Source organism: Streptomyces spirodelae, from assembly GCF_017676385.1.
GTDB classification, from domain to species: domain Bacteria; phylum Actinomycetota; class Actinomycetes; order Streptomycetales; family Streptomycetaceae; genus Streptomyces; species Streptomyces spirodelae.
In genome coordinates this window covers 56,110-113,780 of the sequence record NZ_JAFFZN010000015.1, presented here as the reverse complement: position 1 = coordinate 113,780, position 57,671 = coordinate 56,110, and the positions used below count along the sequence as shown (strand labels likewise).

Here is a 57,671-nt window from a genome sequence, read left to right as displayed (position 1 = left end):
ACGGCTTGTCGGGGCGTACGGTGATCACGGCTATCTCCGGCGTGCGCAGCTCGTGCGAGACGATCTCCGCATCCCACCAGGCCGGTGCCCGCTTCTCGTCCTCGGCCGCCGCGTCGATCATCGTCTGGGAGATCGCGGTGTAGGCGCGTACCCAGGCCGCCTCGGTGCGCGGCCCCCAGCTTTGCGGCGTGTAGCGGGCGATCGCGGCCATCAGGCACTCGCCGACGGCCGGATAGTGGGTCGGCTGGGTGCCGTACTTGCGGTGGCCCCGGCCCAGATTGCCGAGGTATTCGGTGAGGATCTTGCCGTCGTCGTAGAGGCGTACGGCGGTCAGCAGCGCGCGGAAGAGCCGGTCGCGCTGGTTGTCCATGGCGGCGGGGAACATCTCGCGCAGGTGCGGATACTGGACGAACAGCAGCGCGTAGAAGTACGCGGTCGCCGCCTCGGAGGAACGTTCCAGCTCCGCCATGGAGGTCCGGATCAGCTCGGAGTCGGCGAGCTGGTCGGTGGGGGCCGCCGAAGCTCGGCTCTCGGGCGCCGCCGACGGGGTGGGGGCCGCCGCCGCTTGCGGCGGTGCCGGGTGTGGTTCCGCTTCCGGTACCGGTTCCGGCTCAGGTGCGACCGTCGTGGTGCCCTGCGGGGTCGCTGCCGTATCAGGTGCGTCTGGCGCGGGGCGCTCCGCGGGTGCGGCATCGGACGCCGGGGTGAACCATCCCCGTCCGCCGCTGCCACCGGCGGACGCACCGTCGCTGCCCGACATGGTGGTCATGCTCGCCTCGCCTCGTACCTCTTCCGGACGTTCTGTGCACATCCGTGTTCCGAAAGTTTCGGTAAACCGCCCCCGGCCAACATCGAGCAAGGAAACCTTTGCAGTCCTTACATCACGTTGCGGGAGGGACCCGACCATACCGTGAAGCCTTCACGCCACAACCCCTGTTCGCGGTTCCACCGAATTCCGTCATTCGGAACTGGAACATGAATTACCGTGGCAGGGAGACGAGTCCGTACGCGTCCCTGAGATCACGACCGGTGTAGTGGTGCGAAGCGAGGGAGCGCACATGCTGATCGGCGTTTACCGCCACCGAGACCGGGACGGTGGCGAACAGCTCGGCGTCGGAGAGTGAGTCCCCGTAGGCCACGCAGTCCTCGGCCCGGACCTCGAATTGGGCACACAGCTCCTTGGCGATCATGACCTTTGACGAGGGCGAAAGAATCCCCGCCGGCTCCAGGGGACGCATCGGGTACTTCGTACTTCCGTTCGGAATTGCGCGCGGAACGTCCGGCCACCGTGAACCGTGGGTAACGTCGGCCCCCCAATCGAGTAGTCGGCGCACAAAGAAATCCGGCGACAGCGAAATGACGGCGCACCGCTCCCCGTCCTCCCTGATCCGCGCCCACACCTCCCGGATACCCGCCAGCCACGGCGCTCCCGCGAAGGCGGCCGCCACGGTCTCGTCGGTGAGCGCCGACCACAATGCGCAGGCCCGCTGAGCGAACTGTGGGGGCGTCAGTTTCTGGTCTGCAAAAGCGCGTTCGAGCTCTCTGATCTCGCGCTCCACACCCAGCTGCCGCGATATCTCGACGGAGGCCGCCGAGCCGTACAGCAGAGTGCCGTCCAGGTCGAAGAGATGGAGTCGAGGTCGGCGCCGTCCCGGCGCCGTTCGCGGAGTCGCCTGCTGAGCCGGTTGCATACTCGCGATCGTACGGCCGTGCGAGCGCGGGGCGCGATCAGTTCGCCGCCGCGCGCAGGGCCGCCGCGCGCAGGGCCGCCGTGCACCGGATGGCAGGTGAGGTGCTCCGAGCGCAGCAGCGCAGGGTGCGCGCCCCGGAGGGGCGCGGGGGAACGGCGCTCCCCCAGCCTTCGGCCGGGAGGTACCCCCGAGCCGCAACCCACCCGCAGCCTGCGACGGGCAGCAAGGGGCAGCCCCGACCCAGCTACACCCGCCGGAAACGCCGTAGGCGTAGGGTGCCGAGGATGACCACGACTTCAGCCGGCGCGGCGACCCCGGCCGCCGAGCCGCCCGCCGAGGAGTTCACCGTCCGCCGGGCGACCGCCGAGGACATCCCCGAGATCGTCGCCATGCTCGCCGACGACCCGCTCGGCGCCACCCGCGAGACGCCGTCCGATCTCGCCCCTTACCGCGCCGCGTTCGACCGGATCGACGCCGACCCCAACCAGCACCTCGTCATCGCCGAACTGGACGGCGGGACGGTCGGCACCCTGCACCTCACGGTCATCCCGGGCCTGTCCCGGCGTGGCTCGGCGCGCTCCCTCATCGAGGCCGTACGCATCCACGCCGACCACCGGGGCAGCGGCATGGGCACCTGGCTCATCGAGTGGGCCGTCGCCGAGTCACGGCGCCTGGGGTGCGTGCTGGTGCAGCTGACCTCCGACGCCACCCGCGTCGACGCGCACCGCTTCTACGAGCGTCTGGGCTTCCAAGCCTCACACCTAGGCTTCAAGATGCCCCTGGCCTGAGCGGCCACCAGCACTCACCCCTCGCAAGCGCGCCCCCTCCCAGCGCGCCGCACCTCACAGGCGCGCCGCACGCTCCAACAGAGCCAGGAAGTCGGCGCGGGTGCGGCTCGCGTCGCACATAGCCGTCCTTCTCCGGCTCGTGGAGGATCCGGGCCGAGGAGACGCACCGCCTCATCCGGCACCGCGCCGGCCTCGGCAAGGTGCTGCTGATCCCCTGACGGCCGACCCGCCCCGGGGACCGGAACCGCACGCGCCCTGTGCCGTACCGGCCGGGAGACCGAGCCGCTCCCACACCCGCGCGCGCAGCAGGCCGTACTCAGCGGCTCTGCGCAGCGAGTGCCCCATCGGGCGCGGCACGGAGACGCCCTCCATGACGACCTGCCCGGCGCGGAACTGGTCGCGGGTGAGATCTATCTCGGAGCCGTCCGGCAGCCTGTTCCACCAGTGGAAGCCCTGCCGCCGGCCGTTCTCCGCGTACACCTCCCCGCACATCAGCTCCCCGCCCAGCAGATCGTGCACCACCAGCGCCGTCACGTCGCACTGCCCCCACGCGGGGTTGGCGGGGCTCCAGCCCGCCCGCTCCAGCTCGTCCGGGGCACACGTGTCAGCGCCCCAGGACGCCCGCAACGCCCCCTCGATCCGGCCCAACTCCGAAGCACCCACGCCCACACCGGAAACCCCGACCGCATCCACACTCATGTCCGCAAGCATGCCCCACGGGACTGACAACGACCCCTGCCGACCGCGTCACACGACGGATCCGGCAATCGCCGCCCTGGCCATCGACGCCTTCCCCTCCCTCCTTACGGCGCCCGCTACGCGACCGGTGCCGAGTCCGCCTTCGACGGTGACGGCCTCCGGCCCTGGGAGGCCGTGGCGTGGAAGGCGTGCCGCAGGAGCGCGCCGAACTCCTCGGGGTGCGTGGTCAGTCCGGTGTGCCCACCGGGGAAGTGCAGCAGCTCCGTGCCGAGGCGCTGGGCCAGGAAGGCGGCCGGACGGTAGGGCAGCTCGCCGCGTGAATCCTGGCCGCAGGCGAGCACGAGCCGGTCCGAGAACGCCTCCAGCCGCTGAACGTCCGGGACATAGGACATGAAACCGGGCACGATGCGCCCGACGAAGTACGGGAGGTTCGCCATCGTCTGCTCGGCCCGCCCCGCGGCCTGCGGTGGAAGCCTCGTCTCGACCTCCTGCTCGGCCCCGGCCACCGGCTGCTCAGCAGCGTCGCCGTCCTCCTTCGGCCCCGCGTCCTTCTTCAGCCCCGCCGCGAATACGGCCATCGCCGGCATGAGCCCCCGTGTGCGGAACGTCTCCCGCACACGGGCGACGAGTGCGCGGTGTTCGGCCGCGTCCGGCAGGACCTCCACCACTGGCGGCTCGTGCGCCACGACACGGGCGACGCGTTCGGGGTGGGCAGTGAGCAGATGCAGCGCGGCGATCGCGCCCGAGCTGGCGCCGAACACCCGGGCGGGCTCACCGGGCGACAGCAGCTCCAGCATCCGGAACGCGTCATCGGCGTGCTCGGAGACCCGCTGCTCGGCTTCGGGGTCGTCCAGCGTGCTGCGGGACATACCGCGCGGATCGTAGGTCGCGACCGTGTACGCGGCGGCCAGTTCGTCGACGATGCCGTCGAAGGACGCCGCGCCGCCGGCCCCGCCGGGGATCAGCAGCAGAAGCGGCCCTTGACCGCGCACTTGGTAGTGCAGGGTCGCGCCGTGCACGCGCAGGCTGCCGAGGGTCGGACCGGTCATGCGGAATCTCCTTCTCCGGAAGAGGGCCAGCGCTCCAGAAGGGCGTGCAGCGCTTCAAGGGCGCGAGGCCAGGACTGCTGCGGCGAACGCTCGTGCGCGAAGCCGCCCGCCGCCTCCAGGGCGACGAACCCGTGGAACGTGCTGCGCAGCAGCCGTACCGCGTCGGTCAGGTCGGGCTCGGCCAGCCCGTAGCCGCGCAGCATGCCGTACGTCAGCTCGACAGCGCGCCGTGGTCCGGGCGCTCGGGCGACCAGCTCCGGGTCGATCCGGACCTGGGACTGCGTCGCCGTGTAACGGCCCGGATACCGGTGGGCGTACTCCCGCCAGGCATTCGCGAACGCGATCAGCGCGTCCTTGCCCGCGCGCCCGGCGGTCGCCTCCGCGATACGGATGGTCTTCTCGTCCGCCGCCAGCAGAGCGATCCGCCCGCGCAGCTCCTCCAGGCTGCGGACATGCGAATAGAGGCTCGCGTCCTTCACACCCAGCCGCCGCGCCACCTGCGACATGGTCACCTGGTCGAGCCCGACCTCGTCCGCCAGCTCGGCAGCCGCGATCGTCACCCGCTCCGCCGTCAGCCCGGCCCTCGCCATGCACCCTCCTCGCGTCTCCTTGGGCTTCTAGCTATAGCCTAGAACCCCTAGGTACCGTGGCGCGAGCGATTTACCAGGAGGGGGTTCACCGAGCCGCGAAAACGACGACCTCGCTGCCCGGCGGAGCCACGTCACGCCAACCGCGTCGCCGCCGTCGGCCACCGTCAGCCGCTGTCAGCCGCTGTCAGAAGCGGCTCGTTCACGGTCACCACGATTGCGTCAGTGAACGCAAAGCCAGCCCCCCTCGACCGGCTGACGGCCCTCGGCAAGCCATCACGGGTCTCCGGCGGCCAGGACCGCAGACGGCGGACCTCGCCCGGAGCCGATCACCGCACCGTTCTGCCCACGGTGAAGACCGGTCCATCCCGCCCTCACGATCACTACAGTCCGGTCCCATGACGATGGTCACCACACGCACGGTCGAGTACCCGGCCGACGGCCTCACGATGGTCGGGCACCTCGCGCTCCCCGCCGGTGCCGACCACCGGCCCGCGGTCCTGATCGGGCCCGAGGGACCGGGGCTCAACGACTTCCAGCGCCACCGGGCCGAAGCGCTCGCCGAACTGGGATACGTGGCACTCGCCTTCGACATCAACGGCGGACGGTGGTTCACCGACCCCGAGGAGATGCTGGCGCACACGACACCCCTGCTCGCCGACCCGGACCGGATGCGGGGTATCGGCCACGCGGCGCTCGACGTGCTGCGCGCCGAACCGCGGACCGACGCCGACCGGATCGCCGCCGTCGGCTACGGCACCGGCGGCGCGATCGTGCTCGAACTCGGGCGCGACGGCGTCGACCTGCGCGCGATCGGCACGGTCAACGCGCTGACCACGGGCCGGCCGGGCGAGGCGGCACGCATTCGCTGCCCGGTGTGGGCCGGGGTCGGCTCGGAGGACCCGATCATGCCGCCCGCGCAACGGGACGCGTTCGCCGCCGAGATGCAGGCCGCGGGCGTCGACTGGCGCCTCGTCGTCTATGGCGGCGCGCTGCACGCCTTCCACCATCCGCCGGTCGACCAGACCGTGGTCCCCGGCGTCGGCCACCATCCACGGCATGCGGAGCGAGCCTGGCGCGACATCGTCGCCCTGCTCGCCGAATGCCTCCCGGTGACGGAGCCGGCCGGAGCCGCGTAGACCGAACCGCCCCCCCAGGCCCCCCCAGGCCCCCCGTCCCGGACGACCACCACAGCAGCTCCCGTCAGAGCTGCCGTTTCTCAGGACAGCGTGAGGATACGAGGTCCTTCTTCGGTGATGGCGACGGTGTGCTCGATGTGGGCGGCTCGGCTGCCGTCGGTGGTACGGAGAGTCCAGCCGTCCGCGTCGGCGCGGTAGTCGTCGCGGCCGCCGGCCAGGAACATGGGTTCGATGGCGAGGGCCAGCCCGGGGCGGAGGGGGAAACCCCGGCCGGGACGTCCCCGGTTGGGGACATGCGGGTCCTCATGCATACGGCGGCCGATGCCGTGGCCGCCGAAGTCGGCGGGCATGCCGCAGCGGGCGGCTCGGGCGGCAGCGCCGATGGCGTGGGAGATGTCGCCGACGCGGTTGCCGGGCCGGGCGGCGGCAATGCCTGCCTCGAGTGCCCCCTGGGTCGCCTCGATCAACTCCAGATCGGCGGGGCGCGGGGTGCCGACGGTGAAGCTGACGGCGGCATCACCGGTCCATCCGTCGAGTTCGGCACCGCAGTCGATGCTGACCAGGTCGCCGTCGCGCAACCGGTAGCCGCCGGGGACGCCGTGCACGATGGCGTCGTTGACCGAGGCGCAGATCACTGCGGGGAAGGGGGTGGGGGCGAAGGACGGCCGGTAGCCGAGAAACGGCGACCCGGCCCCGGCCCGGCTCAGTACGGCGCGGGCCGCCTCGTCCAGTTCCCGCAGGGACACCCCGACCCCGGCCGCTTCCCGGACGGCGTCGAGTGCCTGGGCCACCACACGGCCTGCCTCCCTCATCGCGTCCAGCGCCGTCTTCGTCTTGAGCTCCACCATGTCCCGCGCCTCCCTCTCTCCTCAACCGAGGCCAATTTTTATACCGGTATTAGTATCACGGTATTAGAATCGCGAGCATGGTGAGGACACCTCTGACTCCGGAAGAACGCCAGCGCGGAGAGTGCCTGGGCGCGCTGCTGCGTCAGGCGCGCGGCGAACGCAGCATGGCCGAGATCGCCGCGGCGGCCGGGGTATCGGCCGAGACGCTGCGCAAGATCGAGACCGGACGGGCCCCCACCCCGGCCTTCTTCACCGTGGCAGCCCTGGCCACCGCGTTGAAACTCTCACTGGACGACCTGTCCACGGCCTGCACCCAGGAATCCACCTGGCCCGAACAGGCGCTGTCAGCCTGACAACTCCGTCTCCTTCCCTCGTGGTTCTCGCCTTGGGGCGGGCCGAACGAGAGGGAGAAACCGGGTACCGCGCGCATACGGTGCTCAGCGGGCGACGCGGCGAGCAATGCGCAGCGCGCCGAGGTCGACGGTGGCTCCCGCGAGGCGGGCACGGACGAGGACGCCGACGGTCCGGACGGTGATCATGGCCAGAACCATGAGGACGAACGCGGTGCCATAGGTGGCGGCCGGTACCTGGTGCCGGGTCGAGAACGTCGCGAGGGCGTGGCCGAACCAGTGGGTGGAGCCGTACGCGAAGCCCAGGCGCAGGACCATCGCGGCCGTCCACAGTGCCGCGTAGGGCCAGCCCGCGACGGTGACCAGGCGCGAGTCGGCCGGGTCGCGGCGAACCTGGATCAAGGCGATCGAGGCCAGGCCGAACAGCAGGCCGACCGCGAGCCCGGCCGCCTCGATCAGGTGCGCTGTGCTCCCGGGGGGAATCTCCTTGAGGTATTTGAATCCGACACCCGCGACGATGGCCACCGGCAGGAGTAGCCGCCTGGCATCCGGACGCCGTGTGCCGAGCTGGGTGGCGAGTATCACGAGGAACAGGCCGGTGTAGAGCAGGTAGTCGCCAAGGCTCACGGTTTCTCTCCAGGGGATCGGGCTCACCATTTACATCTCCGAAGATGTATCTCTGGAGATAGATCTGTCAAGATACATCTGTTGGAGATGCATCACTGGAGATGTAACTTGGAGGGATGGAGATGAGCGAGCTGTATCAGCTCGGCCGCCGCCTGGCCGAGATCGCCCTCGAAGACATGGGCGCAGACGCACCCGATCTCGCCCCCGGTGAGTTCCTGGTCCTCCAGGACCTCTTCTTGAACGGCCGCAGCGCCGTAGGCGACATCGCCAAGCGCACCGGCCTGGCCCAGAGCCGCGTCTCCACCAGCGTGCGGACCCTGGTAGGCCGCAGCTGGGTCACCACCGCAGCCGACCCTGCCGACGGTCGCAGAACCCTGGTCGACGTCACCGAGGCGATCCGCGCCGCCGGCGAACAGCGCCGCGCCGGACGCGCCGACAAGACCCTGACCAACGCCCTGGCCGGGGCGGACGACGAAGAGCGAGCCGCCCTCATCGCCGCACTCGCGCGCCTCCACCAACTCCTCGTCGCAGGCCGCACACAGCGCCGGTTCCCGGACACGGTCACCCCCTGAACCGCCCGGCAGCCCCCACTGGAACCTCGCTGCCCTCGCCCGAACATCACGGGGGAGAACGTGACACGGAAGCAGAGGCCCCCATGGGCCGTTGCCGCGTCAGCCGGGGATGTAGGTTCTCAGCTTCGCTGTCCGGCGGCGGATCTGTGACCTGGGCTCCGCTTCCTTGTCTCAGGACGTGCCGTTTGGCGGTTGTCTCAGCAGCATGGCATTTCCCCAGCTGGGGACGGTGTGCATCCCATCAGGCAGTCCGGCCGACGAGCACGGAGACCAGGACCTGCTCGGGGAAGGGCTCCGCGCCCGGCAGTGCCCTCCGGACGTTCTCCTCGAACGCCGGTCGCTGATCGATCCTCGGTAGTTGCTCTGCGGGGATGGCGGAGTAGAGACCGCCGATGACCTGCTGAAATGTCAGCTCGTCTGGGTAGGAGACCGTCGTGCTCCGCACGTCTGAAAAGCCGGCGTCTTCGAGGGCCTGTGCATACCGGACCCGGTCCTGATCAGCGGTCCCGCAGGATGCGGTCAGTTCAGTCTCGAAGTGCTGTTCCAGGCAGGTGCGCAGAGCGCGGGACCAGGCAGTGTCCTGTAGCCATAGCGGTGCCCCGTTGGCGACCACGGCGATGCCTCCGCCTGCGCGGAACAGCGGGAGCAAGTCCCGGAACAGGTCGTCGTGCCGCATCCAGTGGAGAGCCTGCCCGACGACGGTCATCGCAAGGGAAGACGCGTGGCCCAGCAGCATGCCGAGTGCAGGAACGTCGGTGTCGGCGCCGAGCACCCAGGTGGCGTTGCGGACTTCGCAATGGCTTGCGGCTGCACGAGCAAGACGAAGCATGTCCGGCTCGGGGTCCATGCCGATCACCGATCGGACTCGGGGAGCAAGCGGGAGGGCGAGCTGCCCCGTGCCGCATCCGAGGTCCAGGACGCTGTCGTCTGTTGTCAGGGAGAAGTAGTCCTGGAGGAAGTCGAGCACTTGCTGGGGGTATCCCCGCCGGTACTTCGCGTAGTACTCGGCCACGTCTCCACTGAACCCAACAGTCATGAAGGCACTATGTCGGCCGCTCGTCCGCCTGAACAACCTCACGAGCAGCTGATCGCTGCGAACGTGTGGGTGCGCCGCAGCTCCTCCAGTCATGCTGTGGGGAGTCGCCGCTTGAGGTCGGCTGCTGCGGCGCCGGCGGCCCGCTGGTGGCTGGAGCTGGGGGGAGCAGGGTGTCGGGCCAGCAAGTATCGGACGAACACAAGGGTGGTCGGGAGACGGTCGGCCGCAGGGACAAGTCCAGCGGCACCACCTGACGGAGACAGAGAACCTACAACGCTGCTGCTACGTCTGGGCCATGTCGACGAAGCGTGAGTAGTGGCCCTGGAAGGCGACCGTGATGGTGGCTGTGGGGCCGTTGCGGTGCTTGGCGACGATCAGGTCGGCCTCGCCGGCGCGCGGGGACTCCTTTTCGTAGGCGTCCTCACGGTGCAGCAGGATCACCATGTCCGCGTCCTGCTCGATACTGCCCGATTCCCTCAAATCGGACACCATCGGCTTCTTGTCCGTGCGCTGTTCGGGGCCGCGGTTGAGCTGGGAGAGGGCGATGACGGGGACCTCGAGCTCCTTGGCCAGGAGCTTGAGGTTACGGGACATCTCCGAGACCTCCTGCTGACGGCTCTCGGGGCGGCGGGAGCCGCCCGTCTGCATCAGCTGGAGATAGTCGATGACGATCAGCTGGAGATCGTTGCGCTGCTTGAGGCGGCGGCACTTGGCGCGGATCTCCATCATCGACAGGTTGGGTGAGTCGTCGATGTACAGCGGCGCGTCGGTCACCTGCGGCATCTGACGGGCCAGCCGCGTCCAGTCCTCGTCCGTCATGGAACCGGACCGCATATGGTGCAGCGCCACCCGCGCCTCGGCGGACAGCAGCCGCATCGCGATCTCGTTCCGCCCCATCTCCAGCGAGAAGATGACACTGGGCATGGCGTGCTTGATGGAGCAGGCCCGGGCGAAATCCAGTGCGAGCGTGGAATTGTGTGTGGGGATCATGGACCTCGTGGCGAGGTACAAATGGTCCGCGTTGTCCACCTGGACGCAGCGCACGGGCACGCTCGGTACGGGCCGCACGGAGGTGATGAACCGGGTGCGCGTACGGGGGTGGCTGTCCCGGCCGCGTTCCTTGTGCGCCAGCCGCTTGCGTTCCAGCCGGAAGACGTCGTCGGGCGTGGTGAACGTGACTTCGTACAAAGTTGACGTCTCGTCGCTGCGGCCACGCACCCGACGCGTCGACCATCCGCAGCGGTAGCCGAGGCTCACGACCAGCTCCCGGAAGTCCTCGGCCAGTCGTCGGTTGGTCACGGCGAAGCTGACGGACCCGGTCCTGTCCGCGGTGCCGTCCGTGTCCAGAAGCCCCGCCAGCAGCGCTCGGCGCTGCACCTGAGAGGCCCGCAGGTAGCTCTGGGGAATGTGCTTGTCCCCCAGCACGGTCAGGGAACGGAGGATCGCCTGGACACTGCCCTTGCTGCGGGAGCAGTCTCCGCACCGCGGAGGGGTCATGGCGGAGTGGCACGGCTTTCCGCAGTCGGCACAGCTCGTCGTCGGCTCCGGTGGCGAGAGGAACCGTGCCCGGCCGCCACAGGAGCGTCCGCAGCTCCTGACGTGTGGGAGCTTGGGGAGGAATGACCTGCCGCAGACGACGCACACCCGCTCGGCCGGGCGTCGGCGGGGCTCGGCCAGCTGGATTCCGTAGGTCGCCGTCGCCTCGCCCACCGGCGAGGTGAGGTATCCCTCGGCCTCGATGTTGAGCAGCACTTCAGGGTCGACCGTGGTGATGCGGGCGGCGGCGGAGTGGCCGTCACCGAGCCACGCGCCCAGCAGGTACGGCGCGAGGGGGAGGTCCTGTTCGGGAAGGTCCAGGGGCGCCGCGTTGCGCACCGAGTGATTGAGCCGGGCGTCGGCCGTTCGGCAGCGCAGCGTATCGGCGATTTCCCGGGTGGTCCTCACCGAGGGGAGGACGCGTGGAGTGCTCCCGTCACCCTTCGCGGCTGCTCCTTGTGCGGCACGGCGTGCGGCGCGGGTATCGGTCCGCCACTGGTGCTCGGCGTCCGCCACAACGGTGGTGCCGTCGTCGAACGTGACCTCGTAGCAGTCGCGGTCCGTCATGACGTCGGTTGCCGCGGTGACCCTGGTCGGCTTGCCGTGTGCGTCGAGCAGCTCGTCCCCGACCTGGACCTCCCCCATCGTCGTCCACCCGTGAGGCGTGGGCAGCGGGGTGTCCAGCGCCAAAGCCTTACCCATAGCAGGGCGCGCCGCGATGACGATCATCTGGCCGGGGTGGAGGCCGTTGGTGAGGGAGTCCAGGTCGGTGAAGCCGGTGGGGACGCCGGTCATCTGGCCGCTGCGGGAGCCGATGGCCTCGATCTCGTCGAGGGCGCCTTCCATGATGTCGCCGAGCGGGAGGTAGTCCTCGGAGGTGCGCTGTTCCGTGACGGCGTAGATCTCGGCCTGGGCGCCGTTGACGATGTCGTCGACGTCTCCGTCCGCGGCATAACCCATCTGGGTGATGCGGGTGCCGGCCTCGACCAGCCGGCGCAGGATGGCGCGCTCGTGGACGATCTCCGCGTAGTACTCGGCGTTGGCCGCTGTGGGGACGGCCTGGACGAGGGCCTGGACGTAGCCGGGACCGCCCACGCGGGCGATCTCGCCGCGGCGGGTCAGCTCGGCGGTGACGGTGATGGGGTCGGCGGGCTCGCCCTTCGCGTAGAGGTCGAGGATCGCCTGGTAGACCGTCTCGTGCGCGGGCCGGTAGAAGTCGTTGCCCTTGAGGACCTCGACCACGTCGGCGATGGCGTCCTTGGACAGCAGCATGCCGCCGAGGACGGACTTCTCAGCCTCCAGATCCTGCGGCGGCACCCGTTCGAAGCCGCCTGGCGGGCCCTCGGGGCCGCGTTCGTGCTGTTCGGGGAGGGCGAGTGCGGAGCCGGCGCCACCAGAGCTGGAACCGGCGCCGCCGGAGCTGCCGCGGGAGCCGTTCCCGTAGCCGTTTCCATAGCCGTTGCCGCGTCCGCTGCCGGAGCTGTTCCCGGAGCCGTCTCCCGGGCCGTTGCCCGGTCCGCTTCCCTGGCGGTGCTGCGGTGGCTGGGCCGCCTGCGGCGCGGTGTGGAAGCCCCCCTCGGCGAGGTCTGCTGCCCACGGGTCTTCCACGTGTTCGGGCTGCTGCGTCACCCCGCCTCGCCTCCTCCCACAGGTCGTTCTGCCACAGGTCCCTCAGGTCCTGTCGTAGGGCACAGTCTTACGGCACAGCACTGACAAACGCTGGCAATCGAGCCGCCCGGCCCGGGTTACGGCGCGTCGGTCCGACGGTGAAGAACGCTGGAGAAAAGGGTGAACGGGGAACGGGCGCTGGTACACGGTAGGCGGCCCGTACGGTTCAGCCAATCACCTTATCCACAGGGTGGTGTGGACAGCCGGGGTCAACCTGTGGAGAAGCCGCCGAAAGCTGTGCACGAGTCGGGGGACAGCGCTGTGGATTACTTGTACGACCGCCGCGCACACCCGTTCTGACCTGCACATTTACCATCCACGGGCTGTGCGGGGAAAAAACTTCGCAGCCATCCCCCCAGGAGGATCACCCAGGGTGCTCAAGCCTGCCGCGTACACCGTCAAGTAAGCGGCAACAACCCCTTGCACTCATTACCTGTGGATGTTTGGATCGAACCTATGAGCCCCGCTTCCCCGACCACGCGCGCCACCGTGCGGCGCCACGACCGTGAGATCATCGCGCTCGCCCTCCCCGCCTTCGGCGCACTCGTCGCGGAGCCCCTCTTCTTGATGGCCGACAGCGCCATCGTCGGCCACCTCGGCACCCCTCAGCTCGCCGGGCTCGGTGTCGCCGCCGCGCTCCTGCAGACCGGCGTCAACGTCTTCGTCTTCCTCGCCTACGCCACCACCGCCGCCGTCGCCCGCCGCCTGGGCGCCGACGACCTGCCCGCCGCACTACGGCAGGGCCTCGACGGCATCTGGCTGGCGCTGATCCTCGGCGCCCTCGTCGTCGCCGCGGTCCTGCCGACAGCGCCCGTGCTCCTCGACGCGTTCGGCGCCTCAGCGACCGCGGCACCGTACGGCACCACCTATCTGCGCATCAGCGCGCTCGGCATCCCCGGGATGCTCGTCGTCCTCGCCGCGACCGGGGTGCTGCGCGGGCTCCAGGACACCAGGACCCCGCTGTACGTGGCCGTCGGCGGCTTCAGCGCGAACGCGACGCTCAACGCGCTGCTGGTCTACGGCGCCGGGCTGGGCATCGCCGGCTCCGCCTGGGGAACGGTGCTCGCCCAGTGGGGGATGGCAGCCGTCTATCTCACCGTCGTGGTCCGGGCAGCCCGGCGGCACGGCGCCACCCTGCGGCCCGACCTCGCCGGAATCCGCGCCAGCGGGCGGGCCGGGGTGCCGCTGCTGATCCGTACGCTCTCGCTGCGCGCCGTCCTGATGATCGCCACCGCGGTCGCAGCGCGGATGGGCGACGCGGACATCGCGGCCCACCAGATCACGCTGACCCTGTGGACGCTGCTGGCCTTCGCCCTGGACGCCATAGCCATCGCGGGCCAGGCCATCATCGGCCGCTATCTCGGCGCCTCCGACGCGGAGGGCGCCAAGGCTGCCTGCCGCCGGATGGTGCTGTGGGGGGTGGTGTCCGGAGTGGTGCTGGGGGTGCTCGTCGCACTGGTGCGCCCCCTGTTCATGCCGATCTTCACCACGGACCAGGCCGTGATCGACCAGCTGACGCCGGTGCTGCTCGTGGTCGCCCTCACCCAGCCCATCGCAGGCGTCGTCTTCGTACTCGACGGAGTGCTGATGGGGGCCGGCGACGGTCCGTATCTGGCGGGCGCCATGCTGGTGACGCTCGCGGTCTTCGCCCCGGTCGCGGTGGCGGTCCCGGCTCTCGGAGGCGGCCTCACCACGCTCTGGTGGACGATCGCGGGCCTGATGATGGGCACCCGCCTGGTCACTCTGGCCCTACGCGCCCGCTCCGGCCGCTGGGCGGTGACGGGCGCGGTACGCGCGTGAGCGCCCCGAAGGGGCGAGCCCCGAAGAGGCGCGGGGAACTGCGCGACCAACCAGAAAACAACGCGCAGCCCGCAACCCACAGCCAGGGGCACCCCAACAGCGGGGGCGAAGCCCCAAAAGAGAAGCCCCAAAAGAGAAGCCCCAAAAGAGAAGCCCCAAAAGACGGAGGGCGCACCCCTCACGGGGTACGCCCTCCCATCGGCTCGAGCCGAGCGCAGCGTTACGCGGCGGCGACGTCGACGCCGACCGTGGCACTCACATCGGCGTGCAGCCGGACGGCGACCTGGTGGGCGCCGAGCGACTTGATGGGCGAGCCCACCTCGATGCGGCGCTTGTCCACGTCGGGACCGCCGGACGCCTTGATGGCGTCGGCGATGTCCGCCGGGGTGACGGAGCCGAACAGCCGGCCCTGCTCCCCGGCCCGCACCTTGAGGCCGACGCGCAGGCCCTCGAGCTGCGACTTGACCTCGTTGGCCTGCTCGATCGTCGCGATCTCGCGGATCTTGCGGGCCCGGCGGATCTGCTCGACGTCCTTCTCGCCGCCCTTGGTCCAGCGGATCGCGAAACCGCGCGGGACCAGGTAGTTGCGGGCGTAGCCGTCCTTCACCTCGACGACGTCGCCGGCGGCACCGAGGCCGGAGACCTCGTTGGTCAGGATGATCTTCATGATGTGGTCACCCTTCCCTTATCGCGCGGTCGAGGTGTAGGGCAGCAGCGCCATCTCACGGCTGTTCTTCACAGCCGTGGCGACGTCGCGCTGGTGCTGGGTGCAGTTGCCGGTGACCCGGCGGGCACGGATCTTGCCGCGGTCGGAGATGAACTTCCGCAGCAGGTTCGTGTCCTTGTAGTCGACGTAGGAGATCTTCTCCTTGCAGAACACGCAAACCTTCTTCTTCGGCTTGCGAGCAGGCGGCTTCGCCATGTCTCTACTCCTATGAGTTTCGCTCAGAAGGGTGGCTCGTCCGAGTAGCCGCCACCGTTGCCACCGGGGCCACCGCCCCAGCCGCCACCGCCGCCCTGGCCGCCTCCGGCCGGGGCGCCTGTGGCCCACGGGTCTCCCGCGGGGGCGCCACCGCCCTGCTGGCCGCCGGGGCCACCGGGGCCGCCGCCCCAGCCGCCACCGCCGCCCTGGCCGCCGCCACCGCCGAAGCCGCCGCCCTGGCCGCCTCGTCCGGTGGTCTTGGTGACCTTGGCCGTGGCGTTGCGGAGGCTGGCGCCGACCTCGTCGACGTCCAGCTCGTAGACCGTGCGCTTGATCCCCTCACGGTCCTCGTACGAGCGCTGCTTGAGGCGGCCCTGCACGATGACGCGGGTGCCCTTGGTGAGGGACTCGGCGACGTTCTCCGCCGCCTGCCGCCAGACCGAGCAGGTCAGGAACAGGCTCTCGCCGTCCTTCCACTCGTTGGTCTGCCGGTCGAAGGTGCGGGGGGTGGACGCGACACGGAACTTCGCGACCGCCGCACCGGAGGGGGTGAAGCGCAGCTCGGGGTCGTCGACGAGATTGCCGACGACCGTGATGACGGTCTCGCCTGCCATGGGTGAACCTCTCGGCGTGCTGCTGGCTGCTGTGGTGCGTGGTGGTGCTCGATGGAGCTGTGGTGCGTGGCGCCCGGGGCCGGTACGGAAGCTGGTGTCCGGAGCCCCTGGTGCCCGGTGCTACTCGGGAGTCGGCCTCAGTGGGTCGACGGGCGGAGGACCTTGGTCCGCAGGACGGACTCGTTCAGGTTCATCTGCCGGTCGAGCTCCTTGACCACAGCGGGCTCGGCCTGCAGGTCGATGACCGAGTAGATGCCCTCGGGCTTCTTGTTGATCTCGTAGGAGAGACGACGACGGCCCCAGGTGTCGACCTTCTCGACCTTGCCGTTGCCCTCGCGGACGACGGAAAGGAAGCTCTCGATCATGGGGGAGACAGCGCGCTCCTCCAGATCGGGGTCGAGGATGACCATCACCTCGTAGTGACGCATGTGGAACCCACCTCCTCTGGACTCAGCGGCCACGGTCGTTCCGTGGCAGGAGGGTCGTGATGCGTTTCCGCGCCCTTTGACGGACCAGGCCCTCGGCGGGCCGGTGGAATGCCACGGGGCGCAGACAGGCCAGCCTACCTGGCTGCGGCCTTCCGGTTGAAATCCGGGGGTAACCCGGAGCAATCTGGACACCTCAGATGTGAGCGGCATTACAGTCCGCGCCACGCTCTGACAGGAGGTGCCGTATGGCACAGGCAGTGCGCTGGAACCATCCCTTCTCCTATCTGAACTCCGACGGCAAGCGGCATCCGGTGGAGAACTCCTTCGCGACCGCGACCATGGTGCTGGGCCTGATCGCCGTCATCTCCGCGTGGTGGCCGGGGCTGCATGTGCTCGGCTCGTGGACGGGGCTGGCCGGCATCCTGACCGGGGCCTGGGGCCAGTACATCTCGGCGACGACCGGTGAACGGTTCGTCACAATCATCGGACTCGGCGCCGCGGCGGTCGGCTTCTATCTGGGTGTGGCACACGGGGGCCTGGTGCCATAGCCTCCGGCGGCCCCGCCCCAGCCTTCGGCGGCCCCGCCCCGCTCCCCTTCGGGGCGCAGCCCTCATACGCCAAGGGGCGGGGCAGTAGGCTTCCCGGCGAGCATCAGTCAGTTCGCCGGAGGAGCGTCCCGCCATGAGCCTGACCCTGAGGACCGTCAGCCGAGAGCAGCATCTGGCGTATATCCAGAGCCTGCCGTCGGCAAGCCACTGTCAGGTGCCCGCCTGGGCGGACGTCAAGAACGAGTGGCGCGCGGAGAATCTGGGCTGGTTCGACGAGCGGACGGGCCAGATGGTGGGCGCCGGGCTGGTCCTCTACCGGCAGCTGCCGAAGGTCAAGCGGTACCTGGCGTATCTGCCCGAGGGTCCGGTCATCAACTGGTACGCGCCCAACCTGGACGAGTGGCTGCGTCCGATGCTCGACCACCTCAAGAAGCAGGGCGCCTTCTCCGTGAAGATGGGCCCGCCCGTGGTGATCCGGCGCTGGGACGCGGCCGCCATCAAGAAGGGCATCCAGGACCAGGACGTCAAGCGGCTGCGGGACATCGAGGCCACCCATATCGAGCCGCGCGCCTTCGAGGTCGCCGACAAGCTGCGCAGGATGGGCTGGCAGCAGGGCGAGGACGGCGGCGCGGGCTTCGGCGACGTACAGCCCCGCTACGTCTTCCAGGTGCCGCTGGAGAACCGCTCCCTCGAAGAAGTGCACAAGAACTTCAACCAGCTGTGGCGCCGCAACATCAAGAAGGCCGACAAGGCCGGTGTGCAGGTCGTCCAGGGCAACATGGCCAACCCGTACGACCTGGACGAGTGGCAGCGGCTGTACGAGATCACCGCGGAGCGCGACAAGTTCCGCCCCCGCCCCAAGGCGTACTTCCAGCGGATGTGGAACGTCCTGAACGCCGAGGACCCGCAGCGGATGCGGCTGTACTTCGCCGAGCACGAGGGCGAGCGCATCTCCGCCGCCACGATGCTGGTCGTCGGCGGCCACGTCTGGTACTCCTACGGCGCCTCGGCCAACCACAAGCGCGAGGTGCGGCCGTCCAACGCGATGCAGTGGCGGATGCTCCAGGACGCCTACGCGCTGGGCGCGAGCGTCTACGACCTGCGCGGCATCAGCGACTCGCTGGACGAGAACGACCACCTGTTCGGCCTGATCCAGTTCAAGGTCGGCACCGGTGGGCAGGCGGCCGAGTACCTCGGTGAGTGGGACTTCCCGCTCAACAAGCTGCTGCACAAGGCGCTCGACATGTACATGTCGCGGCGCTGAGCGCGCTCCCACGCGCCTGACAGCCCGACCTCCAGACTCTCCTTCAGAAAGGTTCCGTACCGGCCATGGCGCTCTCCCTCTATGTCGACACCGATCGCTGGCGGGCGCACCAGCAGACGGTGATTCAGCAGTTCCCGGGAATCGTTCCGGTCTGCAAGGGCAACGGCTACGGCTTCGGCCACGAGCGCCTCGCGGACGAGGCCACCAAGTTCGGCGCCGACATACTGGCCGTCGGTACGACCTACGAGGCGGCCCGCACCAAGGACCTGTTCGGCGGCGATCTGCTGGTGCTCACCCCGTTCCGCAAGGACGAGGAGCCGGTGCCGCTGCCGGACCGCGCCATCCGCTCGGTCTCCTCGGTGGAGGGCGTGGGCCTGATGCGCGGGGCCCGGGTCGTCATCGAGGTGATGAGCAGCATGAAGCGGCACGGGGTCACCGAGCAGGACCTGCCGCGGCTGCACGCCGCGATCGACGAGGTCCGCCTGGAGGGCTTCGCCATCCATCTGCCGCTGGACCGGGCCGACGGCTCCGACGCGGTGGAGGAGGTCATCGGCTGGATGGACCGGCTGCGGGCCGCACGGCTGCCGCTGGACACGATGTTCGTGAGCCATCTGAAGCCGGAGGAGTTCGCCGTCCTCCAGCAGCAGTTCCCGCAGACCCGCTTCCGCGCCCGGATCGGCACCCGGCTGTGGCTGGGCGACCACGCGGCCACCGAGTACCGGGGCGCGATCCTGGACGTCACCCGCGTCGCCAAGGGCGAGCGGTTCGGCTACCGGCAGGCCAAGGCCACCGGTGACGGCTGGCTGGTCGTCGTCGCGGGCGGCACCTCGCACGGGGTGGGCCTGGAGTCCCCCAAGGCGCTGCACGGCATCACGCCCCGCGCCAAGGGTGTGGCCCGCGCGGGCCTGGCCACGGTCAACCGCAACCTCTCCCCGTTCGTCTGGGCCGGCAAGCAGCGCTGGTTCGCGGAGCCGCCGCACATGCAGGTCTCCATCCTCTTCGTCCCGGCGGACGCTCCGGAGCCGCACGTCGGTGAGGAGCTCACCGCGATCCTGCGGCATACGACGACGACGGTGGACCGCACCGTGGACCGATAGAAACCTTCTCCGCCGCGGCGGCGATCAGTCACGACGGCGGTGCTTGCGGTGCCGAACTCACCGCAAGCACCGCACACAAGAGGGGCCCGGGGACGAATCCCCGGGCCCCCTCATCGGCTGAGCCGCAGCGGCCGGCGCCCAGCGCTCAGCGCTCGACCTTGCCGTCGATGAAGTCCTGCACGTTCTTACGCGCGACGTCATCGAAGTACTGCACCGGCGGCGACTTCATGAAGTACGAGGACGCCGAGAGGATCGGGCCGCCGATGCCGCGGTCCTTGGCGATCTTCGCGGCGCGCAGCGCGTCGATGATGACGCCCGCCGAGTTGGGCGAGTCCCATACCTCGAGCTTGTACTCCAGGTTCAGCGGAACGTCACCGAAGGCGCGGCCCTCCAGGCGGACGTACGCCCACTTGCGGTCGTCCAGCCAGGCGACGAAGTCCGAGGGGCCGATGTGCACATTGTCGGCGCCCAGGTCGCGGTCGGGGATCTGGGAGGTGACGGCCTGCGTCTTGGAGATCTTCTTGGACTCCAGCCGCTCCCGCTCCAGCATGTTCTTGAAGTCCATGTTGCCGCCGACGTTGAGCTGCATCGTGCGGTCCAGGATGACGCCGCGGTCCTCGAACAGCTTGGCCATCACGCGGTGTGTGATGGTGGCGCCGACCTGCGACTTGATGTCGTCACCGACGATCGGCACACCGGCGGCGGTGAACTTGTCGGCCCACTCCTTGGTGCCCGCGATGAAGACGGGCAGCGCGTTGACGAAGGCGACCCCGGCGTCGATGGCGCACTGGGCGTAGAACTCGACGGCGGACTGGGAGCCGACGGGCAGGTAGCAGACCAGGACGTCGGCCTCGGAGTCCTTGAGCGCCTGGACGACGTCGACGGGCGCCGCGTCGGACTCCTCGATGGTCTCGCGGTAGTACTTGCCCAGACCGTCGTAGGTGTGGCCGCGCTGGACGGAGACACCGGTGGGCGGCACGTCGCAGATCTTGATGGTGTTGTTCTCGCTGGCGCCGATGGCGTCGGCCAGGTCGAGGCCCACCTTCTTGCCGTCGACGTCGAAGGCGGCGACGAACTCGATGTCGCGCACGTGGTAGTCGCCGAACTGGACGTGCATCAGACCCGGCACCCTGGCGTCCGGGTCGGCGTCCTTGTAGTACTCGACGCCCTGGACCAGCGATGCGGCGCAGTTGCCCACGCCGGCGATGGCTACGCGAACCGAACCCATTCCGGTTGCTCCCTGTTTGTTCTCGCTGAGGCTCGCGACGGAGCGCGGCCTCATCTGTCGGTGTTGTCGGACGGACCCGGCGCTGGACGGTCCTGACCGGTCTGACGCCCCTGCCGCCCCGAACGCTCGGTGCCCTGCCGCTCGCTCTCGATGAGCTCGCTGAGCCAGCGGACCTCACGCTCCACGGATTCCATGCCGTGGCGCTGGAGTTCGAGCGTGTAGTCGTCGAGGCGCTCGCGGGTACGGGCCAGCGAGGCACGCATCTTCGCGAGCCTCTCCTCCAGCCGGCTGCGGCGCCCTTCCAGTACGCGCATGCGGACATCGCGCGAGGTCTGGCCGAAGAAGGCGAAGCGGACGCCGAAGTGCTCGTCCTCCCAGGTATCGGGACCCGTCTGGGAGAGCAGCTCCTCGAAGTGCTCCTTGCCTTCGGCCGTCAGCCGGTAGACGATCTTCGCCCGGCGCCCGGTGAGCGGTGCTGCCGCCTGCGCGCGTCCGGACTGCTGCTCCTCCGGCTGTCCGCTCGTCTCCTCCACCAGCCAGCCGCGCTGCACCAGCGCCTTGAGGCAGGGGTAGAGCGAGCCGTAGCTGAAGGCGCGGAAGACGCCGAGCGAGGTGTTGAGCCGCTTGCGCAGCTCGTACCCGTGCATCGGTGACTCGCGCAGCAGACCGAGTACGGCGAACTCGAGAACGCCTGAGCGCCTGCTCATCGTCCGCCCACCTCCGTCCACAGCCGCTTATCCCGCGCTTATCTCGCTCTGATGTATCGACTCGATACATCCCGACGATAGAACGCTGCTTCTGAAGCGACAAGAGGGGGGCCGGTGAAGGGACGCACATCACCGATTCACCGCAGTCCCTTTGCGTCGATTGAGGCGAATACGGCCTAAGGAAGGTTTTGAAGCTGCGTAGTCTGTCGGCTGTGCAGACCACGAGTACTGGGAACCAAGCGACGTCGAGGAGCGTCCTCGTCCCCGGTGCAGTGCGCCCGGGTCCGGTCCTTCCGTCCTGGCGCACTCGGGGGGACCAGAAGCCAACTGCCACCTTCAGGCGCAAGGGCCGCCTGCCCGAGGAGTAGCTGTTCCAATGAGCGGAAACCGTCGAAAGCCGCCGCAGGGGCGCGGCCGTCGTGCGGCGCAGCCGCCACCGTCCCCTGGTCGTCGCGCAGCATCGCGCGGTGGCGGGCAGGCACCGCCCTCAGCACCGGGCCCCGACGGATACGGCCGCCGAGACGCACAGGGCCACCGGTCGGAGCCGGGGGCGCCCGGACACGGTGGCCGAGCCGAGGCCAGGAGAGCCGCACAGGGCGGCGGACGGCGGCGGGCCGCCGCTGCCGCGAACGCACAGGGCGGCCGGCGTGCGGCCGGGGGCCGGGGGCGCGGGCGCGCAGTGCCGGAGCGCAAGCGCTTCATCGACTACCCGCGCGCCGGCAAGGACGGCCTACGGCGCTGGATCCCGTCCTGGAAGCTGATGACGGGACTGTGCCTCGGCTTCCTGGCGCTGCTGGTGGGTCTCGCGGGCATAGCCCTCGCACTGGTGGACGTGCCGAACCCCAAGCTGGCCGCCAAGGCGGAGAAGAACGTCTACTACTGGAAGGACGGCACGCAGATGGTGGTCGCCGGCAAGGGCGACCGCAATCGGCAGATCGTCGGGATCAACGAGATCCCCAAACACATGCAGTGGGCCGTCATCGCCGCCGAGAACGAGTCCTTCTACCAGGACAGCGGCGTCGACCCGATGGGCATCGCCCGTGCGGTCGCCAAGATGGCGATGGGCGGTGAGACCCAGTCCGGCTCCACCATCACCCAGCAGTATGTGAAGAACACCTACCTCGACCAGTCGCAGACCCTCACCCGTAAGGCCAGGGAGCTGCTGATCTCCATCAAGGTCGGCGCGAAGATGGAGAAGAAGGACATCCTCGCCGGCTATCTGAACACCGGTTACTACGGGCGCGGCGCTTACGGCATCCAGGCCGCCGCGCAGGCGTACTACCGGGTGGACGCCAACAAGCTGTCCGCGAGCCAGAGCGCTTTCCTGGCCGCGACGCTCAACGGCCCGAACCTCTACGACCCGGAGGGCGGTGTCGGCTCCGCCGCGACCCCGGAGAAGAACCTCAAGCGGGCGAAGGCCCGCTGGTCCTGGACGCTGGACCGCGAGGTGGCCACAGGACATATGAAGAAGTCCACCCGCGACGCGATCAAGGCCAAGGGCTTCCCGATGCCCAAGGAGCCCAAGAAGTCCACCGAGCTCAAGGGCCAGATCGGCTACCTGGTGGACCTGGCCAACAACTACATCACCAACGACTCCACCCGCAGCGGCATCTCCCAGCGCCAGCTCGAACGGGGTGGCTACCGCATCCACACCACCTTCGAGAAGAAGAAGGTGATGAAGCTGCGGAAGACCGTCGAGCAGGTGCAGAAGAAGAACATCGATCCGGACAAGCGCGACGTCGACAAGTACGTCCAGTTCGGCGGGGCCTCGGTCCGGCCGCAGGACGGCGCGATCCTCGCCATCTACGGCGGCGCGGACGCGACCACCCACTTCCGGAACAACGCCGACTACACCGGTGTCCAGGTGGGCTCCACCTTCAAGCCGTTCGTGATGGCGGCGGCGATGCGGGACGGGGTGCGCGATCCCGAGGGGCCACCCGAGCAGGGCCCGAGCACGCGCACCAAGGTCTCGCCGAAGAGCATCTACAACGGCGACAACAAGATCAAACTGCGCAACTACAACGGCACCGTCTGGCACGACAAGGACGGCAACGAGTGGCACCAGAGGAACGACGGCAATGAGAGCCGCGGGATGATCACCCTGCGGACGGCCATGCAGTTCTCGGTGAACACCCCGTTCATCCAGCTCGGTATGGACGTCGGCACGGACAAGGTGAAGCAGGCGGCGCTGGACGCGGGCGTCAACGAGGACAGCCTCGCCAAGACCACGCCGACCTTCTCGCTCGGTACCTCGGCGCCCAGCGCCATCCGGATGGCCAGCGCCTACGGCACCTTCGCCACCAGCGGCACCCACACCGAGCCGTACTCGGTCACCAAGGTCGAGCGGAAGGGCGAGGTCAAGTACCAGCACAAGAAGGTGTCCGAGGCCGCCTTCGACCGGCCCGTCGCCGACAACATCACCAACATGCTGGAGACCGTGGTCCAGAAGGGCACCGGTACCACGGCCAGGGGCCTGGGCCGCCCGGCGGCGGGCAAGACGGGTACCACGGACGACAACAGGTCCGCCTGGTTCACCGGCTACACCCCGCAGCTGTCCACCTCGATCGGCATGTGGCGGGTCAACGACACCGCGAAGAACCAGAAGTTCCTCAAGATGTACGGCGTGGGCGGACAGGAGAGCATCCACGGTGCCTCCTTCCCTGCCGAGATCTGGACCAAGTACATGAAGGAGGCCCTCAAGGGCTCGCCCGTCATGAAGTTCCCGGTGCCGGAGCCGATCGGTGAGAAGGTCTACGGCGACGGTGCCAGCCCCTCGCCGACGCCGACCGAGACCTCGGCGCCACCAACGCCGTCGGACGAGCCCAGTGAGACGCCGTCGGACGAGCCCAGCGAGTCGCCGTCGAACTCCCCGTCCTCGACGTCCTCGTCCTGCCCGCCGCTCAACCCGGACTGCGACGAGCAGAGCAACGGGAACGGCAACGGCGGTAACGGCGGAACGGACGGACCGGGCGGTGGACCGGGAGGCGACTCCGGGGACACCGGCGATACCGGCGATCCCGGTGGCAACGATTCCGGCAGCAACTTCTTCGGTGGTCCCACCGGCAGCCGGAGAGAGTGAGGGGCGGCAAGCCCCGGCGCGTCCGATCGGCCGTCTCCCGCTCGACCGGTTCGCCACCCGAAAGGCCCCCGGCTCGGACTCCGAGCCGGGGGCCTTTCCCCTGAGCGGTGTGCGGCAGGATGAATCCATGACGAGCGCCCCCACCGCACGGACCCCCGCTCCCGGCCCCGGCCGGCGATCCGCCGCAAGCCCCGTCGTACGCCCCACGGACCATGACGAAGTGGCGGCTGCCGCCGGCGAGGTGGCCGGCGGCCCGGCGGGACGACGCGCCGTGAGCGGGGGAGGGTGGTGGACCCCGGTGCGCGTCGTGGTGGCCGTCGCGCTGGGGATGTACACACTCGGAATGCTGCAGAAGCTCCCGTGCCTGGACGGGGCCTGGTTCTCCGGGCAGACCTCGCAGTACATCCATGCCTGCTACTCCGACATCCCGCACCTGTACAACGGCCGCGGCTTCGCCGACGGGCTCGTGCCCTACCTGGACCGCATCCCGGACCGGATCTCCGGCGGTATGGAGTACCTCGAATACCCGGTCCTGACCGGTGTGTTCATGCTGATCGCGGCCAAGCTCACGGTGGGCGGGGACTCCCTGCGACAGGAGGAGCAGCTCTACTGGGTGGTCAACGCCGGGATGCTGATGGTCTGCCTGGCCGTCCTGGTCGTGTGTGTGGTCAGGACCCACCGCAACCGCCCCTGGGACGGCATGCTGGTCGCACTGGCGCCCGGGCTGGCGCTGACGGCCACCATCAACTGGGACCTGCTGGCCGTCGCGATGACGGCCGCGGGCATGCTGCTGTGGGCCCGCTCGCGCCCGGTGGCGGCCGGGGTGCTGATCGGCCTGGCGACGGCGGCCAAGCTCTACCCCGTGCTGCTGCTCGGTCCGCTGCTGGTGCTGTGCTGGCGGGCCGGGCGCTGGGGAGCCTTCGGCCGCGCCGCCGGGGGAGCGGCGGTCTCGTGGGCCGTGGTGAACGTGCCGGTGATGCTGCTGTCCTGGGACGGCTGGAAGAAGTTCTACACCTTCAGCCAGGAGAGGCCGGTGGACTTCGGCTCACTGTGGCTGATCATCCAGCAGCGCACCGGACGCACGTTCGATGACGCCAATATCTACGCCACCCTTCTGATGGCCCTCGGCTGCGCGGGCATCGCCGCGCTCGCCCTGTGCGCGCCCCGCCGCCCCCGCCTCGCCCAGCTCTCTTTCCTGGTGATCGCGCTCTTCGTGCTGACCAACAAGGTCTATTCGCCGCAGTACGTACTGTGGCTGATTCCGCTGGCGGCGCTGGCCCGCCCCAGGTGGCGGGACTTCCTCATCTGGCAGAGCTGCGAGGCGCTCTACTTCCTGGGGATCTGGATGTATCTCGCCCACACCGGCTCCGAGAAGCGCTACGGGCTGCCCGAGGACGGCTATCAGCTGGTCATCGCCGCGCATCTGCTCGGCACGGCGTATCTGTGCGCCATGGTGGTGCGTGATGTGCTGCGGCCCGAGCACGATCCGGTCCGCAAGGACGACGGCTCCGACGATCCCGGCGGCGGTGTCCTGGACCGCGCTCCCGATGTGTTCACGCTGGGCTCGCCGGCCCCCCGGCCGTTGCGGCAGCGCTCCGCCACGACCGTGCCACGGGTTGCCGTGCGCTGGGGCGCGACACTGCGGGAGTGACAAGGAGAGGTGGCCCGTACGGCGGGGTGCGGAGCTCGCCGTTTCACGTGAAACCATCGGACGCCGCCCCGATTGTGTGAGGCTGTCTCCATGTCCGTCGCACGTGACCTGCGCACCCTGCTCCGTTTCCCGGACTTCCGGAAGCTGCTGACGGTACGGCTGCTCTCCCAGCACGCCGACGGCATCTACCAGGTCGCGCTGGCGGCATACGTTGTCTTCTCCCCCGAGAGGGAGACCTCCCCCGCCGCCATCGCATCCGCGATGGCGGTGCTGCTGCTGCCGTACTCGCTTCTCGGGCCGTTCGCGGGCGTTCTGCTGGACCGGTGGCAGCGACGACAGGTGCTCTTCTTCGGCAATGTGTTGCGCACCCTCCTCGCCGCGGCCACGGCGGCGCTCGTTTTCGGCGTCGTTCCCGAGTGGCTGGTCTATCTCTCCGCGCTCACCGTCACCGCCGTCAACCGCTTCGTCCTCGCCGGACTCTCCGCCGCGCTGCCCCGCGTGGTGGACAGTGAACGGCTCGTCATCGCCAACTCCCTCTCCCCGACGGCCGGCACCCTCGCCGCCACCCTGGGCGGTGGCGTCGCCGTCGTGGTGCGCTATCTGGCCCCTGGTACCGGACGGCAGGCGGACGCCATCGTGCTGCTGACGGGCGCCGCGGTCTATCTGCTGGCCGGGCTCGCCTCCCTGCGGATGAGCAAGGGCCTGCTGGGTCCGGACCCGACCGAGGTACAGCCACGCGTCCTGGCCGCGATCGCCGGCACCGCGCGGGGGCTGCTGGCGGGGCTGCGTCATCTCCGGCGACGCCCCATGGCCGGTTACGCACTGACCGCCTCGGCACTGATGCGGTTCTGCTACGGGGCGCTCACGGTCACGGTGCTGATGCTGGCCCGGTACTCGTGGAACAGCGGGAGCAACCGGACCGACGGCGGGCTGCAATTGCTGGGCATCGCGCTCGCCCTGTCAGGGCTGGGCTTCTTCGCGGCGGCCGTCATCACGCCCTCGGCAGTCCGGAGGACGGGCATCTTCGGCTGGATGGCGCTGTGTGCGGCAATCGCAGCGGTACTGGAACCCGCGCTGGGGCTCTCCTTCCAGCCGGTGCCGATACTGCTGGCCGCCTTTGTGCTGGCGCTCGTCACCCAGGCCGGAAAAATCGCCACCGACACCGCCGTACAGACCTCCGTGGACGACGCCTTCCGGGGCCGGGTCTTCTCCCTCTACGACATGCTCTACAACGTGGCCTATGTCGGCGCCGCGGGGGTGGCTGCCGCGATGCTCCCGCCTGACGGCCGCTCCGCGGCCGTCATCGCCGGGGTAGCGGTGCTCTACGCGGCCATCGCCGCCGCGCTCTTCCGTGTTTCACGTGAAACAACGGCACGCGGCGGCGCGGACCAGGTCAGTCCTCCTGCCGGAGGTCCTCCTGCTGGGCCCACCACTTCTTGAGCTCCGCGACGGCCGCGTCGTGCCCCAGCGGCCCGTGCTCCAGCCGCAGCTCCAGCAGATGCTTGTACGCCCGCCCCACCAACGGGCCCGGGCGCACCCCCAGCTCCTGCATGATCTCGTTGCCGTCGAGATCGGGGCGGATGGCGTCCAGCTCCTCCTGCTCCTGGAGCCGCGCGATGCGCTCCTCCAGGCCGTCGTACGCGCGGGAGAGCGCCTGGGCCTTCCGCTTGTTCCGGGTGGTGCAGTCCGAGCGGGTCAGCTTGTGCAGCCGGCTCAGCAGCGGCCCGGCGTCCCGTACGTATCGGCGCACGGCCGAGTCGGTCCACTCGCCCGTGCCGTAGCCGTGAAAGCGCAGGTGCAGCTCCACCAGGCGCGAGACATCCTTGATCATCTCGCTCGGGTACTTCAGCGCGGCCATCCGCTTCTTCGTCATCTTGGCGCCCACCACCTCGTGGTGGTGGAAGGAGACCCGGCCGTCCTTCTCGAACCGCCGCGTCCTCGGCTTGCCGATGTCGTGCAGCAGCGCCGCCAGCCGCAGGGTCAGATCGGGACCGTCCTCCTCCAGGTCGATCGCCTGGTCCAGCACGGTCAGTGAGTGCTCGTAGACATCCTTGTGCCGGTGGTGCTCGTCGCGCTCCAGCCGTAGCGCGGGCAGCTCCGGCAGCACCCTGTCGGCCAGCCCGGTCTCCACCAGCACCCGCAGCCCCTTACGCGGTCGGCGTGAGATGAGCAGCTTGTTGAGTTCGTCCCGCACCCGCTCCGCCGAGACGATCTCGATCCGGTCGGCCATCTCCTTCATGGCGGCCACGACCCCGGGCGCGATGTCGAAATCCAGCTGGGCGGCGAAACGCGCAGCACGCATCATCCGCAGCGGGTCGTCCGAGAAGGACGCCTGCGGGGTGCCCGGCGTACGCAGCCGCCCCGTTGCCAGGTCCTCCAGCCCGCCGTACGGGTCGACGAACTGCTTCTCCGGAAGTGCGACGGCCATCGCGTTCACCGTGAAATCGCGCCGGACCAGATCGTCCTCGATGGTCTCGCCGTAGGAGACCTCGGGCTTGCGGGACGTACGGTCGTAGACCTCCGACCGATACGTCGTCACTTCAAGGACGAAGTCGGATTTCTTGAGCCCCACGGTGCCGAAGGCAATGCCGACCTCCCACACCGCGTCCGCCCACGGCCGCACGATCGTCAGTACGTCCTCGGGGCGCGCGTCCGTCGTGAAATCGAGATCGTTGCCGAGCCGCCCCAGCAGCGCGTCACGTACCGAACCGCCGACCAGGGCGAGGCGGAAGCCCGCTGCACGGAAGCGGCGCGCTAGCTCGTCCGCCACCGGCGAGACCCGTAGCAGCTCGCTGACGGCGCGCCGCTGCGCCTCACTGAGCTGCTCGGCTGCCGGTCGGTCCGAGGTGGGACCCGCTGAGGGGGCTGCCGCTGCGATGGGCTGGTCCTGGCTGTCACTCTTGGCGTTCGGCACAACAGCACAGGTTACGTTGCCGCCCTGCCCGAAGGCGCCCCCGTTCCCGGCACCCGTCGGCGGAGGCCCGTCGACGGAGGCCCGTCGGCGGCTCGGCGCAGGATCGCGACCGTGCGGTCGGGCAGGGTGTGTGGTCGTGTGGCGGGCCGAGGCGTGATCATGTGGTGGACGGCGCGGCACTTCCACCCTCCAGGCATCGTTACCATCAGGCGAACGGGACGACGACCGACGACGGGATGGACGTGCGCGTGGCCGAGGCGGCTGAGAGGCAGGCTCCCCCTGGCCCAAGGGGGACGAACCGCTGGAGGCGACGAGCCACGGTGCTCCTCCTCGCCGCCCTCCCCGTACTGGCCGGAGCGCTCCCGGCGACGGCCTCGGCGGCCGCAGCGGCCTCGACTGCTTCGGCAGCCCCTGCGGCCGCCTCTGCGGCCACCGAAGCGGCCGGCTCCCGGGCCCCCGCACCGTCCGCGCAGTCGGTCCGCACCGGCACGGGCTCCCGCAGCGCGCGCGTCTCCCTCAACGAGGTCACACCCGCCGTCCCGGAGCAGGGCGACACCCTCACCCTGAGCGGCACCGTCACCAACACCAGCAGCAAGACACTGACCCGACTGCGGCTCACCCCGCGCATCGGTCCGGCCCTCAGCTCGCGCAGCGCCATCGACCAGGCCGCGCGCCGCAAGGGCTACATCTCCGGCGCCGACGGCATCGAGGTGCCCGGTGACCACGGGGCGCGGCTCCCCGGGCTCGCCCCCGGGATCACCCGGTCGTTCACCCTCAAGGTCCCCGTCAGCGATCTGCATCTCCAAAGCGACGGCGTCCACCAGCTCGGCGTCTCCCTCACCGGACAGACCCGTAACCGCCCCTACGACCAGATCCTCGGCATCGGCCGCACCTTCCTGCCCTGGCAGGAGAAGGCGTCCGGCCACCGGACCCGGATGACGTATCTGTGGCCGTTGATCTCCACCCCGCACGTCACGGCACGCACGCTGTCCGACAAGCAGCAGACGCCGGTCTTCCGTGACGAATCGCTCGCCAAGGAGCTGGCCCCCGGAGGGCGGCTCCAGCAGATGCTCGAACTCGGCAAGGACCTGGACGTCACCTGGGTCATCGACCCCGACCTGCTCGCGAGCGTCGACATGATGGCGGGCCGCTACCGGGTGCACAAGCCGGGCGGCGGCCCCGACGAGACCGTCGCCGGTAAGGGCCAGCCCTACGCCGAGCAGTGGCTCGCCGAACTCCAGGACGCCGTGGCCGGCAAGGAAGTCGTCGCCCTCCCGTTCGCCGACCCCGACCTGGCCTCGCTCGCCCACCGCGGCACCAGCATCCGCGGCGCGCTCAGCTCGCTGGGCCATGCCACCGCACTGGGCAGGGACACCGTCAAGACGGTGCTCCACGTGGAACCGAGCACCGACTTCGCCTGGCCCTACAAGGGCGCCGTTGACTCCTCCATCGTGGACGTCGCCACCTCGGCTGGGGCCCACAACGTCATCGCCCGTAGCGACAGTGTCCGGGAGACCGGGCTCTCCTACAGCCCCACAGCGGCTCGCCCGATCGGCAGCGGCAACACCGCGCTGGTCGCCGACGCGCCGCTGTCCACGGCCTTCGAGGGCGATCTCAGCCGCGCCGGGGCGTCCTCGCTGGCCGTCCAGCGGTTCACGGCGCAGTCCCTCGCGCTGGCCCGGCAGGTGCCCTCGCGCACCCGCAGCGTCGTCGTCGCCCCGCAACGCAGGCCCACCGTCTCCCAGGCCCGGGCCATGGCGGCCGGCATCAAGACGCTGGGCCGCAGCGGCTGGACCGAGACCAGCAGCCTGGCGGAGGCGGCCCAGGCCAAGCCCGACCCGGGCGCCCGGCGCAAGATGCCGGCACCGTCCTCCTACCCCTCCTCGCTGCGCAAGACAGAGCTGCCGACCGCCGCCTTCGAGCAGGTGCGCAAGACCAAGGACGGGCTGGAGGACTTCCAGCAGATCCTCGACCGGGCCGACCGGGTCGTACCGCCGTTCACCAACGCCATAGACCGTGAGGTCTCCAACGCCTGGCGCGGCGAGGACCGCCCGGCGCGCAGCTACCGCAACAGCGTGGAGGCGTATCTGCTGGAGCTGCGGGGCGCGGTCAAGCTCATCAAGAAGTCGGACATCACCCTCTCCGGGCGCGAGGCCACCATCCCGGTGACCGTCCAGAACAACCTCGCCCAGGGGGTGGACGGGCTCGTTCTGGAGCTGCGCTCCAGCAGGGTGGGCCTGGATGTGGGCGAGCCCAAGCGGGTCAAGGTCGACGGCGAGCACACCCAGTCCCTCAAGTTCGACACCACCGCCAAGAACAACGGCCGCGCCTATGTCTACGCACAGCTCTACACGGAGGACGGCGAGCGCTACGGCAAGGTGATGAAGTTCCAGGTCAACGTGACCTCCATCACCTCGACCGTGCTGCTGGTGATCGCCGGGGGCGTGCTGCTGATCGTGCTCGCGGGCATCCGGATGTACACCCAGCGCAAGCGCTCAGGACCGGCCCCCGACCCGGACGCGCCGCTGGAGCAGCCGGACGGACCGGAGGGTGCCGAGGCGGACGATGACGCCGACGCCGAGTCGGACGGCAGGACGGACGACGCGACGAACGGCGACGTGGACAGCAGGACGGACGGCGAAGCGCCGGAGGAGAAGGCATCCGCTGACGCCGCGGACGGTGACCGAGGCGACACCGAACGGGAAAACGACAACCCCCCGGCCGCGGGTGAGAAAGTGGACCGTTGACTCATCCGGGCGAGCAGGGGCAGGGGTAGGTAGCGACGATGAACGCGCCGTATGGCGGTGACCGGGGCCGGACCCCCGGTGACGGCTCTGGCCAGCCGGAAGACGCGTATGTGCCGGACTCGTACGGGCGCGCCCCGTACGAGGAGTACGACCCCGCGGCCGCCCAGGACCCGCACACCTGGCAGCCCACCCACGGCCAGCCCACCCACGGCCAGCCCGCTGCAGAGGGTCAGCAGCCTTTCGGGCAGCAGCAGCCGTACCCGGGCCAGGCCCCCCGGCCCCAGGCGTACCAGGGCGGGCAGCAGCCCCCGCAGCCGCCCGGCCCGCCCCAGCAGCCGTCGGCCCCGCCGGGTGACGCCTTCGCGCATCTCTACCGCGACCAGGGCCACGCCCCGCCGCAGCACCCGACCCCGCCGCAGCACCCGACCCCGCCGCAGTCCCCGCCCCACCCCAACCCACAGCAGCCACCTCACCCCCAGCAGCAGCCTCACCCGCACCAGCAGCCCGGACAGCGGCCCGCGCAGCACGCCCCGTTCCACCCGGAACCCACCCAGCCGCCGCAGCCCTACCCGCCCGAGCCCGGGGCACCCGGCGCGGCCGAAGAGCCCTCGGCGCAGACCGTCGACCTCGGCACCGTCACCCCGAAGGCGGCCCCGCCCCAGGAGGCCAAGTCCGGCGGGGGAGGACTCCTCAAGTCCAGCGCCATAATGGCCGCCGGCACGATGGTCTCCCGGCTCACCGGGTTCGTCCGCTCCGCGATGATCGTCGCCGCGCTCGGCGCCTCGGCCCTCGGCGACAGCTACCAGCTCGCCATCACGCTCCCGACGATGATCTACGTGCTCACCGTCGGCGGCGGCCTCAACTCCGTCTTCGTGCCGCAGCTCGTCCGGGCCATGAAGGAGGACGGCGACGGCGGTGAGGCGTATGCGAACCGGCTGCTGACGCTGGTCGCGGTAATCCTGGGGGTGCTGGGCGTGGCTGCCGTGTTCGCCGCGCCCGTGCTGGTGCGGCTGATGTCGGTCAAACTCGCCGATAACCCGGCCGCCAACGAGGTCACCGTCACCTTCGTGCGCTACTGCCTGCCCTCGATCTTCTTCATGGGCATCCACGTGGTGATGGGCCAGATCCTCAACGCGCGCGGCCGCTTCGGCGCCATGATGTGGACCCCGGTCCTCAACAACATCGTCATCATCGCGACAATCAGCATGTTCCTGTGGGTCTACGGCACCGCCGACACCTCGGACCTGACCGTCAACACCATCCCCCCCGAGGGCGTCCGGCTGCTGGGCGTCGGCACCCTGCTGGGCCTGGTGGTCCAGGCGCTGGCGATGATCCCGTATCTGCGGGCCGCCGGCTTCCGCATCCGGCCCCGTTTCGACTGGCGCGGCCACGGCCTGGGCAAGGCCGCCAAGCTCGCCAAGTGGACCATCCTGTTCGTGCTCGCCAACCAGGCCGGTGTCCTGGTGGTCTCGCAGCTGTCCACCTGGGCGGGCACCACAGCGGCCCACGACGGCCACTCGGGCACCGGATACATCGCCTACTCCAACGCCCAGCTCATCTGGAACATGCCGCAGGCGATCATCACCGTCTCCGTGATGGCCGCGCTGCTGCCCCGCCTCTCCCGCTCCGCCGCCGACGGCGACACCGGCGCGGTACGGGACGACATCTCGCAGGGGCTGCGCAACTCCGCCGTCGCCATCGTCCCGATCGCCTTCGGCTTCGTGGCCCTCGGCATCCCGATGTGCACGATGATCTACGGCTCGGCCGGTGTGGACGCCGCCCGTTCCATGGGATTCATGCTGATGGCCTTCGGCCTGGGCCTGATCCCCTTCTCCGTGCAGTACGTGGTGCTGCGCGCCTTCTACGCCTACGAGGACACCCGCACCCCGTTCTTCAACACGGTGATAGTGGCCGCCGTCAACGCCGCGGCGTCCGCGCTCTGCTTCTTGCTGCTGCCCGCCCGCTGGGCGGTCGTCGGGATGGCCGCCTCCTACGGGCTCGCCTACATCATCGGCGTCGGTGTCGCCTGGCGCCGGCTCCGCAACCGGCTGGGTGGCGACCTGGACGGACGTCACGTGGTCCGTACGTACACGAGGCTGGCGGGCGCCAGCTTCCCCGCCACACTCGCCGCCGGCGCCGCGGCCTGGGGCATCACCCACGTGCTGGGCATGGGCACCCTCGGCTCGATCGCGGCGCTGGTCGGCGGAGGGATCGTTTTGGGCACGGTTTTCGTCCTAGCGGCGAAGCGCATGCGCATCGAGGAAATGACGGCGATGCTCGGCATGGTCCGCGCCAGACTCGGCCGATGAAAACTCGGCGAGAAACCGGCGTATACAACCATCATTCGCCCCCGCGTGTCGTGCATAGCGGCGAGGTGTAGGCACAATGTTTTTGGCCGTTTCCAGGAAAACGGCCACTACGGATGGGGAGGCAGGAACGACGGTGGCGGAACGGAGCACAGCCGCTGTCGGCGTGGCCGAGACCAGCGGTGCGAACGGCGAACCGCTGACCGCCCAGCAGGACGGGGCCACGGGCGACGGTGCGACGGACGCGACGAACGGATACAGCCACGACGCCGGGTCTTCCCCGCGCAAGGGGGCCTCGGCCCACCCCTCCGACACCGCACCTGTGACGGACTCCCCCGGTGCCACTGCGCCTGCGGGGTCCCCCGAAGGGAGCAGCCGGGACGAGCCGGAATCCGCCGAGCCGGACACGGCCGCGCCGGACTCCGCCGACCAGGCACCGTCCCGGAAGGCCGACGCCGAAGCCCAAACCGAGGCCGAGGCCGCTACGGACACCGGCACCGACGCCGACCCCGAAGCCCCTGAGGTTCCCGCCGTCACCTCCGAGCCCTCCGCCGCCCACGCCGACGCCTCCGAAGAGACCGACAAGGGCGACAGGCCCGACAACGTGGGCAAGGCCAAAGAGAAGGCGAAGGACAAGCCCAAGGACAAGGCAACCGTCGGCCTGCGGGTGCCCGAGCTGCACAGCGGCCACAAGCTCGCCAAGCGCTACCGCCTGGAAGAGTGCGTCACCCGCCTCGACGGCTTCAGCAGCTGGCGAGCCGTCGACGAGAAGCTGCGCCGCGCCGTCGGCGTGCACATCCTCCCTGCCGGGCACACCCGCGCCCGGCAGGTCCTCGCCGCGGCGCGCTCAGCGGCCCTGCTCGGCGACCCCCGGTTCGTCCAGGTTCTCGACGCCGTCGAGGAGGACGCGCTGGTCTACGTCGTCCACGAGTGGCTGCCCGACGCCGTCCCGCTCAGCGAGCTGCTCGCCGCGGGCCCGCTGGAGCCGCACGAGGCATATCAGCTCGTCAGCCAGCTCGCCCAGGCGCTGGCCGCCGCACACCGCGAGGGGCTGGCGCATCTGCGGCTGACGCCCTCCTGCGTGCTGCGCACCGGCATGGGGCAGTACCGCATCCGCGGGCTCGCCGTGAACGCGGCCCTGCGCGGCGTCACCAGCGACCACCCGCAGCGGGACGACACCGAGGCGATCGGGGCCCTCCTCTACGCGGCGCTCACCCAGCGCTGGCCGTACGAGGAGGACGCGCACGGGCTGCCCGGCGTCGGCTCGCTGGACATCGGCGCCCTCGTGGCCCCCGAGCAGCTCCGTGCCGGGGTTCACCGCGGTCTGTCCACGCTGGCGATGCGCGCCCTGGTCAACGACGGCGCGACGGCCTCCCGGCACGAGCAGCCCTGCACCACACCCGAGGAGCTGTCCAAGGCGGTCGCCGCGCTGCCTCGTATCCGCCCGCCGGAGCCGGCCTACACCCCGCCCCCTGCCTACCAGCGCACCGGCTACCAGCAGGGCGGCTATCCGGCGCCCGGCGGTCCCGGTGGCGCGGCTCCCGGTGGTCCGGCCGCCAGGGCCGGCGCCGAGCCTCCCGCGCCGCCCACGCTGCCCGGCCGCACCGGCAAGGTCCTCAAGTGGGGCGTCTCCGCGCTCCTGATCGCCGCGCTGGGCCTGGGCAGCTGGCAGGTCGCCGACGCGCTGCTCAAGGGCGAGCCGATCGCAAAGAGCCCCACCAAGCCGGCCAAGGGCCAGGAGAAGCCCGCCGAGACCGGTAAGCCCGTCAAGATCGCCGATGTCGACGACTTCGATCCGGAGAGCTCGGACGGTCGTGAGAAGCCCGAGCGCGCCCCCGACGCCGTGGACGGCAAGCCGGACACCTACTGGCTCACGGACAAGTACATCGGCCACGCCACGTTCGGCAATCTGAAGTCGGGCGCCGGCCTCATCCTCGATCTGGGCAGGACCCGGCAGGTCAGCCAACTCAAGGTCGACTTCATGGGCAAGACCTCGGCGAGCTTCCTGGCTGCGCCCAAGAGCGTCACCGAGAAACCCACCTCGCTGGGCAGCTTCAGCAAGGTCACCAACGGCTCCGGCGAACACCTCACCCTGAAGGCGAAGAAGCCCATCAAGACCCGCTACGTACTGCTGTGGCTCACCAAGCTCCCGCTCACCAGCGAGGGCAACTACCGTGGTCGCGTCACGGAGGTCCAGGTCCTCAGTTGAGGTCGCTGGGCGCCGCTTCCGAGGTGGGCGCGGCAGGGTGAGGGAGGGACTGATGGCGAGCGAGGACGCGCCCGACGGGATATCCGGGCCGGACGACAAGGAACTGCTCGCCCGCCATGTGAGCGGCGACCCGGAGGCGTTCGGTGAACTCGTCCGCCGCCACCGGGACCGTCTGTGGGCCGTGGCGCTGCGGACCCTCGGGGACCGTGAGGAGGCCGCCGACGCGGTGCAGGACGCCCTGATCTCCGCCTACCGCGCCGCCCACACCTTCCGCGGCCAGTCCGCCGTCACCACCTGGCTGCACCGCATCACGGTCAACGCGTGCCTGGACCGCGCCCGCAAGGCGGCCTCCCGCCGGGCCACACTCACGGACGACACCGACCGCATGGAACAGCTTCTGGAGCCGCAGGAGTCCGCGGCCGCGCCCGTGGAGCGCCAGGATGTGCGGCAGCAGGTGGTGTCCGCGCTCTCCGAACTGCCCGTGGAGCAGCGGGCTGCGCTGGTGCTGGTGGACATGCAGGGGTACCCCGTCGCGGAGGCCGCCGAGGTGCTCGATGTGGCCGTCGGTACCGTCAAGAGCCGCTGCGCCCGGGGCCGAGCCCGGCTGCTCCCCCTCGTCTCCCATCTCCGCAAGGACGCCGACCCCACCGTGGAGGGCAACGGCAGCGGGGGCGCCGGCGGTGGCGTCGGCGGAGACAGCAGCGCGGTACGGAACCCGTCCCCGGGGACATCCGTCCCACCACCGAGAGAGGCGCCGCAGAAGCCACCGCAGAAGGCACAGCCGAAGGCACCGCCAAAGACACAGCGGAAGACAGCACAGAAGCCTGCAGAGAAGGCAGCACAGGAGCCGACGCGGAAGGGCTCGCGGAACGCCCAGCAGGACACCACCGGCCCCGGAGCCGTGAAGGGAGGGGGGCAGGCATGACATCCACTCCTTTCCCGCACGACGAGCACCCGGAGGTCAACGAGATCTCCGCGTTCAGCGAGGGCATCCTGCCGGTCGAGCGCCAGGCAGCGCTCCGGGACCACCTGGTGGACTGCGAGCTCTGTGCCGAGGTGTACGCGTCGCTGGCGGAGATCAGTGAGACGCTCGGCGCTCTGCCCGGGCCCGATCGGATGCCCGACGACGTCGCAAGCCGTATTGATGCCGCTCTCGCCGCCGAGTCGCTGCTGTCGACGACGGCGAAGGGCGAGACCGGCCATGAGACCGACCCGTCCGATGGCGCCGTTTCACGTGAAACCGCCACCGCCGCCGCTCCTGCGGACACTGTCGACTCCGCGGACACGGTTTCACGTGAAACGACGACGGTGGTCCCGCTCCGTCCCCGGCGCCGGAGGCGGACGGTGCTGCTCGTCGCCGCGGCCTCCATCGCCGTACTGACGCTCGGTGGGGTCACCCTGCGGGCGCTGTCCAACGAGGCTCCCACCGAAGTGAGTTCGGGCACCGCCCAGTCGGCGACGGGCAAGCAGGCGCCGGATGCCGCGCCCAACCCTTCGTCCTCGACGGACACCGACGCCGGCGGCAGCAGCGACGACCAGCAGTTGCGCAAGCGCGTCCAGCGGCTGCTCTCGGATGAAGAGTCGTCGTCCCCCTCGCACAAGGCCACCGACGACCCCGCACAGCCCAGCGAGACCCCCTCGCTCGACACCAAGCGGAGCCCCGGGAGTGACGAGAGCACTCTCCGCGACGACACACTGGATGGCGGACAGTCCGTACCGTCCTGCATACGTGACGGAATCCACCGCACGGAGACCCCGCTGGCCGTCGCCCCCGAGGCCACCTTCGAGAACCGCACCGGCTACCTGGTCGTCCTGCCCCACCAGGGCGGCGACTCGAACCTCGTGGACGCCTACCTGGTGGACCCCTCCTGTGTGAGCTCCGACCCGTCCGGGCCCGGCAAGGTGCTGTTGAGGCGCACCTACCCGCGCGGGTGACACGCGGACGCGGGCACGGGAATGTCTGCCCCTTAGGATCCGTTGGACGGGGTGCAAGCCTCGGCAGAAGATCCCGGAAGCAGTCGGCAGACAAGGAAGACTCCCGTGAGCGACGTCCGTAACGTCATCATCATCGGCTCGGGCCCAGCCGGATACACGGCTGCGCTCTACACCGCCCGCGCGTCGCTGAAGCCGCTGGTGTTCGAGGGCTCCGTCACAGCGGGCGGGGCGCTCATGAACACCACCGAGGTCGAGAACTTCCCCGGCTTCCAAGAGGGCATCATGGGCCCCGAGCTCATGGACAACATGCGGGCCCAGGCGGAGCGCTTCGGCGCCGAGCTGGTCCCGGACGACGTCGCCGCCGTCGACCTGTCCGGCCCTGTGAAGACCGTCACGGACTCCAACGGCACGGTCCACCGCACCCGGACCGTGATCATCGCCACCGGCTCGCAGCACCGCACGCTCGGCCTGCCGCTGGAGGAGGAGCTCTCCGGCCGTGGCGTCTCCTACTGCGCCACCTGTGACGGCTTCTTCTTCCGTGAGCAGCACATCGCCGTGGTGGGCGGGGGTGACACCGCCATGGAGGAGGCCACCTTCCTCTCCCGCTTCGCATCCTCGGTCACCGTGGTCCACCGCCGGGACACGCTGCGTGCCTCCAAGGCCATGCAGGAGCGGGCCTTCGCCGACCCGAAGATCTCCTTCGCATGGGACAGCGAGGTTGCCGAGATCCACAGCAAGGACGGCAAGCTGTCCGGCCTCACGCTGCGCGACACGCAGAACGGTGAGACCCGCGAGCTGGATGTGACGGGCCTGTTCGTCGCCATCGGCCACGACCCGCGCGTGGAGCTGTTCAAGGACGAGCTGACCCTGGACGAGGACGGCTACCTCAAGGTGGACGCCCCCTCCACCCGTACCAATGTGCCCGGCGTCTTCGCGGCGGGCGACGTGGTGGACCACACCTACCGGCAGGCCATCACCGCTGCGGGCACCGGCTGCTCCGCCGCGCTGGACGCCGAGCGCTACCTGGCCGCCCTCACCGATGTGGCCACCGAGGAGACTCCCGAGCCGGAGAAGACGGCAGCAGCTGTCTGACACGGCAGCGCACGGGAGAGGGTCGGCCCAGTCCTCTCCCGGCCCCAGCCCGATCCGCAGTCAACACAGAATGAGGAGAAGCACCATGGCCGGTGCCACCGTAACCGCGACCGACGCCGACTTCGACGACGTCGTCCTGAAGAGCGACAAGCCTGTGCTGGTCGACTTCTGGGCGGCTTGGTGCGGCCCGTGCCGTCAGATCGCCCCGTCGCTGGAGGCCATCGCCTCCGAGCACGCCGACAAGCTGACGGTGGTCAAGCTCAACATCGACGAGAACCCCGGCGTCGCCGCCAAGTACGGCATCATGTCGATCCCGACCATGAACGTCTACCAGGGCGGCGAGGTTGTGAAGACCATCGTCGGTGCCAAGCCGAAGGCAGCCATCGAGAAGGACCTCGCGGAGTTCATCGGCTGAGGACCACTCAACCGCTCAACCGCTCAACCTGAGGGGCGCCGTTTCACGTGAAACGGCGCCCCTCAGTCATATCCAGAAGCCCAAGGCGCCTTGAGGCACTCGCTCACAGCGGCCGCAGCGCCGGCTCCTTGCTGTGGACCTTGCCCAGCAACTGGTCGAGGGCTCGTTCCATGTCGTGACGCCACGAGACGGTGGACCGCAACTCCAGCCGCAGCCGGGGGTAGCGCGGGTGCGGGCGAACGGTCTTGAAGCCGACGGAGAGCAGATGGTCGGCCGGGAGCAGACACACGGGTTCCGTCCACTGTGTGTCTCCGAACGCCTCTATCGCCTTGAATCCGCGCCGCAGCAGATCCTTCGCCACGGTCTGCACAATCACCCGACCAAGCCCCTGCCCCTGGAACTCGGGCAGCAGGAATGCCGTCATCAACTGCACCGCGTCCGGGGAGACAGGACTGGTGGGGAAGGCGAAGGAGCGCGGGACATACGCCGGGGGCGCGTAGAGCACATAGCCGACCGCGGCTTCGTCGACGTAGACGACCCGGCCGCAGGAGCCCCATTCCAGCAGCACCGCCGAGATCCAGGCTTCCTTCTCCAGGTCCGGCCGCCCCGTCCGCTTCGCCTCCTCGCCGCTGACCGGGTCCAGCTCCCAGAAGGTGCAGCCACGGCAGCGCTCAGGAAGGTCCGGGAGGTTGTCCAGCGTGAGCGGAACGAGCTGTCGCCCCATGGCAGACATCGTATCCATGGGGCGACAGCTCGTCGTGCGGGTTTCTTCTGTTATGGGCTATCCGAGGTCCGGCTCATTCCGGCTCACCTCGCCGGGAGGACCTGGCCCCCGGCTCAGCTCTCCGGCTCAGCTCTCCGGCTCAGCTCTCCGGGGCGTCGCCGTCCTCCTCGTCGTCGCTCTCGGCGAGTTTCTGCTCCAGCACCCGGCCCTCTCCAGGAGCGAGCTGCCCCAGGATGCGCTCAAGGTCCTCCATGGAGGCGAACTCGACCACAATCTTGCCCTTCTTCTGGCCGAGGTCGACCTTCACCCGCGTCTCGAAGCGGTCCGAAAGCCGCCCTGCCAGGTGGTCAAGGGCGGGGGAGACCCGAGCACCGGCCCGGGGTTTGGGCTTGGCACTGCCCTTCGGCTTCCCGCTCATCAGCGTGACGATCTCCTCCACCGCACGCACCGAGAGTCCCTCGGCCACAATGCGGTGAGCGAGCTTGTCCTGCTCCTCCCCGTCCTCGACGGACAGCAGCGCCCGCGCGTGCCCCGCCGAGAGCACGCCGGCCGCTACCCGGCGCTGGACCGCGGGAGAGAGCCGCAACAGCCGCAGCGTGTTGGACACCTGCGGGCGGGAGCGGCCGATACGGTCGGCCAGCTCGTCATGGGTGCAGTTGAAGTCCTTGAGGAGCTGGTCGTAAGCGGCCGCCTCTTCCAGCGGGTTGAGCTGCGCCCGGTGCAGGTTCTCCAGCAGCGCATCGAGGAGAAGCTTCTCGTCCTCGGTGGCCCGGACGATCGCCGGAATCCGCTCCAGGCCCGCGTCACGGCAGGCCCGCCAGCGGCGCTCGCCCATGATGAGCTCAAAGCTGCCCGGCTTGAGCTCCCGGACGACCACCGGCTGCAGAAGGCCGACTTCCTTGATGGAAGTGACCAGTTCGGCCAGCGCGTCCTCGTCGAAGACCTCACGGGGCTGCCGTGGGTTCGGCGTGATGGCGTCGAGCGGTACCTCCGCGAAGAACGCTCCCCCGGCCTCGCCGGGAACACCGTTCTCTTCGGCCGCCGAGGAAGCCGTTTCACGTGAAACCGCGTCCTGGGACGACGACTCGCCCGCGTCCTCGTTCTCTCGCTGGGAGAGGGCGGCGACCTTGGCCGCCGCCACTCCACGTACGCGCTGCTCCGGGGCGAGCACAGGGACCGCGGTGGGGGAGGTGGAGCCCCCGGCCATGCTCGGCTGCTTCCGCTGCTCACTCTCCGCCGAGTCAGCAGAATCCGTCCCGGTCGGAGCCGCCGGGATCAGTGCACCGAGCCCCCGCCCCAGACCCCTACGTCGCTCGCTCACTGAGTCCCCTCCGCCATGCTGCCGTACTGCTGCGCTTGTGCTTCTGCTTGTGGTTGCTGTGCTGGTGCCTGCGGTGCCTGGGTCTGCGGTGTCTGTCCCTGCTGAACCGGCACCTGCTGCCCTGGCCGTACTTCCTGGGCCTGTACCTGCTGGGTTTGCTGTACCTGCTGGGCCTGGAGTTGCTGCTGCGCTTGTTGCGCTTGCTCAACATGCGGGTCCCGCAGGGCGATCTCCCGCGCCGCCTCCAGATAGGAGAGCGAACCGCTGGAGCCCGGGTCGTAGGTGAGGACCGTCTGCCCGTAACTGGGCGCCTCCGAAATCCGCACCGACCGTGGGATGTTGGTGCGCAGGACCTCCTTGCCGAAGTGGCCTCGCACCTCCTCCGCCACCTGCGAGGCCAGCCGGGTCCGACCGTCGTACATGGTCAGAATGATGGTCGAGACGTGCAGCCGCGGGTTCAGATGCCCCCGCACCAGTTCGACGTTCCGCAGGAGTTGGCCGAGTCCCTCCAGCGCGTAGTACTCGCACTGAATGGGGATCAGCACCTCGGCGCCGGCTACGAGCGCGTTCACCGTCAGCAGCCCCAAGGAGGGCGGGCAGTCGATGAGGATGTAGTCCAACGGCTGCTCGTATGCCTCGATGGCCCGCTGAAGGCGGCTCTCCCGCGCGACCAGCGACACGAGCTCGATCTCCGCACCGGCGAGATCGATGGTCGCTGGCGCGCAGAAGAGCCCCTCCACGTCCGGCACCGGCTGGACGACTTCCGAGAGCGGCTTGCTCTCCACCAGAACGTCGTAGATCGACGGAACCTCGGCGTGGTGGTCGACCCCCAGCGCCGTCGAGGCGTTGCCCTGCGGGTCGAGGTCGACGACCAGGACGCGGCCCCCGTGCAAGGCAAGCGAGGCAGCCAGGTTCACCGTCGTGGTGGTCTTGCCCACGCCGCCCTTCTGGTTGGCGACGACCATGATCCGCGTCTGAGCGGGGCGGGGAAGGCCCTCCCCGGCGCGGTTCATCGCTTCGACCGCCTGCTGTGCCGCGCGGCCGATCGGTGTGTCATCCATGGGCGGTGGCGTCTCACGTGCCGCGTCACCGCGGGGAGCGACCCCACCCGCGCTGGTATCCCCTGGTTCTGTGCGGGGACCGGGGACCGGGTCGGCCATCGGTCCCGCGATGTTGGCGTCGGACCGCAACGGTTCACTCTCCTCAACATCAGGCTCGCTATGAACAGAGCCTCCCATGCTTTCGGTCCCGTGAACCAGCGAGCCCCACTCAGTTGTGGACGAATCCACGTCCGAGCGGGGCTCAGGGGCGGTCTGGCCGCGCGCACTGGCGGCAGCGCGGCCTCGGTTGATGATTCCGTGCAACAGAGAGCGGCGTTTCACGTGAAACACGATGCACACGCATCGGACGGTGTCCGCCGCGACACTCCGCTCCGCGGGGTCTTAAGCGTTTTTATGGAGTAACCGAATCAGCGGTTCAGCGTCGACCGGCCGCCCGGCAGTCAACACAACCGGGCGACCCCTCTCGATGTTTCGGACGGCATCGGCGCTTCCGCCCGCCCCGACGCTTCAGCGCCTACGGCGCCCGCCCCGCGCTGAGCGGCCGTTCGCTCGCGCCGCCTTCTCAGCCTTGACCCGACGTGCCGCAAAGCGCACCCCACCGGGGCTCTCTCCGACCCGGGCCCGTACGACCGTGGAGGGCGGATCAACCACGCCGCGGCCGATCTGCTCCACCGTCGTCTCGACGACGCCCAGCTTGTGCAGCGCGTCCCGAGCCGCCCTGACCTCGTCCTCGGCGGTGTCGCCCTTGAGCGCCACCATCTCGCCGTACGGCCGCAGCAGCGGAACGCCCCAGCCGGCCAGCCGGTCCAGCGGCGCCACCGCGCGGGCCGTGACCACATGGACGGGGGTCAGCGTGCCCAGCATCTCCTCGGCACGGCCGCGCAGCACCGTCACATGATCGAGCCCCAGCAGCTCCACGACCTCCTGGAGGAAGGTCGTCCGCCGCAGCAGTGGCTCCAGCAGCGTGATCTCCAGATCCGGCCGGACCAACGCCAGCGGGATGCCCGGCAGCCCTGCGCCCGAACCGACATCGCAGACCGTGACGCCCTCGGGCACCACCTCGGAGAGCACCACGCAGTTGAGCAGGTGCCGCTCCCACAGCCGGGGCACCTCGCGCGGGCCGAGCAACCCGCGCCGTACCCCGGCGTCCGCCAGCAATTCCGCGTACCGCTCGACAGCGGGCAGGCTGTCGCCGAACGCCTTGTGTGCCGCCTCCGGTGCGGGCGGCAGCTCCGCCTGCTGCTCCGGGGGCTCCCCCGACTGCTGCGTCACGGGAGTACGACCACGCAGCGCTGCGGCTCCTCGCCCTCGGACTCACTGCGCAGTCCGGCGGCCTTCACCGCGTCGTGCACGACCTTGCGCTCGAACGGCGTCATCGGGCGCAGCTTCACCGGCTCGCCGCTGCTCTTCGCCTCCTGCGCCGCCTTCGCGCCCAGCTCCGCGAGCTCCTCCCGCTTACGGGCCCGGAACCCGGCGATGTCCAGCATCAGCCGGCTGCGGTCGCCGGTCTCCCGGTGCACTGCCAGCCGGGTCAGCTCCTGGAGGGCCTCCAGAACCTCTCCGTCCCGGCCGACCAGCTTCTGCAGGTCGCGGGACGAGCCCTCGCTGATCACCGACACCGCGGCACGGTCGGCCTCGACGTCCATGTCGATGTCGCCGTCCAGGTCGGCGATATCGAGAAGTCCCTCGAGGTAGTCGGCCGCGATCTCACCCTCCTGTTCGAGGCGGGTCAGGGTGTCGGTGTCGGCTTCGGTGCCTTCTGGGGCAGTCGTGTCCGTCACGGCGGGGACTCCTTCGGTGCTCACTTCTTGGAGGGGTGCTTGGGACGCTGCGGGCCCTTGCGCTGCTGGCCGGACTTCTTCTGGCCCGACTTCTGCTGCTGGCCCGACTTGGCCTGGCCTGCCGCCTTGGACCCGCCGCCCTGCTTCTGGTTCGTCTTCGGGCCGGTCTTCTGCAGGGACGTGGCGGCCGAAGCGGAGTCGTCCTTCTTGGTGCCCGTGGGAGCCGCGCCACCGGCCTGGCGCTTGGCCTTGGGCTGCCGCTTGGGCTGCTGGCGCCGGACGCGGGCGGCCTCGGCGGCCTCACGCGCCTCGACCTCCTTCGGGTCCTCCTTCAGCTTGCCCTTGGCGCGCAGCTTCTCCTGGCGCTCTTCGAAGGCGCGGGAGCCGGGGGTCGGGTTGCGCTTGATCACATACATCTGCTGGCCCATCGTCCACACGTTGGTGGTCAGCCAGTAGACGAGGACACCGACGGGGAAGTTGATACCGAAGACGGCGAACATGATGGGGAAGACGTACATCAGCATCTTCTGCTGCTGCATGAACGGCGTCTTCACCGTCAGGTCGACGTTCTTGGTCATCAGCTGACGCTGCGTGTAGAACTGCGACGCCGACATCAGGACGATCATGATGACCGTGACGACGCGGACGTCGGTCAGCGACGCGCCCAGCTCCTGCAGCTTGGAGGCGCTGTCCATGAACTTCGCAGCGATCGGCGCACCGAAGATGGTGGCGTTACGCGCGCTGTCGACCTGGTCCGCGGTGAGCACACCCACCGGCTTGTTGCCCGCGATGTGGTTGAGCACCTGGAAGAGGGCGATGAAGAACGGCGACTGCGCCAGGATCGGCAGGCAGCTGGAGAGCGGGTTGGTGCCCGTCTCCTTGTAGAGCTTCATCATCTCTTCGCTCTGGCGCTGCTTGTCGCTCTTGTAGCGCTCCTGGATCGCCTTCATCTTCGGCTGGAGCGCCTGCATGTTCCGGGTCGACTTGATCTGCTTCACGAAGAGCGGGATCAGGCAGATCCGGATCAGCACCACCAGGCAGAAGATGGACAGACCCCAGGCCCAACCGCTGTTCTCGTCGAAGACCAGGCTGAACAGCGAATGGAACTGGACAATGATCCAGGAGACAGCGGTATAGAGAGGACTCAGGATCGTGTCCACGTATCAGGCTCCTTGGGCGTTGGACTGGGTCCGGTGCTGCTGCCAGCGGGAGCGGATCCGCTGGTGCCATACCGGGTGCTTCCGGGCGGGGACATGGTCGACGCCACCGGGCGACCACGGATTGCAGCGCAGAATGCGCCAGGCCGTCAGCGCCGTTCCCTTCACGGCGCCATGGCGGTCGATGGCCGTGTAGCCGTAGTGCGAGCACGACGGGTAGTACCGGCACACCGGACCGAGCATCGGACTGACGGTCCACTGGTACAGCTTGATCAACCACAGCAGCGGGTACTTCACTGAGCTCTCCCTCCCGGTTCGCGGCCGGGATTCCGGGGGCTGTCCCCCGAGGCGGCAGAGCTAGGGGACCCTTTGAGCAGCTTCCGCAGCGCGGCATCCAGGTCTCGGGCCAGTTCCACGTGGTCCGCCTCAGCCGCGCCGGGTTGCGCCCGTACGACCACCAGGCTACCGGGGGGCAGCTGGGACAGGCGGTCCCGTAGCAGATGCCGCAGGCGCCGCTTCACACGGTTACGGACCACCGCGTTGCCGACGGCCTTGCTCACGACGAAACCCGCACGCACCGGGGGAACCTCTCCCCCCGACGCGTGCGGGTCCGTTCGACTGCGTAGATGGACGACGAGGAGCGGGCGCCCGGCCCTGCGTCCTCGGCGTACCGCGGCCGCGAAGTCCTCGCGCCGCCTCAGCCGGTTCTCGGTAGGCAGCACGTCATGGACCTGTGGTCAGGCTGCTCAGGCCGACAGGCGGGCGCGACCCTTGCTGCGACGGTTCGCGATGATCGCGCGGCCGGCGCGGGTCCGCATGCGCAGCCGGAAGCCGTGGGTCTTCGCGCGGCGGCGGTTGTTCGGCTGGAAGGTGCGCTTGCTCACTCGGGGGCTCCAGAGATGCTTCGTGTCCCACGGTCACCGCAGGACTGGGTGTGGGGAGTCGACCGGCTGTCACCGTGCGCCCACGAGTAGCTCGCAACGCCCGAGTGTGCACCGCTTCATGATCGACCGGGTTGGACCCGTTGATCTTGCCCATCGGAGGCAGGCGGCAGCAGCCGTCGACACTCGACCTGGTTACGGTACGCGGGCCTACGCCATCCGGTCAAACCAGCGCTGACAGGGCACCCCGCCGCCACCCTGTCACCGTCCGGCTACTGCACTCGTGCACAGCCTGTGGACAACGACTTGAACGGGGCAGCTTCGCGTGACTACCGTGGCCGAACTTCCTTTCCTTCCCGACCGTCCCGAGAACCATGCATTCGTGGGACCCGGTCGATCACCGGACGACCGTCACCCAGCGAGTGACCCGTCACCCAGCGAGTGAGAGAGCGTGCCCCGTGGCTGACCTACCTGCCGATCTTGCCGCAGTGTGGCCACGGGTGCTCGACCAGCTGCTGCGCGAGGGCCAGGGTGTCGAGGCGAAGGACCAGCGCTGGCTGCGGGACTGCCAGCCTCTCGTCCTCGTCTCCGGCACAGCCCTGCTCGGCGTGCCGAACGAGTACGCGAAAGGGGTACTGGAAGGCCGCCTCTCGCCGCTGATCACCGAGGCCCTCAGCCGCGAGTGCCAGCAGCCCATCCGACTGGCGATCACCGTGACGGGCCCGGCACCCGAGGCGGCGGCCCCGCCCGCGCCGGCGATCCCGTCCCCCACCCCTGCCCCCGAACAGCAGCAGCCGTCCCAGCCGCAACAGCCGCCCCAGCCTCCGCACCCCGGCTCCCAGCCCCCGCAGCAGCACGGCACCCAGGACCGCTACGGCGAGGAGCGGTACGAGCAGGACAGGTACGGCGGCGACCGGCACGGCGGCGACCGGCACGGCGGCGACCGGCACGGCGGCGACCGGCACGAGCAGGAGCGGTTCGACCAGCAGGAGCGGTTCGACCAGTACGAGAGCCGTGAGGTCCCCGGCGCTCGCTCCGCGTACCCGACGGACTACGCGCAGCACCCCCACCCCCCGACCTGGCAGCAGCCGCGCGAGCCCTACCCCCCGCAGCAGCACCAGCCCCGCCAGTCCTACGACCGCCAGCAGCAGCCGTACGAGCAGCACCAGTCCTACGAGCACCAGGGTTACGACCAGCAAAGCAGCGGCTACGACGCGGGCCAGGGCTACGAAGGCGCCCAGAGCTACGAGGGCGCCCAGGGCTACGACAGCGCACAGAGCTACGAGCGCGCCGGTGGCCAGAGCTACGAGCGTGGTCAGAGCTACGACGGCGGCCAGGGCTACCAGGTCGGCCCGCACGGTCAAGGTGGTCAGGGCGGTCAGGGTGGTCAGAGTTATGACCAGCAGTCGTTCGAGGCGTACGAGCCGCAGCAGCATCAGCAGGCGCCACAGCAGCACCAGCTCCAGCACCAGCAGCGCCCCCGTCCGCAGGTTCCGCAACAGGGCCGCCCTCCCGCCCCCCACTACGACAGCCCCGCACAGCTGCCCGCACCCAGCGGAGCGCCGGGGCCGCTGGCCGCGCAGCCCGCGCCGGCCACGGGTCCGGGGGAGCCGACCGCGCGGCTGAACCCGAAGTACCTCTTCGACACCTTCGTGATCGGTGCCTCGAACCGGTTCGCACACGCGGCGGCTGTCGCCGTGGCCGAGGCGCCGGCCAAGGCGTACAACCCGCTGTTCATCTACGGCGAGTCCGGTCTCGGCAAGACGCATCTGCTGCACGCGATCGGCCACTACGCGCGCAGCCTCTACCCGGGCACCCGGGTGCGCTACGTCAGCTCGGAGGAGTTCACCAACGAGTTCATCAACTCCATCCGGGACGGCAAGGCGGACGCGTTCCGCAAGCGCTACCGCGACATGGACATCCTGCTCGTCGACGACGTCCAGTTCCTGGCGGACAAGGAGTCGACCCAGGAGGAGTTCTTCCACACCTTCAACACCCTGCACAACGCCAACAAGCAGATCGTCCTCTCCAGCGACCGGCCGCCCAAGGCGCTGGAGACGCTGGAGGACCGGCTGCGCAACCGCTTCGAGTGGGGCCTGATCACCGACGTCCAGCCCCCCGAGCTGGAGACGCGCATCGCGATCCTCCGGAAGAAGGCGGTGCAGGAGCAGCTGAACGCACCGCCCGAGGTGCTGGAGTTCATCGCCTCGCGCATCTCCCGCAACATCCGGGAGCTGGAGGGCGCCCTGATCCGGGTCACGGCCTTCGCCAGCCTCAACCGGCAGCCGGTCGACCTCGGACTGACCGAGATCGTGCTGAAGGATCTGATCCCCGGCGGGGAGGACGCGACGCCGGAGATCACCGCGCCCGCGATCATGGCCGCGACGGCCGACTACTTCGGGCTGACGGTGGACGACCTGTGCGGGTCCTCGCGCAGCCGCGTCCTGGTCACGGCACGGCAGATCGCCATGTATCTGTGCCGCGAGCTGACCGACCTCTCGCTGCCGAAGATCGGCGGCCAGTTCGGCGGGCGTGACCATACGACGGTGATGCACGCGGACCGGAAGATCCGGGCGCTGATGGCTGAGCGGCGCTCCATCTACAACCAGGTCACCGAGCTGACCAACCGCATCAAGAACGGCTGACGCCTCCCCTTCCTCGCCTCGCCCCTCCTCGCCTCGCCCCTCCTCGCCTCGCCCCTCCTCGCCTCGCCCCTCCTCGCCTCGCCCCTCCTCGCCTCGCCCCTCCTCGCCGGGCTCCTCTCACGCCTGGTGCTGAGCAGGGGTGCCCCGTTGCCGTGTGTTCCAGGCTGCCGGTGGTCGTGGTTGCTCGCGCCCACGCGGCGGAGCCGCACATGAGCCCAGCCCCGCGCCCCTGATGGGGCGGGCGCCGTTGTTCGATTACGGGGCTCGTCAGGCCCTTGGTCCACAGCAGTGGGCCGTTTACCGCTTCCACACCCTGGGGACCTTCTCCGTTGTCCCAAGGGCGTCCACAACTGAGCCGCCCGGATGGTGGTTTGCCGAGGTCACTCGGCTGTGTACTTGTGGGCGCCCGGCGTCCACAGGATGTGGAGGGTCGAGGGGGCTCCGACCCGGGCTGTGACTTGTCCACCGGCCGCCCACAGGATGGGGGCTCTTTTCCCCAGTGATCGGCTACTTCTCCACAGTCCTGTCCACTGTTCGGCAACTCAACGCGCCCGCTCACCGGTCCGAGTGAAAGCCGTCACATCGAGGGGCAGGTTTGGGCTGTGGGAAAGGCGGGGAAAACTGTGGGCGTAGCTGTGGGCAAACCGCTCCTGCCTGTGGGCGGGGTGTGCAGAACTTTTCCGCGTCCACAGAGAACCCCCCTTCCTCCACCGGTCCACCCACAGGCGCGGTGGACAAAATTCCGGGTCTGAGCTGCGGAAACACGCTTTTCCACCGTTTCCACAAGCCCTACTACTACGACCACACAGAGAGAGCCCGGGATTCGCTTCGAAGTGGGGGCTGTGCACAACTCGGCTCCGCGGGCCTCGACCCGGATCGCGTCGACTTGACCCGCGCCCGCACCTGCTGTCAGTCCCGTGCGTCAGACTGGTGCCCGGCAAAGCACGAGCAGAGGCAGCAGCAGGAGGCGGCTGAACGTGAAGATCCGGGTTGAACGCGATGTGCTCGCGGAGGCGGTGGCCTGGACGGCCAAGAGCCTCCCCGCCCGCCCGCCGGTGCCCGTGCTCGCGGGCCTGCTGTTGAAGGCGGACGACGGCACGCTGAGCCTCTCCGGCTTCGACTACGAGGTCTCGGCGCGGGTCTCGGTCGAGGCGGAGGTCGAGGAGGACGGCACGGTGCTGGTCTCCGGCCGGCTGCTGGCCGACATCTGCCGTGCCCTCCCCAACCGCCCGGTGGAGATCTCCACAGACGGGGTACGGGCGACCGTCGTCTGCGGCTCCTCCCGGTTCACCCTGCACACACTCCCTGTGGAGGAGTACCCGGCGCTGCCTCAGATGCCGTCGGCCACCGGCACGGTCCCCGGCGAGGTCTTCGCCGCCGCAGCGCAGCAGGTCGCCATCGCGGCCGGGCGGGACGACACGCTGCCGGTGCTGACCGGTGTGCGTATCGAGATCGAGGGCGACACCGTCACGCTGGCCTCCACCGACCGGTACCGCTTCGCGGTGCGCGAGTTCCTGTGGAAGCCCGAGACGCCGGACGCCTCCGCGGTTGCCCTGGTGCCCGCGAAGACGCTGCTGGAGACCGCCAAGTCGCTGAGCGGAGGCGACAGCGTGACGCTGGCGCTGTCCGGCTCCGGTTCCGGTGAGGGCCTGATCGGTTTCGAGGGCGCAGGGCGGCGGACGACGACGCGGCTGCTGGAGGGCGACCTGCCCAAGTACCGCACGCTGTTCCCGACGGAGTTCAACTCGGTCGCGGTGATCGAGACGGCGCCGTTCGTGGAGGCCGTCAAGCGTGTGGCGCTGGTCGCGGAGCGGAACACTCCGGTGCGGCTCAGCTTCGAGCAAGGCGTGCTCACCCTGGAGGCCGGGTCCAGCGACGATGCACAGGCTGTGGAGAGGGTCGACGCCGAGCTGGAGGGCGACGACATCTCGATCGCCTTCAACCCCGGCTTCCTGCTGGAGGGGCTGAGCGCCATCGACTCGCCGGTGGCGCAGCTGTCGTTCACGACCTCGACCAAGCCCGCGCTGCTGAGCGGCCGGCCGGCCAAGGACGCCGAGGCCGATGAGGCGTACAAGTACCTGATCATGCCCGTGCGGCTCTCCGGCTGAGGGGTATTCGGCTGGGCGTAGGGTCGAATGCGAACGAAACTGCGGAAACGCGAGAAGTACAGCTAAGGGGCAGTGATGGAGCTCGGTCTGGTTGGTCTCGGGAAGATGGGCGGGAACATGCGTGAGCGCATCCGCCGCGGGGGCCACACGGTCATCGGCTATGACCGGAATCCGGACGTCGCGGACGTCGGCAGCCTCAAGGAGCTGATCGACTCGCTCAGCGCGCCGCGCGTGGTGTGGGCGATGGTGCCGGCCGGTGCGGCCACCCAGTCGACCATCGACGAGCTCGGTGACCTGCTCTCCCCCGGCGACCTGGTCGTGGACGGCGGCAACTCGCGCTGGACCGACGACGAGAAGCACGCCGAGGAGCTGAGGGCCAAGGGCATCGGCTTCGTCGATTGCGGTGTCTCCGGTGGCGTGTGGGGCCTGGAGAACGGCTACGCGCTGATGTACGGCGGCTCGGCCGAGGACGTGGCGAAGGTGCAGCCGATCTTCGACGCCCTCAAGCCCGAGGGGGAGTTCGGCTCCGTCCACGCGGGCAAGGTGGGCGCCGGCCACTTCGCGAAGATGGTCCACAACGGCATCGAGTACGCCATGATGCAGTCCTTCGCCGAGGGCTGGGAGCTGCTGGAGGCCGCGGACTCGGTCACCGATGTGCGCGAGGTCTTCCGCTCCTGGCAGGAGGGCACCGTCATCCGCTCCTGGCTGCTGGACCTGGCGGTCAAGGCGCTGGACAGCGACGAGCACCTGGACGCGCTGCGCGGCTACGCGGCGGACTCGGGCGAGGGCCGCTGGACGGTGGAGGCCGCGATCGACAAGGCGGTGCCGCTGCCGGCGATCACCGCTTCGCTGTTCGCGCGGTTCTCCTCCCGGCAGGAGGACTCCCCGCAGATGAAGATGATCGCCGCGCTGCGCAACCAGTTCGGCGGCCACGCGGTGACGGCCGCTGACAAGTCCGGGGAGAAGGGCGCTGACGCCCCGGGTGCCGACGTCACGCCGCCCACCGGGGGCTGACGGCCAGACGATGCACGTCACGCATCTCTCGCTCGCTGATTTTCGCTCGTACGCCCGGGCCGAGGTGCCGCTCGGCCCGGGCGCATGGGCGTTTCTCGGGCCGAACGGCCAGGGCAAGACGAACCTTGTCGAGGCCGTGGGCTATCTGGCCACGCTGGGCAGCCACCGGGTGTCGGCGGACGCGCCGCTGGTACGGCAGGGCGCTCAGCGTGCCGTCGTCCGTGCCCAGGTGCGGCAGGGCGAGCGGGAGCAGCTGGTCGAGCTGGAGCTGAACCCGGGCAAGGCCAACCGGGCGCGGATCAACCGCTCCTCGCAGGTACGCCCCCGCGATGTGCTGGGCATCCTGCGCACGGTGCTGTTCGCGCCGGAGGACCTGTCGCTGATCAAGGGCGATCCGGGTGAGCGGCGCCGGTTCCTGGACGAGCTGGTGACGGCGCGTGCCCCGCGGATGGCGGGGGTGCGCTCGGACTACGAACGGGTGCTCAAGCAGCGCAACAGCTTGCTGAAGTCGGCCGCCATGGCGCGGCGGCACGGCGGCCGCGGTGTGGATCTGTCGACGCTGGATGTGTGGGACCAGCATCTGGCGTGCGCGGGCGCCGAGTTGCTGGCACAGCGGCTGGATCTGCTGGCGGTGCTGGGCCCGTTGGCCGACAAGGCGTACGAGCGGCTGGCGCCGGGCGGCGGCCCGGTCGCGTTCGAGTACCGGGGTCCGGTGGCCGGCGCGTCCAGGGAAGAGCTGTACGCGGGGCTGCTCGCGGCGCTGGGCGAGGCCCGTAAGCAGGAGATCGAACGCGGTGTGACGCTGGTGGGCCCGCACCGCGACGACGTGCTGCTGCGGCTGGGCGAGCTGCCGGCGAAGGGGTACGCCAGCCACGGCGAGTCCTGGTCGTACGCGCTGGCGCTGCGGCTGGCCGCGTATGAGCTGCTCAAGAGCGAGGGGCATGAGCCGGTGCTGATCCTTGACGATGTCTTCGCCGAGCTGGACACCAGACGCCGGGCCCGGCTGGCGGAGCTGGTGGCCCCGGCCGAGCAGGTGCTGGTGACCGCCGCGGTCCCGGAGGACGTGCCGGAGGTGTTGGTGGCCAAGCGGTTCTCGGTGGCGGACGGGGAGGTGACGCCGCTTTGAACGAACGCCCGGTCGAGCAGCCCGACGGGGGACCCGACGAAAAACCCGACGAGCAGCCCGGCCAAAAACCCGGCGAAAAACCCGGCAAGGCCGAGCAGCCCGCGGCCAGCGGGGTCGACCTGGCCCGGGCGGCGCTGCAGACCGCCAGGAAGCAGGCGCGGGCGCGGGGGGCCGAGGAGCAGCAGCGGCGGCAGGCCCGCCGGGGCGGTGGGCTGCGCTCGGGTGCCCGGCGGGACGGGCGTGATCCGCTGCCGTTGGGGGCCGCTGTCAGCAGGCTCCTCGCGGAGCGCGGCTGGGAGACGCCGGCGGCGGTCGGCGGGGTGATGGGGCGCTGGCCGCAGCTGGTGGGCCCGGAGGTGGCGCAGCACTGCGAGCCGCAGCAGTACGACGAGGAGGAGCGCACGCTGCAGGTGCGGTGCGACTCGACGGCGTGGGCGACGCAGCTGCGGCTGCTGGCGCCGCGGCTGGTGGCGCGGCTGAACGAGGACCTGGGCCAGGGCACCGTACGGATGATCAAAGTGCGGGGTCCCGAGGCCCCGCGCAAGGGGTACGGGCCGCTGCGGGCGCCCGGCAGCAGGGGGCCGGGAGACACGTACGGGTGAGGTCCGGGGGCCTTCGGTCGCCCTGTGTACGCGGCCCGGGACAGCCGGAGACGGATCGAAGCTCTCAGTGCCACTGTGAAGCTCTTGGCCCCCCGGTCCAGATATGGGGAGTCGAACGGCGCCAGTTCAGGGCGCCACATGTGGACTCAGGCACCGGCAAACCCCCACTGTTGTCGTAGCCACCGGTACACTGGGGGACTACCGCACCGTTGCGGAACATGTCGAACGACGCAGCCGCTCCGCCTTGCCCTGGAGACGGCCTGTGCTGTGCCAGAAAGGGCGCTTCGTGGCCGATTCCGGCGATCTCAACGAGAACGACAAGACGACTCCGCCGCAGTCCGCGGAGGAAACCCCCACTCCCGTCCCGCCAGGCGACGCCGAGGTGCCGTCGTACGATGCGAGCGCGATCACCGTCCTGGAGGGGCTGGACGCGGTTCGCAAAAGGCCCGGCATGTACATCGGGTCGACCGGTGAGCGTGGTCTTCATCACCTGGTGTACGAGGTGGTGGACAACTCCGTCGACGAGGCGCTCGCCGGGCACGCGGACACCATCGAGGTGGTGCTGCTCGCCGACGGCGGCGTCCGGGTCACCGACAACGGGCGCGGTATCCCGGTGGGCATCATCCCGTCCGAGGGGAAGCCGGCCGTCGAGGTCGTGCTCACCGTGCTGCACGCGGGCGGCAAGTTCGGCGGCGGCGGTTACGCGGTCTCCGGCGGACTGCACGGCGTCGGCGTCTCCGTCGTGAACGCGCTGTCCACCAAGGTCGCCGTCGAGGTCAAGACCGACGGCTACCGCTGGACGCAGGACTACAAGCTGGGCGCGCCCACGGCCCCGCTGTCGCAGAACGAGGCCACGGACGAGACGGGTACCACGGTCACGTTCTGGGCCGACAGCGACATCTTCGAGACGACGGACTACTCCTTCGAGACGCTCTCGCGGCGCTTCCAGGAGATGGCCTTCCTCAACAAGGGGCTGACCATCTCGCTGACGGACGAGCGCGAGGGGCACGTCGACGAGGACGGCAGGCCCAACACCGTCCGGTACCACTACGAGGGCGGGATCGCGGACTTCGTCCGCTATCTCAACTCGCGCAAGGGCGAGCTGGTCCATGACACCGTCATCTCCTTCGAGGCCGAGGACACCGAGCGGATGCTCTCGGTCGAGGTGGCGATGCAGTGGAACAGCCAGTACAGCGAGGGGGTCTACTCCTTCGCCAACACCATCCACACCCACGAGGGCGGTACCCACGAGGAGGGCTTCAGGGCCGCGCTGACGGGTCTGATCAACCGGTATGCGCGGGACCGCAAGCTGCTGCGCGAGAAGGACGACAACCTCACGGGTGAGGACATCCGCGAGGGTCTGACCGCGATCATCTCCGTCAAGCTGGGCGAGCCGCAGTTCGAGGGCCAGACGAAGACGAAGCTGGGCAACACGGAGGCGAAGACTTTCGTCCAGAAGATCGTCCACGAGCATCTGACCGACTGGCTCGACCGGAACCCGAACGAGGCCGCCGACATCGTCCGCAAGGGCATCCAGGCGGCCACGGCGCGGGTCGCGGCCCGCAAGGCGCGGGATCTGACGCGCCGCAAGGGTCTGCTGGAGACGGCGTCGCTGCCGGGCAAGCTCTCGGACTGCCAGTCCAACGACCCGGCCAAGTGCGAGATCTTCATCGTGGAGGGTGACTCGGCGGGCGGCTCGGCCAAGTCGGGCCGCGACCCGGAGTACCAGGCCATCCTGCCGATCCGCGGCAAGATCCTGAACGTGGAGAAGGCACGGATCGACAAGGTCCTGCAGAACGCCGAGGTGCAGGCGCTGATCTCGGCGTTCGGCACCGGTGTGCACGAGGACTTCGACATCGAGAAGCTCCGCTACCACAAGATCATCCTGATGGCGGACGCCGATGTCGACGGCCAGCACATCAACACCCTGCTGCTGACCCTGCTCTTCCGCTTCATGCGGCCGCTGGTGGAGGCCGGTCACGTGTTCCTGTCGCAGCCGCCGCTGTACAAGATCAAGTGGAGCCGGGACGAGTTCCAGTACGCCTACTCCGACCCCGAGCGCGACAGCCTCATCCAGCTCGGCCGCGAGCAGGGCAAGCGCATCAGGGACGACTCGGTGCAGCGCTTCAAGGGTCTGGGTGAGATGAACGCGGACGAGCTGCGCACCACCACCATGGACATCGAGCACCGCGTCCTGCGCCAGGTGACGCTGGACGACGCTGCCGCCGCCGATGACCTGTTCTCCATCCTGATGGGTGAGGACGTCGAGGCCCGCCGCTCGTTCATCCAGCGCAACGCGAAGGATGTCCGGTTCCTGGACATCTGACGTCGGCCCCTGGTTGCCGTTCCCGGACCAGGACCTCGCAGCGACCAGGACCGCGAAGCGCCGCACACAGAGAAGGACTTGATCTTTAACCATGGCCGACGAGACCCCCACCACCCCGGAGCCGACGCCCGAGAACGCCCCGGCACCCGACAGCGCGCTGGTGGACACCGAGGCGGGCGCGCGCGTCGAGCCCGTCAGCCTCGAGACGGAGATGCAGCGCTCGTACCTCGACTACGCGATGAGCGTGATCGTCAGCCGCGCGCTGCCCGACATCCGCGACGGCCTCAAGCCGGTGCACCGCCGGGTGCTCTACGCGATGTACGACGGCGGGTACCGCCCCGAGAAGGGCTACTACAAGTGCGCCCGCGTCGTGGGCGATGTGATGGGCACCTACCACCCGCACGGTGACACCTCGATCTACGACGCGCTGGTGCGGCTGGCGCAGCCGTGGTCGATGCGGATGCCGTTGGTCGACTCGAACGGCAACTTCGGCTCGCCCGGCAACGACCCGGCCGCGGCCATGCGGTACACCGAGTGCAAGATGGCGCCGCTGGCCATGGAGATGCTCCGGGACATCGACGAGGAGACCGTCGATTTCCAGGACAATTACGACGGCCGCAACCAGGAGCCGACGGTTCTGCCGGCGCGCTTCCCCAACCTGCTGATCAACGGCTCGGCCGGAATCGCCGTCGGTATGGCGACCAACATCCCGCCGCACAACCTGCGCGAGGTCGCCGCCGGCGCCCAGTGGTATCTCGACCACCCGGAAGCCTCCAACGAGGAGCTGCTGGAAGCCCTCATGGAGCGGATCAAGGGTCCGGACTTCCCCAGCGGCGCGCTGGTGGTGGGCCGCAAGGGCATCGAGGAGGCGTACCGCACCGGGCGCGGCTCGATCACCATGCGGGCCGTGGTGGAGGTCGAGGAGATCCAGGGCCGCCAGTGCCTGGTCGTCACCGAGCTGCCCTTCCAGGTCAACCCGGACAACCTCGCGTTGAAGATCGCCGACCTGGTCAAGGACGGCCGGATCGGCGGTATCGCGGACGTCCGCGACGAGACGTCCTCGCGGACCGGCCAGCGCCTGGTCATCGTCCTGAAGCGGGACGCGGTCGCCAAGGTCGTCCTCAACAACCTCTACAAGCACACCGATCTGCAGACCAACTTCGGCGCCAACATGCTGGCCCTGGTCGAGGGCGTGCCGCGCACGCTGTCGCTGGACGCCTTCATCCGGCACTGGGTCGCACACCAGATCGACGTGATCGTGCGCCGCACCCGCTTCCGGCTGCGCAAGGCCGAGGAGCGCGCCCACATCCTGCGCGGTCTGCTCAAGGCGCTGGACGCGATCGACGAGGTCATCGCGCTGATCCGGCGCAGCGAGACCG

Annotated in this window: 49 protein-coding genes and 1 pseudogene (2 of these 50 only partly in view); 25 read left to right on the top strand and 25 right to left on the bottom strand. The window is 69.6% G+C overall.

Annotation, left to right across the window (positions count from 1 at the left end; translation table 11 throughout):
* Nucleotides 1-769, bottom strand: partial view of a globin domain-containing protein gene (locus tag JW592_RS17650; RefSeq protein WP_209266087.1) — the 5' portion only. 638 nt of this gene lie to the left of the window's left edge; 769 of the gene's 1,407 nt are visible here — the first part of the coding sequence; the start codon lies at nt 767-769; the stop codon falls past the left edge of the window.
* A 211-nt stretch (nt 770-980) separates the two neighbouring features.
* Complete coding sequence (locus JW592_RS17645) at nt 981-1,691, bottom strand: HAD family hydrolase (protein ID WP_209266086.1); 711 nt, start codon at nt 1,689-1,691, stop codon at nt 981-983.
* Nucleotides 1,692-1,975: 284 nt separating this feature from the next.
* Here JW592_RS17645 and JW592_RS17640 point away from each other — a divergent pair, with 284 nt between their 5' ends.
* Complete coding sequence (locus tag JW592_RS17640; protein WP_209266085.1) at nt 1,976-2,479, top strand: GNAT family N-acetyltransferase; 504 nt, start codon at nt 1,976-1,978, stop codon at nt 2,477-2,479.
* A gap of 171 nt (nt 2,480-2,650) precedes the next feature.
* Here the strand turns inward: JW592_RS17640 and JW592_RS17635 are convergent, their stop codons facing one another.
* The 3 genes from JW592_RS17635 to JW592_RS17625 all read right to left on the bottom strand — a co-directional run bounded on the left by JW592_RS17635 (nt 2,651) and on the right by JW592_RS17625 (nt 4,817).
* Nucleotides 2,651-3,178 (bottom strand): YunG family protein, encoded by a 528-nt coding sequence (locus JW592_RS17635; protein WP_229376261.1) that lies wholly within the window; start codon nt 3,176-3,178, stop codon nt 2,651-2,653.
* 116 nt (nt 3,179-3,294) lie between these two features.
* Nucleotides 3,295-4,227 carry an alpha/beta fold hydrolase gene (locus JW592_RS17630; RefSeq protein WP_209266084.1) on the bottom strand — a complete coding sequence of 311 codons (933 nt, stop codon included), beginning with the start codon at nt 4,225-4,227 and terminating at the stop codon, nt 3,295-3,297.
* Nucleotides 4,224-4,817, bottom strand: coding sequence for a TetR/AcrR family transcriptional regulator (locus tag JW592_RS17625; RefSeq protein WP_209266083.1), 594 nt, complete (start codon nt 4,815-4,817; stop codon nt 4,224-4,226). Before JW592_RS17625 ends, JW592_RS17630 begins: the two co-directional genes overlap by 4 nt.
* Before the next feature lie 395 nt (nt 4,818-5,212).
* Here JW592_RS17625 and JW592_RS17620 point away from each other — a divergent pair, with 395 nt between their 5' ends.
* Nucleotides 5,213-5,953: a dienelactone hydrolase family protein gene (locus tag JW592_RS17620; RefSeq protein WP_209266082.1), complete on the top strand. Its 741-nt coding sequence runs from the start codon at nt 5,213-5,215 to the stop codon at nt 5,951-5,953.
* Between the two features lie 80 nt (nt 5,954-6,033).
* Here the strand turns inward: JW592_RS17620 and map are convergent, their stop codons facing one another.
* Nucleotides 6,034-6,801 carry a type I methionyl aminopeptidase gene (map, locus tag JW592_RS17615; RefSeq protein WP_209266081.1) on the bottom strand — a complete coding sequence of 256 codons (768 nt, stop codon included), beginning with the start codon at nt 6,799-6,801 and terminating at the stop codon, nt 6,034-6,036.
* Nucleotides 6,802-6,878: 77 nt separating this feature from the next.
* On the opposite strand from map, the gene JW592_RS17610 reads away from it, so the two are divergent.
* Entirely contained in the window at nt 6,879-7,154 is a 276-nt protein-coding gene (locus tag JW592_RS17610; protein ID WP_209266080.1) for a helix-turn-helix domain-containing protein, read from the top strand.
* Nucleotides 7,155-7,238: 84 nt separating this feature from the next.
* On the opposite strand, the gene JW592_RS17605 is transcribed toward JW592_RS17610, so the two are convergent.
* Complete coding sequence (locus tag JW592_RS17605; protein WP_209266079.1) at nt 7,239-7,778, bottom strand: hypothetical protein; 540 nt, start codon at nt 7,776-7,778, stop codon at nt 7,239-7,241.
* 122 nt (nt 7,779-7,900) lie between these two features.
* Between JW592_RS17605 and JW592_RS17600 the strand changes: the two genes are divergently transcribed.
* A complete protein-coding gene (locus JW592_RS17600; protein WP_209266078.1) occupies nt 7,901-8,350 on the top strand; it encodes a MarR family winged helix-turn-helix transcriptional regulator in 450 nt (149 codons plus the stop codon).
* A 241-nt stretch (nt 8,351-8,591) separates the two neighbouring features.
* On the opposite strand, the gene JW592_RS17595 is transcribed toward JW592_RS17600, so the two are convergent.
* Both JW592_RS17595 and dnaB read right to left on the bottom strand, forming a co-directional pair.
* The gene (locus JW592_RS17595; protein WP_209266077.1) at nt 8,592-9,362 is read right to left on the bottom strand and encodes a class I SAM-dependent methyltransferase; all 771 of its coding nucleotides are present in this window, start codon (nt 9,360-9,362) and stop codon (nt 8,592-8,594) included.
* A 306-nt stretch (nt 9,363-9,668) separates the two neighbouring features.
* Complete coding sequence (gene dnaB / locus JW592_RS17590; protein ID WP_209266076.1) at nt 9,669-12,551, bottom strand: replicative DNA helicase; 2,883 nt, start codon at nt 12,549-12,551, stop codon at nt 9,669-9,671.
* A 495-nt stretch (nt 12,552-13,046) separates the two neighbouring features.
* Between dnaB and JW592_RS17585 the strand changes: the two genes are divergently transcribed.
* A complete protein-coding gene (locus tag JW592_RS17585; protein WP_209266075.1) occupies nt 13,047-14,390 on the top strand; it encodes an MATE family efflux transporter in 1,344 nt (447 codons plus the stop codon).
* Nucleotides 14,391-14,610: 220 nt separating this feature from the next.
* Here the strand turns inward: JW592_RS17585 and rplI are convergent, their stop codons facing one another.
* The 4 genes from rplI to rpsF all read right to left on the bottom strand — a co-directional run bounded on the left by rplI (nt 14,611) and on the right by rpsF (nt 16,354).
* Nucleotides 14,611-15,057 carry a 50S ribosomal protein L9 gene (gene rplI / locus JW592_RS17580; protein WP_209266074.1) on the bottom strand — a complete coding sequence of 149 codons (447 nt, stop codon included), beginning with the start codon at nt 15,055-15,057 and terminating at the stop codon, nt 14,611-14,613.
* Between the two features lie 18 nt (nt 15,058-15,075).
* The gene (rpsR, locus tag JW592_RS17575) at nt 15,076-15,312 is read right to left on the bottom strand and encodes a 30S ribosomal protein S18 (RefSeq protein WP_003978893.1); all 237 of its coding nucleotides are present in this window, start codon (nt 15,310-15,312) and stop codon (nt 15,076-15,078) included.
* A gap of 23 nt (nt 15,313-15,335) precedes the next feature.
* The gene (locus tag JW592_RS17570) at nt 15,336-15,926 is read right to left on the bottom strand and encodes a single-stranded DNA-binding protein (RefSeq protein ID WP_209266073.1); all 591 of its coding nucleotides are present in this window, start codon (nt 15,924-15,926) and stop codon (nt 15,336-15,338) included.
* A 137-nt stretch (nt 15,927-16,063) separates the two neighbouring features.
* Nucleotides 16,064-16,354 carry a 30S ribosomal protein S6 gene (gene rpsF, locus JW592_RS17565; RefSeq protein ID WP_209266072.1) on the bottom strand — a complete coding sequence of 97 codons (291 nt, stop codon included), beginning with the start codon at nt 16,352-16,354 and terminating at the stop codon, nt 16,064-16,066.
* A 245-nt stretch (nt 16,355-16,599) separates the two neighbouring features.
* Between rpsF and JW592_RS17560 the strand changes: the two genes are divergently transcribed.
* The 3 genes from JW592_RS17560 to JW592_RS17550 all read left to right on the top strand — a co-directional run bounded on the left by JW592_RS17560 (nt 16,600) and on the right by JW592_RS17550 (nt 19,263).
* Nucleotides 16,600-16,902, top strand: coding sequence for a hypothetical protein (locus tag JW592_RS17560; RefSeq protein ID WP_209266071.1), 303 nt, complete (start codon nt 16,600-16,602; stop codon nt 16,900-16,902).
* Between the two features lie 133 nt (nt 16,903-17,035).
* Nucleotides 17,036-18,166, top strand: a complete 1,131-nt coding sequence (locus JW592_RS17555) for a lipid II:glycine glycyltransferase FemX (protein ID WP_209266070.1) — start codon at nt 17,036-17,038, stop codon at nt 18,164-18,166.
* 65 nt (nt 18,167-18,231) lie between these two features.
* Nucleotides 18,232-19,263, top strand: coding sequence for an alanine racemase (locus JW592_RS17550; protein ID WP_209266069.1), 1,032 nt, complete (start codon nt 18,232-18,234; stop codon nt 19,261-19,263).
* A 145-nt stretch (nt 19,264-19,408) separates the two neighbouring features.
* On the opposite strand, the gene JW592_RS17545 is transcribed toward JW592_RS17550, so the two are convergent.
* Together JW592_RS17545 and JW592_RS17540 are read right to left on the bottom strand one after the other, a co-directional pair.
* Nucleotides 19,409-20,491 (bottom strand): inositol-3-phosphate synthase, encoded by a 1,083-nt coding sequence (locus JW592_RS17545; RefSeq protein ID WP_209266068.1) that lies wholly within the window; start codon nt 20,489-20,491, stop codon nt 19,409-19,411.
* A 50-nt stretch (nt 20,492-20,541) separates the two neighbouring features.
* On the bottom strand, nt 20,542-21,198 hold the full coding sequence (locus JW592_RS17540; protein WP_209266067.1) for a PadR family transcriptional regulator: 657 nt from the start codon (nt 21,196-21,198) through the stop codon (nt 20,542-20,544).
* 376 nt (nt 21,199-21,574) lie between these two features.
* Between JW592_RS17540 and JW592_RS17535 the strand changes: the two genes are divergently transcribed.
* From JW592_RS17535 to JW592_RS17525, 3 genes are all read left to right on the top strand, one after another.
* On the top strand, nt 21,575-24,277 hold the full coding sequence (locus tag JW592_RS17535; protein ID WP_209266066.1) for a transglycosylase domain-containing protein: 2,703 nt from the start codon (nt 21,575-21,577) through the stop codon (nt 24,275-24,277).
* A gap of 127 nt (nt 24,278-24,404) precedes the next feature.
* Nucleotides 24,405-25,928 carry a glycosyltransferase family 87 protein gene (locus JW592_RS17530; protein WP_209266065.1) on the top strand — a complete coding sequence of 508 codons (1,524 nt, stop codon included), beginning with the start codon at nt 24,405-24,407 and terminating at the stop codon, nt 25,926-25,928.
* Between the two features lie 90 nt (nt 25,929-26,018).
* Nucleotides 26,019-27,368: an MFS transporter gene (locus tag JW592_RS17525; RefSeq protein ID WP_209266064.1), complete on the top strand. Its 1,350-nt coding sequence runs from the start codon at nt 26,019-26,021 to the stop codon at nt 27,366-27,368.
* Here JW592_RS17525 and JW592_RS17520 read toward each other — a convergent pair.
* Complete coding sequence (locus JW592_RS17520; protein WP_209266145.1) at nt 27,322-28,806, bottom strand: CCA tRNA nucleotidyltransferase; 1,485 nt, start codon at nt 28,804-28,806, stop codon at nt 27,322-27,324. The genes JW592_RS17525 and JW592_RS17520 overlap by 47 nt on opposite strands.
* Before the next feature lie 272 nt (nt 28,807-29,078).
* Here JW592_RS17520 and JW592_RS17515 point away from each other — a divergent pair, with 272 nt between their 5' ends.
* From JW592_RS17515 to trxA, 7 genes are all read left to right on the top strand, one after another.
* Nucleotides 29,079-31,589 (top strand): DUF6049 family protein, encoded by a 2,511-nt coding sequence (locus tag JW592_RS17515; RefSeq protein ID WP_209266063.1) that lies wholly within the window; start codon nt 29,079-29,081, stop codon nt 31,587-31,589.
* 38 nt (nt 31,590-31,627) lie between these two features.
* Nucleotides 31,628-33,898 carry a murein biosynthesis integral membrane protein MurJ gene (gene murJ / locus JW592_RS17510; RefSeq protein ID WP_209266062.1) on the top strand — a complete coding sequence of 757 codons (2,271 nt, stop codon included), beginning with the start codon at nt 31,628-31,630 and terminating at the stop codon, nt 33,896-33,898.
* Nucleotides 33,899-34,031: 133 nt separating this feature from the next.
* A complete protein-coding gene (locus tag JW592_RS17505; RefSeq protein ID WP_209266061.1) occupies nt 34,032-36,104 on the top strand; it encodes a protein kinase family protein in 2,073 nt (690 codons plus the stop codon).
* A gap of 52 nt (nt 36,105-36,156) precedes the next feature.
* Nucleotides 36,157-37,029, top strand: a complete 873-nt coding sequence (gene sigM, locus JW592_RS17500) for an RNA polymerase sigma factor SigM (protein ID WP_209266060.1) — start codon at nt 36,157-36,159, stop codon at nt 37,027-37,029.
* Nucleotides 37,026-38,039 (top strand): anti-sigma factor family protein, encoded by a 1,014-nt coding sequence (locus JW592_RS17495; RefSeq protein WP_209266059.1) that lies wholly within the window; start codon nt 37,026-37,028, stop codon nt 38,037-38,039. Before sigM ends, JW592_RS17495 begins: the two co-directional genes overlap by 4 nt.
* A gap of 105 nt (nt 38,040-38,144) precedes the next feature.
* Nucleotides 38,145-39,131, top strand: coding sequence for a thioredoxin-disulfide reductase (gene trxB, locus JW592_RS17490; protein WP_209266058.1), 987 nt, complete (start codon nt 38,145-38,147; stop codon nt 39,129-39,131).
* Between the two features lie 85 nt (nt 39,132-39,216).
* Complete coding sequence (trxA, locus tag JW592_RS17485) at nt 39,217-39,546, top strand: thioredoxin (RefSeq protein ID WP_209266057.1); 330 nt, start codon at nt 39,217-39,219, stop codon at nt 39,544-39,546.
* A 103-nt stretch (nt 39,547-39,649) separates the two neighbouring features.
* Here the strand turns inward: trxA and JW592_RS17480 are convergent, their stop codons facing one another.
* The 9 genes from JW592_RS17480 to rpmH all read right to left on the bottom strand — a co-directional run bounded on the left by JW592_RS17480 (nt 39,650) and on the right by rpmH (nt 46,474).
* The gene (locus tag JW592_RS17480) at nt 39,650-40,270 is read right to left on the bottom strand and encodes a GNAT family N-acetyltransferase (RefSeq protein WP_209266056.1); all 621 of its coding nucleotides are present in this window, start codon (nt 40,268-40,270) and stop codon (nt 39,650-39,652) included.
* A 139-nt stretch (nt 40,271-40,409) separates the two neighbouring features.
* Complete coding sequence (locus JW592_RS17475; protein WP_209266055.1) at nt 40,410-41,591, bottom strand: ParB/RepB/Spo0J family partition protein; 1,182 nt, start codon at nt 41,589-41,591, stop codon at nt 40,410-40,412.
* Nucleotides 41,588-42,829: a ParA family protein gene (locus tag JW592_RS17470; RefSeq protein ID WP_229376255.1), complete on the bottom strand. Its 1,242-nt coding sequence runs from the start codon at nt 42,827-42,829 to the stop codon at nt 41,588-41,590. The genes JW592_RS17475 and JW592_RS17470 overlap by 4 nt, the downstream gene beginning before the upstream one ends.
* A 330-nt stretch (nt 42,830-43,159) precedes the next feature.
* A complete protein-coding gene (gene rsmG / locus JW592_RS17465; RefSeq protein WP_209266053.1) occupies nt 43,160-43,924 on the bottom strand; it encodes a 16S rRNA (guanine(527)-N(7))-methyltransferase RsmG in 765 nt (254 codons plus the stop codon).
* Nucleotides 43,921-44,433, bottom strand: a complete 513-nt coding sequence (locus JW592_RS17460; RefSeq protein ID WP_209266052.1) for a Jag family protein — start codon at nt 44,431-44,433, stop codon at nt 43,921-43,923. The genes rsmG and JW592_RS17460 overlap by 4 nt, the downstream gene beginning before the upstream one ends.
* A gap of 20 nt (nt 44,434-44,453) precedes the next feature.
* Nucleotides 44,454-45,593, bottom strand: coding sequence for a membrane protein insertase YidC (gene yidC / locus JW592_RS17455; RefSeq protein ID WP_209266051.1), 1,140 nt, complete (start codon nt 45,591-45,593; stop codon nt 44,454-44,456).
* Nucleotides 45,594-45,596: 3 nt separating this feature from the next.
* The gene (gene yidD, locus JW592_RS17450; RefSeq protein ID WP_099882804.1) at nt 45,597-45,887 is read right to left on the bottom strand and encodes a membrane protein insertion efficiency factor YidD; all 291 of its coding nucleotides are present in this window, start codon (nt 45,885-45,887) and stop codon (nt 45,597-45,599) included.
* Complete coding sequence (gene rnpA / locus JW592_RS17445) at nt 45,884-46,312, bottom strand: ribonuclease P protein component (RefSeq protein ID WP_209266050.1); 429 nt, start codon at nt 46,310-46,312, stop codon at nt 45,884-45,886. Before rnpA ends, yidD begins: the two co-directional genes overlap by 4 nt.
* A 24-nt stretch (nt 46,313-46,336) precedes the next feature.
* Nucleotides 46,337-46,474 carry a 50S ribosomal protein L34 gene (gene rpmH, locus JW592_RS17440; protein ID WP_016472057.1) on the bottom strand — a complete coding sequence of 46 codons (138 nt, stop codon included), beginning with the start codon at nt 46,472-46,474 and terminating at the stop codon, nt 46,337-46,339.
* Nucleotides 46,475-47,895: 1,421 nt separating this feature from the next.
* On the opposite strand from rpmH, the pseudogene dnaA reads away from it, so the two are divergent.
* From dnaA to gyrA, 7 genes and pseudogenes are all read left to right on the top strand, one after another.
* Nucleotides 47,896-49,116, top strand: a pseudogene (gene dnaA / locus JW592_RS33710) (chromosomal replication initiator protein DnaA); the annotation flags it as partial.
* Between the two features lie 977 nt (nt 49,117-50,093).
* Entirely contained in the window at nt 50,094-51,224 is a 1,131-nt protein-coding gene (gene dnaN / locus JW592_RS17430; protein WP_209266048.1) for a DNA polymerase III subunit beta, read from the top strand.
* A 75-nt stretch (nt 51,225-51,299) separates the two neighbouring features.
* Nucleotides 51,300-52,238, top strand: coding sequence for a phosphogluconate dehydrogenase (NAD(+)-dependent, decarboxylating) (gene gnd, locus JW592_RS17425; RefSeq protein WP_209266047.1), 939 nt, complete (start codon nt 51,300-51,302; stop codon nt 52,236-52,238).
* A 10-nt stretch (nt 52,239-52,248) separates the two neighbouring features.
* A complete protein-coding gene (gene recF / locus JW592_RS17420; RefSeq protein ID WP_209266046.1) occupies nt 52,249-53,364 on the top strand; it encodes a DNA replication/repair protein RecF in 1,116 nt (371 codons plus the stop codon).
* On the top strand, nt 53,361-53,966 hold the full coding sequence (locus JW592_RS17415) for a DciA family protein (RefSeq protein ID WP_209266045.1): 606 nt from the start codon (nt 53,361-53,363) through the stop codon (nt 53,964-53,966). The genes recF and JW592_RS17415 overlap by 4 nt, the downstream gene beginning before the upstream one ends.
* Before the next feature lie 262 nt (nt 53,967-54,228).
* The gene (gene gyrB, locus JW592_RS17410; protein WP_307805445.1) at nt 54,229-56,292 is read left to right on the top strand and encodes a DNA topoisomerase (ATP-hydrolyzing) subunit B; all 2,064 of its coding nucleotides are present in this window, start codon (nt 54,229-54,231) and stop codon (nt 56,290-56,292) included.
* Nucleotides 56,293-56,383: 91 nt separating this feature from the next.
* Nucleotides 56,384-57,671: the start of a DNA gyrase subunit A gene (gene gyrA, locus JW592_RS17405; RefSeq protein WP_209266043.1), read on the top strand. Its footprint extends 1,322 nt past the window's final position; only the first 1,288 of its 2,610 coding nucleotides appear in the window; its start codon is at nt 56,384-56,386; its stop codon lies off the right edge, out of view.

What these genes read in the sequence shown, in the direction of transcription:
- JW592_RS17645 (WP_209266086.1), bottom strand. Translation starts at nt 1,691, where the DNA reads ATGCAACCGGCTCAGCAGGCGACTCCGCGAACGGCGCCGGGACGGCGC.
- JW592_RS17640 (WP_209266085.1), top strand. Translation starts at nt 1,976, where the DNA reads ATGACCACGACTTCAGCCGGCGCGGCGACCCCGGCCGCCGAGCCGCCC.
- JW592_RS17635 (WP_229376261.1), bottom strand. Translation starts at nt 3,178, where the DNA reads ATGAGTGTGGATGCGGTCGGGGTTTCCGGTGTGGGCGTGGGTGCTTCG.
- JW592_RS17630 (WP_209266084.1), bottom strand. Translation starts at nt 4,227, where the DNA reads ATGACCGGTCCGACCCTCGGCAGCCTGCGCGTGCACGGCGCGACCCTG.
- JW592_RS17625 (WP_209266083.1), bottom strand. Translation starts at nt 4,817, where the DNA reads ATGGCGAGGGCCGGGCTGACGGCGGAGCGGGTGACGATCGCGGCTGCC.
- JW592_RS17620 (WP_209266082.1), top strand. Translation starts at nt 5,213, where the DNA reads ATGACGATGGTCACCACACGCACGGTCGAGTACCCGGCCGACGGCCTC.
- map (WP_209266081.1), bottom strand. Translation starts at nt 6,801, where the DNA reads ATGGTGGAGCTCAAGACGAAGACGGCGCTGGACGCGATGAGGGAGGCA.
- JW592_RS17610 (WP_209266080.1), top strand. Translation starts at nt 6,879, where the DNA reads ATGGTGAGGACACCTCTGACTCCGGAAGAACGCCAGCGCGGAGAGTGC.
- JW592_RS17600 (WP_209266078.1), top strand. Translation starts at nt 7,901, where the DNA reads ATGAGCGAGCTGTATCAGCTCGGCCGCCGCCTGGCCGAGATCGCCCTC.
- JW592_RS17585 (WP_209266075.1), top strand. Translation starts at nt 13,047, where the DNA reads ATGAGCCCCGCTTCCCCGACCACGCGCGCCACCGTGCGGCGCCACGAC.
- rplI (WP_209266074.1), bottom strand. Translation starts at nt 15,057, where the DNA reads ATGAAGATCATCCTGACCAACGAGGTCTCCGGCCTCGGTGCCGCCGGC.
- rpsR (WP_003978893.1), bottom strand. Translation starts at nt 15,312, where the DNA reads ATGGCGAAGCCGCCTGCTCGCAAGCCGAAGAAGAAGGTTTGCGTGTTC.
- JW592_RS17570 (WP_209266073.1), bottom strand. Translation starts at nt 15,926, where the DNA reads ATGGCAGGCGAGACCGTCATCACGGTCGTCGGCAATCTCGTCGACGAC.
- rpsF (WP_209266072.1), bottom strand. Translation starts at nt 16,354, where the DNA reads ATGCGTCACTACGAGGTGATGGTCATCCTCGACCCCGATCTGGAGGAG.
- JW592_RS17560 (WP_209266071.1), top strand. Translation starts at nt 16,600, where the DNA reads ATGGCACAGGCAGTGCGCTGGAACCATCCCTTCTCCTATCTGAACTCC.
- JW592_RS17555 (WP_209266070.1), top strand. Translation starts at nt 17,036, where the DNA reads ATGAGCCTGACCCTGAGGACCGTCAGCCGAGAGCAGCATCTGGCGTAT.
- JW592_RS17550 (WP_209266069.1), top strand. Translation starts at nt 18,232, where the DNA reads ATGGCGCTCTCCCTCTATGTCGACACCGATCGCTGGCGGGCGCACCAG.
- JW592_RS17545 (WP_209266068.1), bottom strand. Translation starts at nt 20,491, where the DNA reads ATGGGTTCGGTTCGCGTAGCCATCGCCGGCGTGGGCAACTGCGCCGCA.
- JW592_RS17540 (WP_209266067.1), bottom strand. Translation starts at nt 21,198, where the DNA reads ATGAGCAGGCGCTCAGGCGTTCTCGAGTTCGCCGTACTCGGTCTGCTG.
- JW592_RS17535 (WP_209266066.1), top strand. Translation starts at nt 21,575, where the DNA reads ATGAGCGGAAACCGTCGAAAGCCGCCGCAGGGGCGCGGCCGTCGTGCG.
- JW592_RS17530 (WP_209266065.1), top strand. Translation starts at nt 24,405, where the DNA reads ATGACGAGCGCCCCCACCGCACGGACCCCCGCTCCCGGCCCCGGCCGG.
- JW592_RS17525 (WP_209266064.1), top strand. Translation starts at nt 26,019, where the DNA reads ATGTCCGTCGCACGTGACCTGCGCACCCTGCTCCGTTTCCCGGACTTC.
- JW592_RS17515 (WP_209266063.1), top strand. Translation starts at nt 29,079, where the DNA reads ATGGACGTGCGCGTGGCCGAGGCGGCTGAGAGGCAGGCTCCCCCTGGC.
- murJ (WP_209266062.1), top strand. Translation starts at nt 31,628, where the DNA reads ATGAACGCGCCGTATGGCGGTGACCGGGGCCGGACCCCCGGTGACGGC.
- sigM (WP_209266060.1), top strand. Translation starts at nt 36,157, where the DNA reads ATGGCGAGCGAGGACGCGCCCGACGGGATATCCGGGCCGGACGACAAG.
- JW592_RS17495 (WP_209266059.1), top strand. Translation starts at nt 37,026, where the DNA reads ATGACATCCACTCCTTTCCCGCACGACGAGCACCCGGAGGTCAACGAG.
- trxA (WP_209266057.1), top strand. Translation starts at nt 39,217, where the DNA reads ATGGCCGGTGCCACCGTAACCGCGACCGACGCCGACTTCGACGACGTC.
- JW592_RS17480 (WP_209266056.1), bottom strand. Translation starts at nt 40,270, where the DNA reads ATGGGGCGACAGCTCGTTCCGCTCACGCTGGACAACCTCCCGGACCTT.
- JW592_RS17470 (WP_229376255.1), bottom strand. Translation starts at nt 42,829, where the DNA reads ATGGGAGGCTCTGTTCATAGCGAGCCTGATGTTGAGGAGAGTGAACCG.
- gnd (WP_209266047.1), top strand. Translation starts at nt 51,300, where the DNA reads ATGGAGCTCGGTCTGGTTGGTCTCGGGAAGATGGGCGGGAACATGCGT.
- recF (WP_209266046.1), top strand. Translation starts at nt 52,249, where the DNA reads ATGCACGTCACGCATCTCTCGCTCGCTGATTTTCGCTCGTACGCCCGG.